The 50,871-nt window shown below is 74.3% G+C and carries 59 protein-coding genes and 1 pseudogene (1 of these 60 running past the window's edge); 36 read left to right on the top strand and 24 right to left on the bottom strand.

Annotation, left to right across the window (positions count from 1 at the left end; all coding sequences use genetic code 11):
- The first annotated feature begins 301 nt into the window (after window positions 1-301).
- From ACFZAU_RS29725 to ACFZAU_RS29715, 3 genes are all read left to right on the top strand, one after another.
- Entirely contained in the window at window positions 302-1,054 is a 753-nt protein-coding gene (locus ACFZAU_RS29725; RefSeq protein ID WP_500554670.1) for an SDR family NAD(P)-dependent oxidoreductase, read from the top strand.
- A 242-nt stretch (window positions 1,055-1,296) separates the two neighbouring features.
- On the top strand, window positions 1,297-2,046 hold the full coding sequence (locus ACFZAU_RS29720) for a glucose 1-dehydrogenase (protein ID WP_500460198.1): 750 nt from the start codon (window positions 1,297-1,299) through the stop codon (window positions 2,044-2,046).
- A 136-nt stretch (window positions 2,047-2,182) separates the two neighbouring features.
- Window positions 2,183-3,040: a TIGR03620 family F420-dependent LLM class oxidoreductase gene (locus ACFZAU_RS29715; RefSeq protein WP_500554669.1), complete on the top strand. Its 858-nt coding sequence runs from the start codon at window positions 2,183-2,185 to the stop codon at window positions 3,038-3,040.
- Window positions 3,041-3,425: 385 nt separating this feature from the next.
- Here ACFZAU_RS29715 and ACFZAU_RS29710 read toward each other — a convergent pair whose 3' ends face one another.
- Window positions 3,426-4,028, bottom strand: coding sequence for a TetR/AcrR family transcriptional regulator (locus ACFZAU_RS29710; RefSeq protein WP_500554668.1), 603 nt, complete (start codon window positions 4,026-4,028; stop codon window positions 3,426-3,428).
- A gap of 215 nt (window positions 4,029-4,243) precedes the next feature.
- On the opposite strand from ACFZAU_RS29710, the gene ACFZAU_RS29705 reads away from it, so the two are divergent.
- From ACFZAU_RS29705 to ACFZAU_RS29665, 9 genes are all read left to right on the top strand, one after another.
- Complete coding sequence (locus ACFZAU_RS29705; RefSeq protein WP_499611631.1) at window positions 4,244-4,753, top strand: DinB family protein; 510 nt, start codon at window positions 4,244-4,246, stop codon at window positions 4,751-4,753.
- Between the two features lie 130 nt (window positions 4,754-4,883).
- A complete protein-coding gene (locus ACFZAU_RS29700) occupies window positions 4,884-5,684 on the top strand; it encodes a DUF427 domain-containing protein (protein ID WP_500554667.1) in 801 nt (266 codons plus the stop codon).
- Window positions 5,685-5,754: 70 nt separating this feature from the next.
- Window positions 5,755-6,267: a molybdenum cofactor biosysynthesis protein gene (locus tag ACFZAU_RS29695; RefSeq protein ID WP_500554666.1), complete on the top strand. Its 513-nt coding sequence runs from the start codon at window positions 5,755-5,757 to the stop codon at window positions 6,265-6,267.
- A gap of 140 nt (window positions 6,268-6,407) precedes the next feature.
- Window positions 6,408-7,352 (top strand): endonuclease/exonuclease/phosphatase family protein, encoded by a 945-nt coding sequence (locus tag ACFZAU_RS29690; protein WP_500554665.1) that lies wholly within the window; start codon window positions 6,408-6,410, stop codon window positions 7,350-7,352.
- 413 nt (window positions 7,353-7,765) lie between these two features.
- Window positions 7,766-8,677 carry a GVDTG sorting domain-containing protein gene (locus ACFZAU_RS29685; RefSeq protein ID WP_500554664.1) on the top strand — a complete coding sequence of 304 codons (912 nt, stop codon included), beginning with the start codon at window positions 7,766-7,768 and terminating at the stop codon, window positions 8,675-8,677.
- 213 nt (window positions 8,678-8,890) lie between these two features.
- Window positions 8,891-10,492 (top strand): alpha/beta hydrolase, encoded by a 1,602-nt coding sequence (locus tag ACFZAU_RS29680; RefSeq protein ID WP_500554663.1) that lies wholly within the window; start codon window positions 8,891-8,893, stop codon window positions 10,490-10,492.
- A 135-nt stretch (window positions 10,493-10,627) separates the two neighbouring features.
- A complete protein-coding gene (locus ACFZAU_RS29675) occupies window positions 10,628-11,041 on the top strand; it encodes a hypothetical protein (RefSeq protein WP_500554662.1) in 414 nt (137 codons plus the stop codon).
- Window positions 10,996-11,508 (top strand): hypothetical protein, encoded by a 513-nt coding sequence (locus tag ACFZAU_RS29670; protein ID WP_500554661.1) that lies wholly within the window; start codon window positions 10,996-10,998, stop codon window positions 11,506-11,508. The genes ACFZAU_RS29675 and ACFZAU_RS29670 overlap by 46 nt, the downstream gene beginning before the upstream one ends.
- Window positions 11,509-11,610: 102 nt before the next feature.
- Window positions 11,611-12,174, top strand: a complete 564-nt coding sequence (locus tag ACFZAU_RS29665; RefSeq protein WP_500554660.1) for an Rv1733c family protein — start codon at window positions 11,611-11,613, stop codon at window positions 12,172-12,174.
- 27 nt (window positions 12,175-12,201) lie between these two features.
- Here the strand turns inward: ACFZAU_RS29665 and ACFZAU_RS29660 are convergent, their stop codons facing one another.
- A complete protein-coding gene (locus ACFZAU_RS29660) occupies window positions 12,202-12,417 on the bottom strand; it encodes a hypothetical protein (protein ID WP_500554659.1) in 216 nt (71 codons plus the stop codon).
- A gap of 217 nt (window positions 12,418-12,634) precedes the next feature.
- Window positions 12,635-12,757: a hypothetical protein gene (locus ACFZAU_RS29655; RefSeq protein ID WP_500554658.1), complete on the bottom strand. Its 123-nt coding sequence runs from the start codon at window positions 12,755-12,757 to the stop codon at window positions 12,635-12,637.
- Between the two features lie 405 nt (window positions 12,758-13,162).
- Between ACFZAU_RS29655 and ACFZAU_RS29650 the strand changes: the two genes are divergently transcribed.
- The 3 genes from ACFZAU_RS29650 to ACFZAU_RS29640 all read left to right on the top strand — a co-directional run bounded on the left by ACFZAU_RS29650 (window position 13,163) and on the right by ACFZAU_RS29640 (window position 14,733).
- Entirely contained in the window at window positions 13,163-13,570 is a 408-nt protein-coding gene (locus tag ACFZAU_RS29650; protein WP_500554657.1) for an ArsR/SmtB family transcription factor, read from the top strand.
- Complete coding sequence (locus ACFZAU_RS29645) at window positions 13,567-14,205, top strand: SRPBCC family protein (protein WP_500554656.1); 639 nt, start codon at window positions 13,567-13,569, stop codon at window positions 14,203-14,205. Before ACFZAU_RS29650 ends, ACFZAU_RS29645 begins: the two co-directional genes overlap by 4 nt.
- Before the next feature lie 81 nt (window positions 14,206-14,286).
- The gene (locus ACFZAU_RS29640) at window positions 14,287-14,733 is read left to right on the top strand and encodes a winged helix-turn-helix transcriptional regulator (RefSeq protein WP_500554655.1); all 447 of its coding nucleotides are present in this window, start codon (window positions 14,287-14,289) and stop codon (window positions 14,731-14,733) included.
- A gap of 124 nt (window positions 14,734-14,857) precedes the next feature.
- On the opposite strand, the gene ACFZAU_RS29635 is transcribed toward ACFZAU_RS29640, so the two are convergent.
- Window positions 14,858-15,304: a nitroreductase family deazaflavin-dependent oxidoreductase gene (locus ACFZAU_RS29635; protein WP_500554654.1), complete on the bottom strand. Its 447-nt coding sequence runs from the start codon at window positions 15,302-15,304 to the stop codon at window positions 14,858-14,860.
- Between the two features lie 188 nt (window positions 15,305-15,492).
- Here ACFZAU_RS29635 and ACFZAU_RS29630 point away from each other — a divergent pair, with 188 nt between their 5' ends.
- The 3 genes from ACFZAU_RS29630 to ACFZAU_RS29620 all read left to right on the top strand — a co-directional run bounded on the left by ACFZAU_RS29630 (window position 15,493) and on the right by ACFZAU_RS29620 (window position 18,732).
- Window positions 15,493-15,660 (top strand): hydrophobic protein, encoded by a 168-nt coding sequence (locus tag ACFZAU_RS29630; protein ID WP_361005477.1) that lies wholly within the window; start codon window positions 15,493-15,495, stop codon window positions 15,658-15,660.
- Between the two features lie 611 nt (window positions 15,661-16,271).
- Window positions 16,272-16,796, top strand: a complete 525-nt coding sequence (locus tag ACFZAU_RS29625; RefSeq protein ID WP_500554653.1) for a hypothetical protein — start codon at window positions 16,272-16,274, stop codon at window positions 16,794-16,796.
- A gap of 118 nt (window positions 16,797-16,914) precedes the next feature.
- The gene (locus ACFZAU_RS29620; protein WP_500554652.1) at window positions 16,915-18,732 is read left to right on the top strand and encodes a S8 family serine peptidase; all 1,818 of its coding nucleotides are present in this window, start codon (window positions 16,915-16,917) and stop codon (window positions 18,730-18,732) included.
- A gap of 85 nt (window positions 18,733-18,817) precedes the next feature.
- Here the strand turns inward: ACFZAU_RS29620 and ACFZAU_RS29615 are convergent, their stop codons facing one another.
- The 4 genes from ACFZAU_RS29615 to ACFZAU_RS29600 form a co-directional block, all read right to left on the bottom strand.
- Window positions 18,818-19,414 carry a ferredoxin gene (locus ACFZAU_RS29615; protein WP_500554651.1) on the bottom strand — a complete coding sequence of 199 codons (597 nt, stop codon included), beginning with the start codon at window positions 19,412-19,414 and terminating at the stop codon, window positions 18,818-18,820.
- 55 nt (window positions 19,415-19,469) lie between these two features.
- On the bottom strand, window positions 19,470-20,015 hold the full coding sequence (locus ACFZAU_RS29610) for a class I SAM-dependent methyltransferase (protein WP_500554650.1): 546 nt from the start codon (window positions 20,013-20,015) through the stop codon (window positions 19,470-19,472).
- Window positions 19,978-21,189 carry a PP2C family protein-serine/threonine phosphatase gene (locus ACFZAU_RS29605; protein ID WP_500554649.1) on the bottom strand — a complete coding sequence of 404 codons (1,212 nt, stop codon included), beginning with the start codon at window positions 21,187-21,189 and terminating at the stop codon, window positions 19,978-19,980. The genes ACFZAU_RS29610 and ACFZAU_RS29605 overlap by 38 nt, the downstream gene beginning before the upstream one ends.
- Before the next feature lie 173 nt (window positions 21,190-21,362).
- A complete protein-coding gene (locus tag ACFZAU_RS29600) occupies window positions 21,363-21,818 on the bottom strand; it encodes an ATP-binding protein (RefSeq protein WP_499611598.1) in 456 nt (151 codons plus the stop codon).
- Between the two features lie 459 nt (window positions 21,819-22,277).
- On the opposite strand from ACFZAU_RS29600, the gene ACFZAU_RS29595 reads away from it, so the two are divergent.
- Window positions 22,278-23,042, top strand: a complete 765-nt coding sequence (locus ACFZAU_RS29595; RefSeq protein WP_500554648.1) for a YqjF family protein — start codon at window positions 22,278-22,280, stop codon at window positions 23,040-23,042.
- Window positions 23,043-23,070: 28 nt separating this feature from the next.
- Here ACFZAU_RS29595 and ACFZAU_RS29590 read toward each other — a convergent pair whose 3' ends face one another.
- Genes ACFZAU_RS29590 through ACFZAU_RS29555 form a run of 8 tightly spaced genes read right to left on the bottom strand, consistent with a single transcriptional unit; the run spans window position 23,071 to window position 26,819 of the window.
- Complete coding sequence (locus ACFZAU_RS29590) at window positions 23,071-23,469, bottom strand: gas vesicle protein K (RefSeq protein WP_499611595.1); 399 nt, start codon at window positions 23,467-23,469, stop codon at window positions 23,071-23,073.
- On the bottom strand, window positions 23,466-23,681 hold the full coding sequence (locus ACFZAU_RS29585) for a gas vesicle protein (RefSeq protein WP_500554647.1): 216 nt from the start codon (window positions 23,679-23,681) through the stop codon (window positions 23,466-23,468). Before ACFZAU_RS29585 ends, ACFZAU_RS29590 begins: the two co-directional genes overlap by 4 nt.
- Complete coding sequence (locus ACFZAU_RS29580; protein WP_500554646.1) at window positions 23,678-24,514, bottom strand: GvpL/GvpF family gas vesicle protein; 837 nt, start codon at window positions 24,512-24,514, stop codon at window positions 23,678-23,680. Before ACFZAU_RS29580 ends, ACFZAU_RS29585 begins: the two co-directional genes overlap by 4 nt.
- Entirely contained in the window at window positions 24,507-24,977 is a 471-nt protein-coding gene (locus tag ACFZAU_RS29575) for a gas vesicle protein (protein ID WP_500554645.1), read from the bottom strand. The genes ACFZAU_RS29580 and ACFZAU_RS29575 overlap by 8 nt, the downstream gene beginning before the upstream one ends.
- Window positions 24,978-24,991: 14 nt before the next feature.
- The gene (locus ACFZAU_RS29570; RefSeq protein WP_500554644.1) at window positions 24,992-25,246 is read right to left on the bottom strand and encodes a gas vesicle protein GvpG; all 255 of its coding nucleotides are present in this window, start codon (window positions 25,244-25,246) and stop codon (window positions 24,992-24,994) included.
- A gap of 17 nt (window positions 25,247-25,263) precedes the next feature.
- On the bottom strand, window positions 25,264-25,977 hold the full coding sequence (locus ACFZAU_RS29565) for a GvpL/GvpF family gas vesicle protein (RefSeq protein ID WP_500554677.1): 714 nt from the start codon (window positions 25,975-25,977) through the stop codon (window positions 25,264-25,266).
- A 2-nt stretch (window positions 25,978-25,979) separates the two neighbouring features.
- Window positions 25,980-26,453 (bottom strand): gas vesicle structural protein GvpA, encoded by a 474-nt coding sequence (locus ACFZAU_RS29560; RefSeq protein WP_500554643.1) that lies wholly within the window; start codon window positions 26,451-26,453, stop codon window positions 25,980-25,982.
- Between the two features lie 27 nt (window positions 26,454-26,480).
- Entirely contained in the window at window positions 26,481-26,819 is a 339-nt protein-coding gene (locus tag ACFZAU_RS29555) for a gas vesicle protein GvpO (protein ID WP_500460161.1), read from the bottom strand.
- Between the two features lie 112 nt (window positions 26,820-26,931).
- On the opposite strand from ACFZAU_RS29555, the gene ACFZAU_RS29550 reads away from it, so the two are divergent.
- Window positions 26,932-27,699 carry a histone protein gene (locus ACFZAU_RS29550; protein ID WP_500554642.1) on the top strand — a complete coding sequence of 256 codons (768 nt, stop codon included), beginning with the start codon at window positions 26,932-26,934 and terminating at the stop codon, window positions 27,697-27,699.
- 4 nt (window positions 27,700-27,703) lie between these two features.
- A complete protein-coding gene (locus tag ACFZAU_RS29545; protein ID WP_500554641.1) occupies window positions 27,704-28,816 on the top strand; it encodes an SRPBCC family protein in 1,113 nt (370 codons plus the stop codon).
- A gap of 69 nt (window positions 28,817-28,885) precedes the next feature.
- Here ACFZAU_RS29545 and ACFZAU_RS29540 read toward each other — a convergent pair whose 3' ends face one another.
- A complete protein-coding gene (locus tag ACFZAU_RS29540) occupies window positions 28,886-29,542 on the bottom strand; it encodes a class I SAM-dependent methyltransferase (protein WP_500554640.1) in 657 nt (218 codons plus the stop codon).
- A 149-nt stretch (window positions 29,543-29,691) separates the two neighbouring features.
- Here ACFZAU_RS29540 and ACFZAU_RS29535 point away from each other — a divergent pair, with 149 nt between their 5' ends.
- Window positions 29,692-30,858 (top strand): MalY/PatB family protein, encoded by a 1,167-nt coding sequence (locus ACFZAU_RS29535; protein WP_500554639.1) that lies wholly within the window; start codon window positions 29,692-29,694, stop codon window positions 30,856-30,858.
- Between the two features lie 187 nt (window positions 30,859-31,045).
- On the top strand, window positions 31,046-32,140 hold the full coding sequence (locus tag ACFZAU_RS29530) for an NAD-dependent epimerase/dehydratase family protein (RefSeq protein WP_500554638.1): 1,095 nt from the start codon (window positions 31,046-31,048) through the stop codon (window positions 32,138-32,140).
- Between the two features lie 75 nt (window positions 32,141-32,215).
- Here ACFZAU_RS29530 and ACFZAU_RS29525 read toward each other — a convergent pair whose 3' ends face one another.
- The gene (locus ACFZAU_RS29525; RefSeq protein ID WP_500554637.1) at window positions 32,216-33,187 is read right to left on the bottom strand and encodes a YihY/virulence factor BrkB family protein; all 972 of its coding nucleotides are present in this window, start codon (window positions 33,185-33,187) and stop codon (window positions 32,216-32,218) included.
- A 96-nt stretch (window positions 33,188-33,283) separates the two neighbouring features.
- A pseudogene (locus tag ACFZAU_RS29520) lies at window positions 33,284-33,804 on the bottom strand (hypothetical protein).
- A gap of 98 nt (window positions 33,805-33,902) precedes the next feature.
- Here ACFZAU_RS29520 and ACFZAU_RS29515 point away from each other — a divergent pair.
- The 5 genes from ACFZAU_RS29515 to ACFZAU_RS29495 all read left to right on the top strand — a co-directional run bounded on the left by ACFZAU_RS29515 (window position 33,903) and on the right by ACFZAU_RS29495 (window position 38,293).
- Entirely contained in the window at window positions 33,903-35,387 is a 1,485-nt protein-coding gene (locus tag ACFZAU_RS29515) for an AlkA N-terminal domain-containing protein (RefSeq protein ID WP_500554636.1), read from the top strand.
- Window positions 35,388-35,512: 125 nt separating this feature from the next.
- The gene (locus tag ACFZAU_RS29510; RefSeq protein WP_500554635.1) at window positions 35,513-36,028 is read left to right on the top strand and encodes a methylated-DNA--[protein]-cysteine S-methyltransferase; all 516 of its coding nucleotides are present in this window, start codon (window positions 35,513-35,515) and stop codon (window positions 36,026-36,028) included.
- On the top strand, window positions 36,025-36,777 hold the full coding sequence (locus tag ACFZAU_RS29505; protein WP_500554634.1) for a 2OG-Fe(II) oxygenase: 753 nt from the start codon (window positions 36,025-36,027) through the stop codon (window positions 36,775-36,777). Before ACFZAU_RS29510 ends, ACFZAU_RS29505 begins: the two co-directional genes overlap by 4 nt.
- Window positions 36,774-37,607 carry an Ada metal-binding domain-containing protein gene (locus tag ACFZAU_RS29500; protein WP_500554633.1) on the top strand — a complete coding sequence of 278 codons (834 nt, stop codon included), beginning with the start codon at window positions 36,774-36,776 and terminating at the stop codon, window positions 37,605-37,607. Before ACFZAU_RS29505 ends, ACFZAU_RS29500 begins: the two co-directional genes overlap by 4 nt.
- Window positions 37,604-38,293: an alpha-ketoglutarate-dependent dioxygenase AlkB family protein gene (locus tag ACFZAU_RS29495; RefSeq protein WP_500554632.1), complete on the top strand. Its 690-nt coding sequence runs from the start codon at window positions 37,604-37,606 to the stop codon at window positions 38,291-38,293. Before ACFZAU_RS29500 ends, ACFZAU_RS29495 begins: the two co-directional genes overlap by 4 nt.
- Here ACFZAU_RS29495 and ACFZAU_RS29490 read toward each other — a convergent pair.
- A complete protein-coding gene (locus ACFZAU_RS29490) occupies window positions 38,244-39,461 on the bottom strand; it encodes an MFS transporter (RefSeq protein WP_500554631.1) in 1,218 nt (405 codons plus the stop codon). The genes ACFZAU_RS29495 and ACFZAU_RS29490 overlap by 50 nt on opposite strands.
- A 101-nt stretch (window positions 39,462-39,562) precedes the next feature.
- Between ACFZAU_RS29490 and ACFZAU_RS29485 the strand changes: the two genes are divergently transcribed.
- The 3 genes from ACFZAU_RS29485 to ddaH all read left to right on the top strand — a co-directional run bounded on the left by ACFZAU_RS29485 (window position 39,563) and on the right by ddaH (window position 42,058).
- Window positions 39,563-40,534 (top strand): transcriptional regulator, encoded by a 972-nt coding sequence (locus ACFZAU_RS29485; protein ID WP_500554630.1) that lies wholly within the window; start codon window positions 39,563-39,565, stop codon window positions 40,532-40,534.
- Between the two features lie 59 nt (window positions 40,535-40,593).
- Window positions 40,594-41,097, top strand: coding sequence for an Lrp/AsnC family transcriptional regulator (locus ACFZAU_RS29480; protein ID WP_500554629.1), 504 nt, complete (start codon window positions 40,594-40,596; stop codon window positions 41,095-41,097).
- 67 nt (window positions 41,098-41,164) lie between these two features.
- Entirely contained in the window at window positions 41,165-42,058 is an 894-nt protein-coding gene (ddaH, locus tag ACFZAU_RS29475) for a dimethylargininase (protein ID WP_500554676.1), read from the top strand.
- Window positions 42,059-42,118: 60 nt separating this feature from the next.
- Here ddaH and ACFZAU_RS29470 read toward each other — a convergent pair whose 3' ends face one another.
- Window positions 42,119-42,535: a PaaI family thioesterase gene (locus tag ACFZAU_RS29470; protein WP_500554628.1), complete on the bottom strand. Its 417-nt coding sequence runs from the start codon at window positions 42,533-42,535 to the stop codon at window positions 42,119-42,121.
- 37 nt (window positions 42,536-42,572) lie between these two features.
- Complete coding sequence (locus ACFZAU_RS29465) at window positions 42,573-44,162, bottom strand: MFS transporter (protein WP_499611303.1); 1,590 nt, start codon at window positions 44,160-44,162, stop codon at window positions 42,573-42,575.
- Between the two features lie 100 nt (window positions 44,163-44,262).
- Here ACFZAU_RS29465 and ACFZAU_RS29460 point away from each other — a divergent pair, with 100 nt between their 5' ends.
- Both ACFZAU_RS29460 and ACFZAU_RS29455 read left to right on the top strand, forming a co-directional pair.
- Window positions 44,263-44,748 carry a winged helix-turn-helix transcriptional regulator gene (locus ACFZAU_RS29460; RefSeq protein ID WP_500460136.1) on the top strand — a complete coding sequence of 162 codons (486 nt, stop codon included), beginning with the start codon at window positions 44,263-44,265 and terminating at the stop codon, window positions 44,746-44,748.
- Window positions 44,749-44,900: 152 nt separating this feature from the next.
- On the top strand, window positions 44,901-45,413 hold the full coding sequence (locus ACFZAU_RS29455) for a hypothetical protein (protein WP_500554627.1): 513 nt from the start codon (window positions 44,901-44,903) through the stop codon (window positions 45,411-45,413).
- A gap of 25 nt (window positions 45,414-45,438) precedes the next feature.
- Here ACFZAU_RS29455 and ACFZAU_RS29450 read toward each other — a convergent pair whose 3' ends face one another.
- Window positions 45,439-46,467, bottom strand: a complete 1,029-nt coding sequence (locus tag ACFZAU_RS29450; RefSeq protein WP_500554626.1) for a LacI family DNA-binding transcriptional regulator — start codon at window positions 46,465-46,467, stop codon at window positions 45,439-45,441.
- A gap of 444 nt (window positions 46,468-46,911) precedes the next feature.
- Here ACFZAU_RS29450 and ACFZAU_RS29445 point away from each other — a divergent pair, with 444 nt between their 5' ends.
- The 3 genes from ACFZAU_RS29445 to ACFZAU_RS29435 all read left to right on the top strand — a co-directional run bounded on the left by ACFZAU_RS29445 (window position 46,912) and on the right by ACFZAU_RS29435 (window position 50,693).
- Window positions 46,912-48,156, top strand: coding sequence for a glycoside hydrolase 5 family protein (locus ACFZAU_RS29445; RefSeq protein ID WP_500554625.1), 1,245 nt, complete (start codon window positions 46,912-46,914; stop codon window positions 48,154-48,156).
- A 183-nt stretch (window positions 48,157-48,339) separates the two neighbouring features.
- The gene (gene sthA / locus ACFZAU_RS29440; RefSeq protein WP_500554624.1) at window positions 48,340-49,743 is read left to right on the top strand and encodes a Si-specific NAD(P)(+) transhydrogenase; all 1,404 of its coding nucleotides are present in this window, start codon (window positions 48,340-48,342) and stop codon (window positions 49,741-49,743) included.
- A 158-nt stretch (window positions 49,744-49,901) separates the two neighbouring features.
- A complete protein-coding gene (locus ACFZAU_RS29435; protein ID WP_500554623.1) occupies window positions 49,902-50,693 on the top strand; it encodes a class I SAM-dependent DNA methyltransferase in 792 nt (263 codons plus the stop codon).
- A gap of 102 nt (window positions 50,694-50,795) precedes the next feature.
- Here ACFZAU_RS29435 and ACFZAU_RS29430 read toward each other — a convergent pair whose 3' ends face one another.
- Window positions 50,796-50,871, bottom strand: partial view of an acyl carrier protein gene (locus ACFZAU_RS29430; protein WP_499611320.1) — the end only. 185 nt of this gene lie beyond the right edge of the window; the window shows 76 of its 261 coding nt (coding positions 186-261); the start codon falls outside the window, past its right edge — the gene reads right to left on this strand; its stop codon occupies window positions 50,796-50,798.

The following is a 50,871-nucleotide window of genomic DNA, read 5'->3' as shown; positions in this document are numbered from 1 at the left end:
CACCTTCGCGCCCGCGGCTCGCCCTGCACCCTGCTGGCGATCACACCCGGGTGACAAGACGAAAGCCGGGGGGAGTACGCGCAGTTGCACAGATGGGAAGCCGAAGTACGCGCGGAGGGCACCGAAGTGCCCGACGTGGTCCCGGTTCCGGCGGAAGGGCCGCTTCGTACGGCCGTGCCGCCCTCGTCGCGTACGCCCCTCGCACTCCCGGTGGCTCCCGCGGCCGCGGACGGCCGGCACTCGCGGTGCGGCGGCGGCCGGGCCACCGGATACTGCTCACGAGCGACGCTGGAGGTCGGCGATGGGGCGTTTCGACGGGAAGACCGCGGTGGTCACCGGGGGGACCAGGGGCATCGGGCTGGCCGCCGCCGAACGCCTCGCCGCCGAGGGCGCGCACGTCTTCGTCACCGGCCGCAGGCAGCCGGAACTGCGTGACGCGGTCGCGGTGATCGGCCCGGACAGGGCCACCGCGGTGCACGGCGACGTCGCCGTCCCCGCCGACCTGGACCGGCTGTACGCCCGGGTCGGGGCCGCCGGACGGCGGATCGACGTCCTCTTCGCCAATGCCGGCGGGGGCCGGATGGCCCGCCTGGAGGACGTGACGGAGCGGGACTTCGACGACACCTTCGGGGCGAACGTCAAGGGCGTGCTCTTCACCGTCCAGAAGGCACTGCCGCTCCTCAACGACGGCGCCTCGGTCATCCTCACCGGCTCGACGGCGGGCAGCGGCGGGGCGGAGGGCTTCACGGTCTACAACGCCTCGAAGGCCGCGGTGCGCTCCTTCGCCCGGACGTGGGCGAACGAGCTCAAGGGGCGCGCCATCCGGGTGAACACCCTGAGCCCGGGGCCCGTCGAGACCCCGGGGGTCCACACCCTGGCCCCCGGCCCCGAGGAGAACCGCCGCCTGCTGGATGGTCTGGTCGCCACGGTGCCGCTCGGCCGCATGGGCCGGCCCGAGGAGGTCGCCGCCGTGGTCGCCTTCCTCGCGTCCGACGAGAGCAGCTTCGTCACCGGGGTGGAGCTCTTCGTCGACGGCGGCCAGCGACAGGTGTGACCCCGCTCCTCCCCCGCCCCGCCGCGCCCCACCGGGGAGACGGCCGCGGACGGCCCTGCTTGACACCCGCCGCAGGCCGACCTAGTTTCATATCGACCACTACATAACTCGCTCACCCCCACCCCCGACGCGACGCATGCGAACGCGACGCGAAAGGCGCCACAGGCGTCTCCTGCGGCGAAATGTAACAACAACAGTTACAACGAGGCGGGCGATCATCGATCGCGATACGGAGCAATTCCATGGGACAGCTTGACGGCAGGACCGCCATCGTCACGGGCGGCACCAGCGGCATCGGCCTGGCCACCGCGCGGCGGTTCGCCGCCGAGGGCGCATACGTGTTCGTCACCGGCCGCCGCAAGGACGCACTCGACGCCGCCGTGGCGGAGATCGGACCCCGCGCCACCGGTGTCCACAGCGACGTCGCCGACCCGGCGGCCCTCGACCGGCTCTACGACGCCGTCGCCCAGGCGGGGCGCCGTGTCGACGTGCTGTTCGCCAACGCGGGCGGCGGCAGCTTCTCCACCCTGGAGCAGGTCACCGAGCAGCACTTCGACGAGATCTTCGGGAGCAACGTCAAGGGCCTGCTGTTCACGGTCCAGAAGGCGCTGCCGCACCTCAACGACGGAGCCTCGGTCATCCTCACCGGCTCCACCGCGGGCTCCGTCGGCAGCGAGGCCTTCGGCGTCTACGGCGCGTCGAAGGCGGCGGTGCGCTCCTTCGCCAGGACCTGGGCCAACGAACTCAGCGGCCGCTCGATCCGGGTCAACTCCATCAGCCCCGGCCCGATCGACACACCTGGCATCGACGGCCTCGCGGCCGACGCCGAGGGGAGGGCACAGCTCAAGGGCTTCCTCGCCGGCCAGGTGCCGCTCGGCCGGATGGGCCGGCCCGAGGAGGTCGCCGCCGCGGCCGTCTTCCTCGCCTCGGACGAGAGCACGTTCGTCACCGGCGTCGAACTCTTCGTCGACGGCGGGGCCAACCAGGTCTGAGCACGACCGGGGCCTCCCTCCCCCGGGCGGCGCCGGGGACGGCCGTCTCCGGCCCCGCCCCGCCCGGCCCCGCGTCGGGCGACAACCGCACGCACCGCCACCACCGGCACCACCACCAGCACAGACGGGACACACGATGGACTTGGGACGGACAGGAATCTGGAGCATCGAGCTGCGCACGGCCGACCCCGGCGCGATCGAGGACGCCGCGGCCGAACTCGACGCGATGGGCTGGGGCACCCTGTGGATCCCGGGGCTCGGCGGCGGTGACGTCCTGGGCGACTCGGAGCGCCTGCTCGCCGCCACGCGGACGGCGCGCATCGCGGTCGGCGTGCTCAGCATCTGGCGCCACCGTGCCGCGGAGATGGCGGCGGGCCACGAGCGCCTGCGGCAGCGGTACGGCCGCCGGTTCCTGCTCGGCCTGGGCGTCAGCGACGCGGCCGCCGCGCAGGGCGCGGGACGCCCCTACCGGCCCCTGTCGGACATGGGCGCCTACCTGGACGAGCTCGACGGGGCCCCGGCCCCCGTACCGGCCGAAGAGCGCGTCATGGCGGCGCTGGGGCCGAAGATGATCGGGCTCGCGGGACGCCGCACAGCGGGTGTGCACCCGTTCATGGTCACCCCCGGGCATTCGGCGGCCACCAGGGAACTGCTCGGTCCCGGCCCCCTTCTGGCGCCCTATCAGGCGGTCGTTCCGGAGCGTGATCCGTCCAGGGCCCGTGCCGCCGCCCGCGGCTTCCTGGGGACGTTCCTGGCCATGGACCACTACGCCCGCAGCCTGCTGCGCCAGGGCTTCACCGAGGAGGACCTGGCCGCCGGCGGCAGCGACCGGCTCATCGACAGCGTCGTGGCCTGGGGCGACACCGAGGCCATCGGCGCGCGCGTCCGCGACCACCACCAGGCCGGGGCCGACCACGTCTGCCTGCACGTCGTCGGGACGGACTCCGCCGTCCCGCTGGCCCAGTGGCGGGAACTCGCGGCGCTCGCCGGCTGAACCGGCGGGCGGCCCGCGGTGCCGGCGCCCTTCCCGGGCACCCGGTTGCACGGGGCCGCGGGTCACCGCCGCCGGACGAGCGCGTCGGGGAGCACGTCGGCGACGGTCGTCGGGGCGAGCTCCGCTCGATGCCGCCGTGCGGGCCGTCGTGCACCTGCCGCAGGGTGGAGCCGGAAGAGCGTGCCGTCCCGACCGCCCGTGGGGTTCGCCCAGGCAGCGCCCGATGACCACGGGTTCGGTGTCGACGCTGCTTGCGATGCGCTCCGACGTGGCCGCCGGGCCGTCGTCGCGTCGGTCCGGCGCCGTCCGCGCGAGCACGTGGACAGCGACGGCCGGCCTGCTGTCGGCGCTCACGCCACGCCCGCGGACCGCCTCCTGGCCGATGTCAGCCGGCCACCGGCTCCGCGGGCCAGGCGCCCAGCGCGAGCTCGACGACCCGGTGCAGTTCCTCGCGGGTCGCACCGCCCGCGGCCTGAACGGCGAGGCCCTGGTACACGGTGATGAAGTAGCGCGCCAGATCGGCCGGATCGGCCTCGGAGGGCAGCTCTCCGTCGGCCTTCGCCTTGTCCAGCCGCAGACGGAGCGCCGTCTCGCCGGCGGCCCGGCGTGCGGTGAGTTCGTCGCGCACGGTCTGCGATCCGGGCGACGCGGCGAGCCCTCCCTGCACGGTGAGGCAGCCAGGGGGGCAGTCGGGCCGGGTCGTGGCGTCCGCGGCGCCGTGCAGCAGCCGCTCCACGACCCGGCGCGCGCCGGGCTCGGCGAAGGCCTCGCGGATGTACCGGGCGGGGCCGTCGGCGTAGTGGTCGAGGACCCGCTTGAACAGCTCCTCCTTGTTGCCGAAGGCGCCGTAGAGGCTCGGCGGGTTGATGCCCATGGCCCGGGTGAGGTCCGAAATGCCGGTGCCCTCGTAGCCCTGGCGCCAGAACACCTCGAGCGCCCGGTCCAGGACCTCGTCGACGTCGAAGGCGCGCGGCCGTCCTCCCGCCATCGTGACCTCCCGACCCGTCGATCTGTAACGCCCGCTATATTACCGCGCCGACGAGGGCGCGGGAGACGGACCCGCGCCGCCCGGCCGTCCGCAACCTGGCCGGTCAGGCCTCGCCGCCGCCCATGAGACGGCCTGGCCCGGCATAATTCCCGGGCCGCCGGGCGGCAGGGGTGAAAGGCTGACCCGGAATCCGCAACGGAGGAAGTGAGCATCCAGTGACCGACGACGACCGCGTGGGCCCGCCGCTGCTGGGCGGGGAGCGCGAGACGCTCCGGGCGTTCCTCGACTACCACCGCGCCACGCTGGCCATGAAGTGCCGGGGGCTCTCGGACGAGGAACTCCGGCAGCAGTCGATGCCTCCCTCGACCCTGTCGCTGCTCGGGCTCGTGCGGCACATGGCGGAGGTGGAACGCGCCTGGTTCCGCCGGGTGTTCGAGGACAACGACGCGCCCATGGTGTGGTCCGACAGGATCGACTTCCAGGCCGCCTACGACGCGAGCGCGTCCACCCGGGCCGAGGCCTTCACGGCCTGGGAGGCCGAGGTGGCGAACTCCCGGCGGATCGAGGAGGCGGCCGCGTCCCTGGCGGTGACCGGGCGCCAGCCCCGCTGGGGCGAGGACGTCTCCCTGCGGATGGTGATGGTCCACGTCCTCCTCGAGTACGGCCGCCACAACGGGCACGCGGACTTCCTCCGCGAGGGCGTCGACGGCACCGTGGGCGCCTGACCGCCCGCGGCGGAGCCGGGGCACCGGCGACGCCGGGGCCACGGCCCGGGGTGGCCGATCGCGCGGGCGCCGGAGAAGCTGGGCGTACCGGGCGTTCGGAAAGCCCGTGAACGGACCGAGGTGATCACCGATGTCGGACGAGAGCGTGAACCACCCGGGTCTGATCGTCCCGGTCGGCCACGTGGAACCCGTACCGCGGCGCATCCGGGCGCAGCTCGGGGGCCGTACCGTCCTCGACACCCGGCATGCCCTGTACGTGTGGGAGTGGCCCGGCTACCCGCAGTACAGCATCCCCCTGAAGGACCTCACCGGGGCGGAGCTCACCGACGACGGCCGGGCCGGCCGGCTCGGCCCCGGCCCGGCGCGCCGCCATTCGCTGCGCGTAGGCACCGAGGTCCGCGAGGGCGCCGCCTGGGTGTGGGACGAGGGCGCCCCGGACCGGCTCCTGGGCACCGCGCGCTTCCGCTGGGAGGCCCTCGACGCCTGGTACGAGGAGGACGAGCAGGTCTTCGTCCACCCGCGGAGCCCGTACACCAGGGTGGACGCCCTGCGCTCCTCCAGCGGCGTCCGCGTGGAGGTCGAGGGCACCGTCCTCGCCGACGCCCCGCACGCGGTCACCCTGTTCGAGACGGGCCTGCCCACCCGGTACTACGTCGAGCGCGTCCACGTCGACTGGAGCCGGCTACGCCCCTCGGACACCGTCACGCGCTGCCCCTACAAGGGCACGACCAGCGGCTACTGGTCGTTCGACGGCGAGGGCGCCACACACGAGGACATCGCCTGGGCGTACGACTTCCCCACCGCGGCGTGCGCCCCGGTCGCGGGCATGGTCGCGTTCTACAACGAGCACGTCGACCTCTACGTGGACGGCGTGCCGCTCCGCCGCCCCATGGCGACGTCCCGCGACGCGTGGGACCGGCGGCACCTGTGACGGCCTGAGACGAAGCGGCCTGAGACGAAGCCCACGCCCGGCACCGCGGGCAGCGACTTAGGCTGGCCGCATGTCTCAGCAGGTCGAAGTCGTGCAACTGCTGGTGTCGCCCGCGCACCGGTACATGGGGCGGCCCTCGGACGGGCCGTCGGCGGCGGCGGACGGGGAGCTGGTGCGCAGCGCCGAAGTGCGGAGCGGGCTCGGGCTCGTGGGCGACCGCTACTACGCGCGGCCGGCCCACCGCAACGCGGCCGTCACCATGATGGCGGCCGAGGGCCTCCCGCTGGACATCGCGCCGGGGACGGACCTGCGGCACACCCGCCGCAATGTGCTGCTCCGCGGTGTCGACATCGACGCGTACGTGGGCACGACCGTGGAACTGGACACCGGGGCGGGGCCGGTCCGGTTCGCGGTGCGGCGCCCCGCCCGGCCCTGCGCCTGGATGGACGCCGTCATCGGCCCGGGGGCGCAGCGCGCGCTTCGGGGCAGGGGCGGGGTGCGCTGCACGCCGCTGAGCGACGGGGTGCTCGCCCTGGGCCCGGCCGAGTTCCGGGTCGTGGAGGACCCGCGGGAGGCGCCGTAACGCAGGCGCGTGGAACCCGTCAGGCCGCGGGGCGGGAACCGGACGGCCCGGCCCGGCGTCATTGCTGCGTGCGATCACTGGGGCGAACGGATCATGGGCGGGCGCAACGCGGACCGGCGGATCACGGCCGGGCGGCTACGGTGCCGGACGGCCGCGGATGGCGCGGCCGCCGCCGCTGGGACGGGGTGCCGGCGGCGCTCGCGCTCCTGCTGGCGCTGCTGATCGTGTGCCATGGGGCGGTGCCGAACGGTCCCGGCCGGCCGGGGAGCCTGCTGGAGACGTTCCTGCCGTGGCTGGGCGCGGGCGTCCCCGTCCTGCTGTGCGTCGCCCTGCTGCGGCGTTCGGGCGTCGCCCTGTGCGCGCTGCCGGTGCCGGTCGCCGCCTGGTCGGTGGTCTTCGGGGGGCTGCTGGTCCCGCACGGCGGTTCCGCGTACGACCTCGTCGCGGTGCAGCACAACGTCAGTGACGAGAACGCCGATCCGAGGGGCACGGCACGTCAACTCCTGTCGGCCGGTGGCGACATGATCGCTGTGCAGGAGCTGACGCCGTCCCTCCTGCCGCAGTTCCGCGCCGTCCTGGACGGGCCCTACCCGCACCACGTCACCTTCGGCACGGTCGGGTTGTGGTCCAGGTATCCCCTGGTGGACGGGCGCAGGACCGACATCCGGCCCGCGGACCTGGGCGAGGACTGGGACCGCGGCCTGCGCGCGACCGCCCGGACGCCGCATGGGGACGTCGCCGTGTACGTGGTCCACCTGCCCTCGCTCCGCCTCGGCGCGAGCGGGTTCGGCTCCGCCAGGCGGGACGAGAGCGCCGCCCTCCTCGGCGCCGAGATCGCGGCGGAGCCGCTGGAGCGGGTGATCCTGCTGGGGGACCTCAACGGCACGGTGGACGACCGGGGACTCGCCCCCCTCACCTCGCGGCTGCGCGCCCCGGAGTCGGGGCTCGCGTTCAGCTGGCCGGGGCGGTTCCCACTGGCGCGGATCGACCAGGTCCTGGCACGTTCCGCGACGGTCTCGGACGTACGGACCCTGCCCGCGACCGGGAGCGACCACCTGCCCGTCGCCGCCCGCATCCGCTTCTGAGGCCGGCCGGGTGAATCCCGCGCCAACGAACCGTTTATGACGATCCATCAGCGATGGGCCGGATGTCAGGCTGGAGTCATCAGCGGGCACGGCGAAGCACACTGACGACCCGTCAGCAGCTTCGGCGCCGGGAGGAGCGATCCTCCGCCGCCCCGCTGACGCAAGATTAACTGATCGTCCGTCACCCGGTTGGACATCTCTTCACATTTTTCTTATCCGGGTCGCCACACCCCCTCTCACCTGCGGAAACTCCCCACATGACGCCACGGCCCCACCCCATTCGGCCGTACACCTCCGCCGGTCTCGGGGTGCGGAGCGGCCGCCGATGATCGCCATATAGGTCTCGAGGACGCGCTGGCAGTCGTGCCGGGGGCCACATCCCGCCTGCCCCGTCCACAAGGAGGTTCAGCTCCATGCGTGGTGCTCGTATCCTGGCGATGGCGACCATGACGGCCGCGGCGGTCGTCCTTCCGAACTCGCAGGCGTTCGCCGTGGTCGACGTCAACGTCGCCCAGAGCGGACGCTCCGTCACCGTCACCGCCAGCTCGGAGGTTTGCCAGGCGCCCGGCGCGATGGTGAACGCCAACGCCTTCCCGTCCGGCCTGCTGCGCAACGCGCTCGCCCTGAGCGCGACCACCCCGGGCGGCCCGCTCACCGGCACCTTCACGATCCCGGAGGACGCGCCGGCGAACACCTACACGATCACCGTCAGCTGCATGATCGGCCCGAAGGCCGACCAGGGCAGCGTCGGCACCCTCACCGTTCCCGGCACGACCAGCACCAGCGGCGACCGCGACGGCGGCACCAACACGAACACGAACAACAACACCAACAACAACAACAGCAACAGCAACCACAACAACGACAACGACAACTACGACAACGGCGACGACAACGACGACGAGTACGGCGACGACTACGAGGACGACTACGGCAACTACGGCCGCGGCCACGGGCACGACAAGTGCTCATGGGGCGGGCACGGCCGGGGCGGCCACGGAGGCCGCGGTGACGACAACGGCGACGACAACGGCCGCGGCGGGTACGGCGACCGCGGCGGCCACGGGGACCGGGACCGCAAGTGCCACAAGCGCCACTACGGCCACGGCGGCCGTGACAACGACCGCGACAACGACCGTGACAACAACAACGGCAACGGCAACGACAACGACAACGACTACGGCGCTCCCGACACCGGCTTCGGCGGCGGCTCGACCGGCATGAACACCGCCGAGAGCCTCGTCGGCGCCTCCCTCCTGGCCGCCGCGGCGGCGGGCGGGGTGTTCCTGCTGCGCCGCCGTCGCACCCAGGGCGGCGAGGCCTGACGCCCCGCACCCCTCCGCACGGCACTCCGCCCCGGGCCCGCACACGGGCCCGGGGCGGGCTGCCGTCCACCGCCTGTCGGCCGCACGGACGCGGCCCGGCGGCCGGCCGGCGGGCGCGGCGCCGTTCACTCCACCGGCCCAGGCGAACGCTCCCGCCGGACACGGTGCGTGGTGCACTGATCACGCCCCGGCAGGTGAAGGAGAGACGTGGCGATGACGGAAGCCCGGACCACCGGCCCCATATCCCGCGGACCCCGGCGCGGGCGCCACCACGCGGCGCTCGCCGTGCTCTGGACCTGCGCACTCCTGGTGACCGCCTGCGCGGCGGACCCGCCGGGGCGCCGCGCGGGCCACGGCCCGGCGGGGCCCACGGGCACCGGCACCACCGCGGCCGTTCCCCCCGGGCTGACCGGCTACTACCGGCAGGAGCTCGACTGGAGGCCCTGCCCGGAGCAGCCGTCGTTCCAGTGCACCACCCTGCGGGCCCCGTTGGACTACGCCCACCCGCAGGCGGGCGACATCCGTCTGGCGGCGACCCGCAGGAAGGCGACCGGGACCGGCCCGCGCATCGGCTCGCTGCTGTTCAACCCGGGCGGCCCCGGGGAACCCGCGATCACCTCGCTGTGGTCGTACGCCGGGTCCTTCTCACCGGCCGTACGGGCCGCCTACGACCTGGTCGCCGTCGACCCGCGCGGGGTCGGCTCCAGCACCCCGGTCCGATGCGCCACCGGCACGGCCGGCGCCCTTCCCGGCGTGCGGGGCGCGGCGCGCACGGCCGGTCCGGACGCCGCCGGAGCCGGCGCGGCGGAACCGGACTTCGCGGCGGCCGACGCGTCGGCCCGGGAGACCGCCGACGCGTGCGAACGCGGCGCCGGGCCGCTGCTCCCCCACGTCGGCACGCTCGACTCGGCCCGCGACATGGAACTCCTGCGGGTCCTCCTCGACGACGAGCGGTTGCACTACCTCGGCTTCTCCTACGGCTCCTACCTCGGTGCGAGCTACGCCGGCCTCTACCCGTCGCACGTCGGGCACATGGTGCTCGACGGCGCCGTCGACCCCACGCTCGACGGCGTCCACAGCCTGCTGGGCCAGGCCCGGGGCTACCAGATCGCCTGGGACTCCTTCGTCGCCGACTGCGCCGCCCGACCGGCCTGCCCCGTGGGCCACTCGGCCGCCGAGGCGGGCCGCGCGCTGGACGCGCTGGTGGAGGGCCTCGACCGCGCGCCGTTGCGGCAGGGCAAGGACGTCGTCGTCGACGGCGACACCCTCGTCAACGCGGTCACCACCGGACTCATGGCACCCGCGTGGGAGAAGCTGCGCACCGCGCTCCGCGAGGTGCGCACCGGTGGCACCACTGCCGTGCAGGAACTCAGCGGGGCCTTCGAGGACTCCGGCTTCAGCGGTGACGCGTACCTCGCGATCACCTGCCTCAGCGGCAGCCTGGGGCCGCGCGCCACTCCCGCGCAGGCGCGGGCCGCACTCCCCGGATTCGTGCGCGTCTCGCCCCGCTTCGGCAGGTACTTCGCCGAGCAGTTGTCGACCTGTACCCACTGGCCGGTCCCCGCGGACCAGCCGGCAGGTCCCGTCACCGCGCACGGGGCGGCGCCGATCCTGGTCCTCGGCACCACGCGCGACCCGGCGACCCCCTACTCCGAGGCCCGGGCCCTGGCCCGTCTGCTCTCCTCGGGCCGGCTGCTCACCTACGACGGCGACGGCCACACCGCCTACCTCAGGTCGGTCGGATGCGTCGACGACGCCGTCGACCGCTACCTGACCGGCGGGCGGTTGCCCCCGCCGGGCACGGTCTGCACCTGACGTCCCCGACGAGGTTGGGGGGCGCCTCGGGGTCGACCCTGATGTCCCGGGGACGGCACACGCGATGTGCTGGAGGCCCGCGCCACCGTCCCCGCATCCCAGGAGGAGCCCCATGCCCGTTCCGAGGGCGCTCGCATGAACGGCGGCCTGCTGTCCCTGGCGGCGGCCCTGCTGTCGGCGGTCTGCTACGCGACGGCGGCCGTCACCCAGGAGCGCACCGCCGCCGGGAAGAGGCCGACGGGCCGGCTGTGGACGCTGGCGCTGGTCCTCCAGGCCGCCGGGGCGGGGCTGCACGCGGTCGCCCTGCGGTACGGGTCGCTGACCGTGGTGCAGGCGCTCGGCGCGCTGACCCTCGTCCTGGCACTGCCGCTGCACGCGGCCGTCGGGCGGCGCCGGGTGCGGCCGCGGGAGTGGCGCGGGGCGGCGCTGACCGTCCTGGGGCTGGTGGCGCTGCTGCTCTCCACGGCCCACCCGGTACGGAACGGGCGCTGGGCGGCGCTGAGTTGGTCCTGCTGGCCGCGATCACCGCGGCCGCGGCCCTGGCACTGACCCGGCTGCCCTGGGGGGCCGACCGCTCGGTGCCGCGCGCACGGCGCTTCGCGGCGGCGGCGGGCGCGGCGTTCGGGATCGCCTCGTGCCTGACCCAGGGCCTCGCGGTGCGCCTGGCCGCCCAGGGGCTCGGGGCCGCCGTCGCCGACCCGATGCTGCTGGTCGCGGGCGACTGCACCGGCGTCCTGGCGATCGCGGGGATGGTGTGGTCGCAGGAGGCGTACCGCGGCGGGCTGGGCGTCGCGCTGGCGACGGTCACGCTGGCGAACCCCCTGGTGGCGGGGTGCGTCGGTGTCCTGCTGCTCGGTGAGGGCTTCCGGGGGGGCTCGGTGGGCCTGGCGGTGGCGCTGGCGGGGGCGCTGGCCGCGGGGCGGGGGGTGGTGGTGCTGTCCCGGCCGACGCCGGCGGCGGGCCGCGCGCAACGGGTGCCGGGCCCGCGGACGGCGTCGCCCGCGGTCGCCGACTAGCCGGGGACGAGGGCCAATTCCCGGCGCGCGACCGCCCGGTGGGTGCAGCATGTCCGCAGTCCGGTCGTGGCCGGGCCGCGCGCCTCGTCCGAGGGGGGTCCCATGTCGCACTGCGTCTGTCCCGCCGTGCTGCCGTCCCGGTGCCGCCCCTGCGCGCACACCCTTCCGCGGCTGGCCGCCTCCGTGCTGATGGCGCTGGCCGTGCTCGTCTCGGCCGGTCTGGGCTTCGCCGTGCACCGGGCGGAGCGCGCGCAGGCGCTGGCCGAGCGGGGCCACCGGCACCTGGTGGCGGGCATCGCCCTGGAGGCGACGGGGCCGGTCTTCCACGAGCACGGCATGCGCTCCGTACCGCCGGCCCGCGCCGGCTGGGAGTACCCGCGCGGCCGCGCGCACTCCGGTCGGGTCCCGGTGGGGCGGCCCGTCGAGGCGGGCGACCGGATACGGATCTGGGTGGACGACCGCGGCTCGCCGGCGCCGGAGCCCCGCAGCACGGCCGCGGCCCGGGGGGCGGGCCTGGTACTGGGCGTCACGAGTCTGCTGCTGTGGTCCGCGGTGGCGTGGGGCGTCCACCACTGCGTGGCCGCCCTCGCGCTGCGCGCGCGGCTGCGGACGTGGGAACGGGAGTGGGAGCGTGTGGAACCGCTGTGGTCGGGCCGGACGCCGTGACCCCGGCCGTCGGGGCGGGCGACCGGCTCAGAGGAAGAGCCGCAGGACCCGCAGACCCCGTACGGGGTCCTCGCCGGGACCCGCCTTCAGGTCCTGCGGGGGTTTCCAGTCGGCGTGCAGGGCGGCCCAGAAAACGGTCCAGGCCTGGGTCTCCGTCGGCCCGCGCCCGACCGCGTCGGTCCCGGGACAGCTGACCACATAACCGTCGCCGTCCTGCTGGATCGTCACCGCCGGCTCGACCATATGGCCCACCTCGCGTCCCGGTGCACCCGAATCACGTCAAGGGTCACCCGGTCGGCGCCGACGCGCAACAGCGCTCCGCGTGGGCCGTCCGGGGGACGCGGCGAAGCCGCTGGCGGACGGGGGCGGCCGCCGCCGGGAGGACCGGCGGCGACCGCCCGGGGTCTTGCGGGGTCCCGGCGGCGGCTCGCCGGCCGGTCGCCGGGAGCCGCCCACGCCGTCACCAGGCCAGGACCGCGCGGCGGAAGCCCTCGGCGAGCTGGCGCAGCCCCCTGGCCGCGTAGGCGAAGACCGGGCGGAAGGCCGGGGCGGTAAGGCCGGGCCGGTGGGAGGTGTCGCTCATCTCGGGCGGCCCTTTCTGGAACGTGCGCGGTGTGCGTCGGGACGGTCGTCAATACGGGAGGGGCTTTCCGGACGGTGTCCGCAGGTCGATCGGAGGGCGCGACGGCGCCGGCTTCTTCGGTCGCTGGACGCGGATGCGGCGCATGGTCATCACTCCTTCGGGAACGCGGCCCGTGCAGGCCGGACCTCTTCAGTCCTACGCCGTGGACCCTGGGGCCCGCGTGAGAGAACATCCCCGAAGCCACCCCTATGCCCGGTTCATCCCTCCTCCCTTGGGGTGAGACGTGGCCCCGGAGCACGAAGTCGCTGCTCAGGGGGCCTACATGGAAACGCGCGGGCATCTCTGCAGGGAGGGGGCCGGCGGCGCTTTACCACGTCCTTGCTTATATAAGCCGCTGCTGACATAGTGACGGACGTGCACGCATTCGACGTACTCGGGGATCCGGTGCGGCGCCGCATCCTGGAGCTCCTCGCCTCGGGGGAGCAGCCGTCCGGCGCGATCACCGAGGTCATCAGAGGGGAATTCGGCATCTCGCAGCCCGCGGTGTCCCAGCACCTGAGGGTCCTGCGGGAGAACGGCTTCGCCGTGGTGCGGGCGGAGGGCACCCGCAGGCTCTACGCCGTCCAGGCCGCGCCGCTGCGCGAGGTCGACGCGTGGCTGGAGCGCTTCCGCGGCTTCTGGGAGCAGCGGCTGGACGCGCTCGGCACCGAGCTCGCCCGGGGGCGCCGGGAACGGCGCCTGGCACAGGAACAGCGGCAGCCGGGGACGGGACAGGCCCGGGACCCCGGAGGGGAACGGGAAGACACCGCATGAACATCGTGGACGAGATCAACGCCATCCACCGCGCGACCGGCAGCCGGGAGGTCTCCGGCGAGGAGGCGCGCACCGTGCTCCTGAGCCGCACCTACGACGCGCCCGTGGAGGACGTGTGGGACGCCTGCACCACCGCGGAGCGGATCGGGCGCTGGTTCCTGCCGGTCACCGGGGAGCTGCGGCTCGGCGGCCGTTACCAGTTGCAGGGCAACGCCGGAGGTGAGGTCCTGCGCTGCGAGCCCCCGAAGCTGCTCCGCGTCAGCTGGGCCATGGGCGGGGCGCCCGGCTTCAGCGAGGTGGAGGTACGGCTGACCGCGCGCGACGAGGAGCGGACGCTCCTGGAACTGGAGCACGTCGCCGTCGCGCCGCCCGGCATGTGGGACCAGTTCGGGCCCGGCGCGGTCGGCGTCGGCTGGGACCTGGGACTGCTGGGCCTCGGCCTGTACCTGGCCGGTGCCGCCGTCGGGCCCGAGAAGGCCGAGGAGTGGCAGTTCTCCGACGAGGCACGGGAGTTCATGACCCGCAGCAGCCGGGCCTGGGGCACGGCGTACGCCGCATCGGGCGCCGGCGAGGACACGGTGGCCGCGGCGGTCACCGCCACGACCGGCTTCTACGTCCCGGCACGGCCCGAGTAGGCCCCGCCGGCCGGTGGGCCGGTGGGCCGGTTGCCCCGCCCCGGCCCGCCGGTTTAATGTCGAAACCGGGAGAGGCGGGCGATGCAGAAGAAGGACTTCAGTGACGGACCGTGCCCTGTCGCACGGACCCTGGGCGTCGTGGGCGACTGGTGGTCGCTGCTGATCGTCAGGGACGCGCTCAATGGGGTGCGCAGGTTCAACGACTTCCACCGCGGCCTCGGCTGCGCCAAGAACATCCTGAGCAGCCGCCTCGGCAAGCTGGTGGAGCACGGGGTGCTGCGCACGGTGCCCGCCGCGGACGGGAGCCCCTACCGGGAGTACGAACTCACCGAGGAGGGCAAGGGCCTGCGCCTCGTGCTGCTCGCCCTGCGCCAGTGGGGCGAGACCAACCTCTTCGAGCCCGGCGAGGAGCGCACCACCGTCGTGGACCGGGCGACCGGCCGGCCGGTGGCCCCGCTGGAGATGCGCGACGCCGACGGCCGGCCGCTCGGCCCCGACGACGTCGAGTTGCGGGCCCCGGCGCCCTGACCGGTCGGCGGGGTGCCGGACCGCGACGGGGGAGACGCGGTCCGGCACCCGCACCACACGCCTGACCGCGATGGCGCCGTTCATGCGCGCCGGGCACGGCCGGTCAGCGAGGCCCGCCCGGCGCTCAGTGCGGGCGGCCGGCCGGTTCCAGGACGAAGACCGGGATCTCGCGGTCGGTCTTCTTCTGGTAGTCCGCGTAGTCGGGGAACGCCTCGACGGCGCGGTCCCACCACAGGGACTTCTCCGCGCCGCTCACCTCACGCGCCGTCATGTCCCCTCGCACCGGGCCGTCCTGGAGCTCCACCCTGGGGTCGGCGAGCACGTTGTGGTACCAGACGGGGTTCTTGGGGGCGCCGCCCAGGGAGGCGACCACGGCGTACCGTCCGTCGTGCTCCACCCGCATGAGGGGGGTCTTGCGGATCTTCCCGCTCTTCGCGCCACGGGTCGTCAGGATGACCACGGGCAGCTCCCGCATCGTCGTCCCCTCGGTACCCCCGGAGCTCTCGTACCGCTCGACCTGCTCGCGCACCCAGGTCTGCGGACTCGGTTCGTACTCGCCCACCAGTGGCACGGGGTCCTCCTCCGTCTCGGTCGTGCTGTCCCGCCCCATCCTCCCCTGCCCGCCGCCGCGTTGCGACCGAGGCGGGCGGAGCCCCCGGTCCTCCGCACCTCCCGCGCCTCCCGTGCCGCCACGTGCCGGAAAAGGGCGCGCATGGTGGCGGCGGGTCGGGGCACACGCGGGGTCAGGAGGTTGACGACATGGTTCCCTTGCTGGTTGTCCTGCTGCTGGCCCTGATCCTCTTCGGGGCGGGTTTCGCGCTCAAGGCCCTGTGGTGGATCGCGCTGATCGTGCTGGTCGTGTGGCTGCTCGGCTTCGTGTTCCGGGCCGCCGAGGGCGGCGGACGGCGCCGCTGGTACCGATGGTGACCTGACGGCGTCACCACAGCACGAGGGGCGGGGTCCCCGGCCGCGTAAGGCGGCCGGGGACCCCGCCCCTCGTGCGTGGCCCACCCGGCCGGACCGCGCGGCAAGTGCCGTGGACGGGGCGCCGGTTCAGGCGGGGCTCGCCGCTCACCTCGGCCACGGCCACCACGCGGAGTCCCGTCGCCGCGCGCGCCTCGCCGTCGTCGAGCATCCGTTCCCGGACCGCCGGTTCGAGCGCCGCAGGTTCGAGGACCGCAGGTTCGAGGACCGTCGGTTCGCAAGCGCCGCCGGTTCGAAAGCGCCGCCGCGCCCCGTTCGACGAGCCGGCCGACAGGAACAGGTGACTCGTGGACGGCGCCGATCCGCCCCACAGCCGCACAGCGGGAACGGACCGGGCCCCGGCGCTCCCCCGCCGTGGGCCGTCCGGGTGACGCGCCCCCGAGGGGGTCGGCGCAGCTCGGACGCCCCGCATCCCCTGGTGGCGGTATGCCCCGGCAAGCGGTTTTTGTCCGGTGGTGGTTTGCTGCGCTTGGCGGCGGACCTGTTCTGAGAGCCCCCTCCATGGAGCCGCCGTCCCATCCCCCCTTTTCCGTCACAGCTCAAGGAGAAGCTTGATGTCGGTCTACACCCCCCAGCAGTACGGTCAGCAGCCGCAGCAGCAGTACGGTCAGCAGCCCCAGCAGCAGTACGGCCAGCAGCAGTGGCAGCCGTGGGCAGGCCAGCAGGGCTACGGGCAGCAGGGCATCGCCCAGCAGTTCATGGGCCCCCAGGGCTACGGCCAGCAGCACTTCGGCCAGCCCGGCATGGGGCAGGGCCAGCAGCAACTGCCGCTGCTGGTGACCGAGTTGTCGCTGCGCTGTGCGGCCACGGCGGTCAACGCCATGGTCGAGCAGGTGCGCGTCGACCCGCAGATCATGATGGGCATCCAGTCGCAGGGCCAGATCCCGCCGCACGCGTGGAGCAGCGTGCTCACCGAGTGTGCCCGCCGCATCGCGCCGGTCGTGCACAGCGCCCTCTGCCAGATCGCCCAGGGCCAGCAGTACGGCCAGCAGCAGTACGGCCAGTTCCAGAACGGCCAGGCGCCGTACGGGCAGTCGCCCTACAGCCAGCACGTCGGTCAGATGCCGCTCGGCATGTGACCGGTCTCCCGGTCGGCCGCGGCGGCCCTCGTGGGCTGCCCCGGCCGGCCGGGGCGTCCGGCCGCGGCAGCGGCGCGGTGTGGTCCAGCGCAAGGTGATCGGTGAAGGCGGAAGCGTGATGAGTGAGCAGCAGGGCAACGGCGGTACGGCGAAGGGGCAGGGCGGCGCCAAGGGCGGCCGCAGGCCCGGTGCCGGAGCGGAATCCGGCGCGGCGAACGGAGCGGGCACCGGACCGGGCGGAACGCAGCGGGACGGCGCTCAGCCGTACCCGGGCATGGCCGGGACGCACCCCGGGCAGCCGGGACGGCCGGGCCACGGCGGCCGGGGCCGGTACCTGGTGGCCCCCCGGCCGGCACCCTGGCTGACCGCGGGCGTGCCGTCCGTCGATGCCTCGGCGCTGTTCGCGCTGCTCGAGGAGGACCCGGAGGTGGAGGTGGTCGCCCAGGTGCACCCCTCGCCCCGCTCCCGCGGGCTGGAGGCGATCGCCGAGCCCCACCCGGTGTGCCCCCCGGTGGCCGTGGTGACGATGCTGCACGAGCGCGCCCGGGCGCTGGCCGCCAACCCCCAGCTGGTGGTCGAGGCCGACCAGCCGCTCGTCCACCCGCCGGCTTCCTCGGCGCGGCCCGCCGTGCCGGTGCCGGACCCCGCGACGGAGGTCATCCTCCAGGAACCGTCCCGCGTCACCGTGCGGGTGACCAGCCGCGGTCAGGGTGTGGCGGACGCGCAGGTGTGGGCGACCGGCACCGGTTCGACGGCGTACGCCGTCACCGGCGCCGACGGCCGGGCGGAGCTCGCGCTCCCGGCCGACACCCCCGCGACCTTGCGCTCCCTGTACGTGCGTCCGGCGCGCGACCACTGGCCGGTGCGCACCGGCCGTCCGTTCCCGGACGACGTCACCCTGACCGGGGCCGAGGTGGAGGTGGTGGTCCGCTCCCTGGCGGAGACCTTCGAGGGCTTCCCGGACCGGCCGCTCACCGGCTGGGGCCGGCAGGCGATGCGCCTGAACGAGATCCCCCCGACCTACCGCGGCCACGGGGTGTCCGTCGCCCTGCTGGACTCCGGGGTCGACACCGCGCACCCGGACCTGAAGGACACCGTCCGTTCCGGGGCCGACTTCACCCCCGCGGCCGACGACGCGGGCTGGCGGACGGACGCGACGGGTCACGGCACGCGCTGCGCCGGCGTCGTCGCCGCCGCGGACAACCGGACCGGGGTCACCGGCATCGCCGCGGACGCCACGGTGCACGCGCTCAAGCTCTTCCCCGGTGGCCGTGTCGCCGATCTGCTGCGCGCGGTGGACCACTGCATCGCCCACGACATCGACGTCGCGCAGATCAACGTCACCTATGAGCAGCCCTCGCAACTGGCGGCGTGGAAGCTGATGGACGCGCACGCGGCCGGCATCGCCGTGATCGCCCCGGCGGGCGACACCGGGGGCGCGCTCAGCCCGCTCGCCGCGCTGCCGACCGTACTGGCCGCCGGCGCCCTGGCGCACACCGGCACCTATCCGCCGGACAGCCCGGCGGCGGCCACCCAGCCACCGTGGCCCGGCCCCTACCCGGCGCCCTTCACCCCCACCGGGCCCGGCGTGGACCTCACCGCGCCCGGCGCGGCGGTCGTCACCACGGCACCCGGCGTCGGCTACGCGGTCGCCGAGGGCACCGCCATCGCGGCGGCCCACCTCACCGGTCTGGCCGCACTGCTGCTCGCACACCACGAGCACCTGCGCGCCACGCCGTACCCGGGCGGCGCGAACCGCGCCGACCAGCTGACGACCTTGATCCGCGCCGCCTGTCGCCCGCTGCCCGTCACCGAGCCGCTCCGCGTCGGTGCCGGGCTGCCCGACGCCCCGACCGCACTCGGTCTCGGCACCCCGGCGGGGATGCCCGCCCCGGGCCCCGACCCCATGGCGACCGGTTCCCCCTCCCCCAACTGACCCCCGCCCCGCGGACGGTGGTCCGGCTCCGCCTCCCGGACCACCGCCCTCCCGCGCACCCGGGTGACCGTCACCGGCGTCACCGTCACAGCTGCGGCAGGGTCTCCCCGCAACGGCGGGGGCGTCGGTGGTCGAGCCAGAGGACGTAGCCGCGCAGATAGGCTTCGAGACCGTCGTCGAGGTACGCGACGAAGTCGCGGTGCCCGCGGGCGGCGTCCTGGTAGTGCCCCCGGTAGGTCTCCGCGGCGTTGTGACCCCAGCCCGGATGCGCGGCGGCGCCCCAGTCCGCCGCGATGGCCACCGCCCACTCGCGGACGCGGCCCCGGTCGCGCCACCACGCGCGGACGAGCTGGGGCGTCCAGTGGTCGTCGCCGTCCCAGCCGTATCCGCTGTACAGCTCCAAGCGGGCGGCCGCGACGAGGGCCTCCGTCTCGGCCTCGTTCACCGGCTGGCGGAACACGAACTCCGCACCGAAGCCGCCACCCAGGTCGTCGTCGTACGCGATGTGGCGCGGGGCGTCGAGCCTGCCGGTCGCCATCGAGTCGGTGGCCGCACCGTAGAACGGGCCGGGGACGTTGCGCCAGTTGCGGTCGGCCCAGTCGCCGCAGAAGACCTCCCGGCCCGGTTCCGCAAGGGCCAACAGGCGCCGGGCGGTGGGGAGCGGATCCCAGTAGGCCTGCACGGCGCCTCCCCCATCGGTCGACGGCACCAAGTCGGCACCAAGTATCGCGGGCGGGTCAGGCCGGGGTGTGGGCGAGGGTCAGGGCGATGCGGCGGTCGCCGACGCGGGTGATGCGGACGAGCGGGTCCGGGAGGCCCGCGGCGGCGACGAGGGCGGCGGAGGCACGGAAGCCGGGGGCTAGGGGGAGGGTGTAGCCGACGCGGCCGCCGGGCCGCAGCGCGCGGCGCCGGTCGGCGAGGGCCCGCGCGACGAGGAAGTGCAGGGACGACGCGCAGAGGATCAGGTCGAGCCCACCGTCGGCGCAGGGCAGCGGTACGGCGTCCGCCACGCGCCAGTCGATCGCCCCGGAGGGTGCCGCACGCCGGGCGCGGGCACGTCCAGCGGCGACCATGCCGGCGGAGACGTCGACCGCGAGGACCGCGGGGTCCGCGGGCGAGCGGGTGCGGGCGAGCGCGAGGGCCACCGCGCCGGTGCCGCAGGCCACGTCGGGCACCCGCCGGTCCGCGGGCGAGGGGGCCGCGAGGTGGATCAGGGTCGCGGCGACGGCGTCTTGGTGGTCGTCGTCATAGTCCGCGGCCGGCCGGTCGAACGCCCGGCGCATCGGCGTCGGCGGCCGTGTCGGCCGCGGTGTGGGCCCGTGCATGCGGTGGCGGTCCTCCCAGGGTGTCGCGCACGATCGCGACCACGGCCATGTCGTCCTGCAGCGGGGCGGCCACGTGGGCCAGCAGGTCGTCGGTCATCTTCCGTACGAGCTGGTCGGGGCGCCGGTCGCCCCACTCCGCGACCCGACTCATGAGCGGGTAGAACTCCCCCGCGTCGTTGCGGGCCTCGGTCACGCCGTCGGTGTAGAGCAGCAGGCGGTCGCCGGGGGCGAAGGGGAAGGTGGTGGGGGCGTAGCTGCTCCCGGTCAGTCCCCCGAGGCCGAGCGGCGGCGCCGGTTCCGGGACGTCGAGGGTGGAGACGGTGCCGTCGTGGAGGAGCAGCGGCGGCAGGTGACCGCAGCTGACCACCCGCACGTAGGGCTCGTCGTCCGGGATCTCGACGACGGCCGCGGTGACGAAGCGCTCCCCGATGTCGTTCTCCTCGGGTCCGTCCCATTCCTGCGTGAGTTCCCAGCGGACGCCGGCCTCCAGCGACGCCATCAGCTCGTCCAGCGGTGCCTGCCGGTGCGCGGCGGCGCGGAACGCCCCGAGGACGGTCTCGGTGTCGCCGATGGAGCCCAGGCCCTTGCCGCGCACGTCGCCGATGAGGAGGCGGGTGGCCCGCGCCGTGCGGGCGACGGCGTAGAGGTCGCCCCCGATGCGGTCGCCGTCGCCGGCGCTGCGGTAGGCCGAGGCGATGGTCACCGGGCCGGCGTGTCTGGGCAGCGGCCGCAGCAGCACGCCCTGGGTCGCCTGCGACACCTCGCGCAACTCCGCGAGTTCGTGTCTGCGGCGCTCGCGCAGGGCGCTGATGAGGACGAGCAGCACGGAGAGCAGTACGAGCGAGCCGAGCTGGACGAGGACGTTCTCCGTGGACAGGGTGTGCCGTTCCGCCCCGGCCGCGATGAGCGCCAGGACGGCCGCGAGACCGGTCATGGCACCGCGTACGGCTCCTGCGAAGGCGGAGGCCAGGGCCACGGGGATGACGAGCACGTGGGCGAGGTGGATGTCCTCCGGCAGGAAGGCGTCGGCGACGGGCACGGCCGCGACGATCGCGAGCATCCCGGCGAGGAAGACCCTGCAACCCGATCCGACGGGATCCTGCATCGCCGAGAGACGGGACCCGAATTGCATACGGGTGCCTCCCTTCCCGCACCCGGGCCGGGTGCGACCACGACAGCCCTGCCTCTGGGCGATCTCAACATAAGGGTATTTCGTTTTCTTCCGGACAAAATTCGCGTAAGCAAATTCATTCACGGATATCCGGCGGCAGGGATGACCGGCCCGGGGGGGGGCGTACGACCAGGTCAGGCGGCCGGCAGCTCGGCCCAGCGGGCGCTGCCGCGGCTGCGCGCGCCGAAGCCGGAACCGATGCCGGAACCGATGCCGAGGCCGTCGACGATGGCGGCCCCGCGGCCGTGCTCGCCCGGGCCGCAGCTGGCGGCCCAGGCGCCGTGCCGCGGCGCGGGTCCGCCGTCCGAGACCTCGACGCGGATGATCGCCGTGCCGTCCACCTCGCCGCGGCGCAGCCGCAGGCGCAGGGCGACCGGTGGCAGCGCGTGCTCGACGGCGTTGGTGACCAGTTCCGACACGACCAGGACGGCGTCGTGGACCGCGTCCTCCGGCACGGACCAGCCGGTCAGCACGGTGCGTGCGCTGCGTCGCGCGACGGCGACGGCCACGGCCCGGTGCTCCAGCTCGCACACGTACACGTACAGCTCGGTACGAGCGGCAGGTGACGAGGTGGCGTACCAGTGCGTCATCTCCATCGCTCCCCACGCCGAAGGGCTGCTCCGCAGCGTCACCGGTATGGGGAAGGGCCCCCTGTCCGTCCCCAACGGATGCGGGGCCCCGGGACCCGCCTCCATGGTGTACCCCGCCGTGACCTCCTGAACCCCACGTGTCACAGGAGTGGCCCGGCGCCCCTCCGGGGCCCGTACCGGCGGGGGCGGGGGGGCCGGGCGGCCCGCGGCGCACGGACTGCGCGGTGCCCGTCGAGGAGCGGTCGGCCGGGAGCGGTGTCGCAGTACGGGGGCGAGCGGCTGGCCGCACGGGGAGGCGGCCCGGACGCCTTCGGCTCATGCCTCACAGGCATTTGACGGTGCGTCACGTACCGGCCGGCGACGGGAAGGAACGCGTCCTCGTTGTCACACGCGTCGAGACCCTTGCGGCGCGGCCCCCGCGGTCACCCGCGCCCCGGACCCGTCTGCGATGCTGGGCGGGTGCCGCCCCCGCAGACCACCCCGGAACCGATCACGGCGGATCCGCCCGACGTCGGCACCGCCCCGCTGCTCACCCAGTCGTGGCTGGACCTGGCCTTCCTCCACTGGGCGGCCGACCCGGCGGCCATCGCGCCGCTGCTGCCGGCGGGCACCGTTCCCGACACCCTCGACGGCGTCACCTACGTGGGGCTCGTCGCCTTCCGCATGCACCGCGTCGGCTGGTTCCGCCTCCCCGGTGTCCCCTACCTGGGGACCTTCCCTGAGACGAACGTACGGCTGTACTCCGTCGACGCCCACGGGCGGCGCGGTGTCGTCTTCCGCTCGCTCGACGCCTCCCGGCTGATACCCGTGGCGGTCGCGCGCGCCGCGTTCCGCCTGCCGTACCTGTGGTCGCGCATGGCCGTCCGCCGAGACGGCGACACCCTCACGTACACCAGCACCCGCCGCTGGCCGGGCCCGCGCGGGGCGCACTCCCGCATCGGCGTCCGGGTCGGCGAGCCCGTCGCGGAGCCCACCGAACTGGAGCACTTCCTCACGGCGCGCTGGGGGCTGCACAACACCTTCTTCGAGCGGCCGGTCTACCTGCCGAACTCGCACCCCCGCTGGCCCCTCCACCGCGCCGAGCTCCTCGAATGCGACGAGACCCTGGTCACGGCCGCCGGACTCCCCGCCCCGGTGGGGCCGCCGGTGAGCGTCCTGTACTCGCCGGGCGTCCCCGTCCGCTTCGGCCGCCCCTCCCGGCCGGGCGGCATCCCCACGCCCTGACCCCCACGCCCTGACCCCGCGGGCCCGCTCAGTCGGGCGGGAGGAGCGTGCCCAGCGGGCCGAGGTCGAGGTTGAGGTCGGACATGGACAGGCCGTACTGCGCGCAGAGGCCCGTCATGCGGTCGTGGAGGATCATCAGGGTGGCGCCGAGGCGTTCCTCCTCGTCCTCGGTGAGGTCGCCCGCGTCGACGCGGTGCAGCGCCTGCCGCTCCATGAGCTGACGCAGCAGCTCGACAAGGGTCAGGACCAGCTTCATCAGGTCGCGTTCGACGGTGTCCGGGTCGGTGCTGATCCGGCGCGCGGGACGGGCCGAGGGGGTGTCGCGGGGGACGGCGGGCAGCAGGCGGAAGGCGCGGGCGGCGGCGTCCGCGACCTCGCCGAGGCGGTCCGGGGGAAGGTCGTCCCCGGGGCGTGCCGGGGGTGTCACGGGCCCGGCCCCGGGGCCCACGGCGAGGGGTTGCGTTCGCTGATGGAGACGATGAGCGCGCGCAGGGAGATGCGGACGAGGTCGATGTCGGCGATGGACAGCACCACGTCGCCGGTGAGGACCACTCCGCCGCTGAGGAGGCGGTCGAGCAGGTCGACGAGGGCCACCTGACGTTGCGCCAGCGGTTCGGGGGCCCGGCCGGCCGCGGTCATGGCGCCGCGTCCGCCGGGTCGGCGTCGTCCGCCTGATCCACCTGATCCGCCGCGGGCCCCGGGGTGCCGGGGAGGGCGGCGAAGGAGTACGGGGCCCAGGGGCCGGTGACGTCGACCCGCACCCCGGGCAGTCCTTCGCCGGCGGCGAGGGCGCGGCTGCGGAAGGCCTCGGCCCGTGCGTGCGCGACGAGGAAGGCGTCGTTGAGCACGTTCTCCCCCGCGCCGGCGGCGAGCCGGCCCTGCTGCACACGGTGCCGGGCGTGCCCCGCGGCCAGTTCGCGGCCGATCGCCACGACGCGTGCGGCGGCTTCCTCCGCCGCACGGTAGGCCTCGTCGCGGGAGTGCCGCTGGGCGTGGCGGGCCCTCAGGTAGGCGCGGCCCGGGCTGAGGTCGTCGGCGGCGCCGGCGGGCCCGGCGGCCGCCGCCGGGGCGTCCACGTAGACCTTGACGCCCCATTCGAGGTGGCCGGTCAGCCGCTCCAGGACGTCCGTGAACGCCGCGTCGTCGTCCCGCAGCACCTGGCGGACGCGTTCGTCGTCGAGGTAGACCGTGGCGAGCCGCAGCGGCAGCACGGTGGTGTGCGCCGAGAGCGCCTCGATGACGGTGTGGTGGGCGCGGGCGACGGCCTCCAGCCAGTCCAGGTCCTCCAGGTGCCGCCGCAGGGCGTCCTCGTGGAAGTCCGCGGCGGGCACCGGGCTGACGGCGACGGCCAGTGGACCGGACGTCACCAGCCGTACGGGGGCGGCCGCGACGCCCGTCAGCGCCTCCATCGCGCCCGCCGGCACGCCCCCGTCACGGAGCACGGCGTATGCGTAGCTGACCCGGTCATCCATCGTCGTCCGCCCTGGTGCCGCCGCGGCGGCCGTGCGTCGCCGAGGAGGAGCGCGTGCGGTGGCGGGAGGCCACGCTGCCGCTCGGGGTGTCCGTCAGCTCCCGTGCCTCCGACAGCTCGCGCCCTTCCCTCAGCGCCTCGACCTCCTCGCGCAGCCGCCGGTTCTCCGCGGCGAGCGAACTCTCGCCGTGGGCACGCGAGGAGAGCGACGGGTCGTGCTCCCACCAGTCGATGCCCATCTCCTTGGCCTTGTCGACGGAGGCCACCAGCAGACGCAGCTTGATGGTGAGCAGTTCGATGTCGAGCAGGTTGATCTGGATGTCGCCGGCGATGACGATGCCCTTGTCCAGGACGCGTTCCAGGATGTCCGCCAGGTTGGCCGAGGACCCCTGCCCGTAGGCGGACGGCTGGGGAGCGGCCCTCGTGGGGTACGAACCGAGCCGGCCGGCCGGGGAATCCGTCACAGCGTCACCTCGTCTCAGGGCGCGGCCTCACCGCGCCGGAAGGCCGCGATCTCCTCGAGGCGGTCGAGCAGTACCTCCTCGCGCTCCCCGAAGGTCTCCTCGTCGATCCGGCCGGCGAGGAGTTCCTTCTCCAGGGCGGCGAGTTCGCGTTCCACGGGCTCGGGGTCGTAGTACTCCTGCTCGGCGGCCTCCAGTACACGCTCGACGACCCAGCCGACCCCGCGCACCGGCGCCAGGGGGAGGGTGACGATCTGTGTGAACAGTCCCATGAGGCCTCCTCGCCCCGTCACACGAAGCTGTAGGGCGGCAGCGGTCCGAGCAGCCGGAAGTCGCACTCCTCGCCCACCTGGTTGGCCAGGCTCAGCTGGGTGGCGAGGAACATCTCCTCCTTGCTGTCGTCCACGAGGAAGGAGACGCTGAGGAAGTCCTGTCCGCCGGCCGCGGTGGCCACGTCGTCGCGGACGAAGGGGCGCAGCGCCTCGACGATGCCCGCGCCGAGCGCCTGCTGGCGGGCCTGCACCTCGTTGGAGATCAGCTCGCCCAGCATCAGCGGCATGTCGGGGGAGCCGGCGCCACCCCGGATCTCCTCGTTCAGGCGCCGTGCCTCGTCGTTCTCGTCGAGGATCCGGCGCAGCAGGGAGTCCTCGTCCCACGAGACCTTCAGGTGGTACTCGGCGCAGCCCTCCAGGTTCTTCAGCTGTTCCCGGAACTCCTCCGCGCGGTCCTCCAGCACGCCGCGCACGGCGTCCTCGTCGGGTGCCGTGAAGCCGAACCGCAGCGGCAGCACCGCGCCGTCGGCCATCAGCCGTTCCTGGACCTCCTGGTGGGCGAGCACGTCCCTGCGCCGGGGGCGCAGGTCGGGAGGGGCCTCGCTCACGACGGCGCAGAGGTCGCCGTTCGTCACCGTCCGCAACGGCTCGGCCGACCCGCCGACGGGCTTGAGGCCCTCCAGCCGCACCGGGTGGTCCTTCGAGGTGATGGAGTAGACGTAGACGGCCATGGTCATTCCCTCTCCCGCCGGGAGGCCCGCCTGGTGCTCCTGCGCTGTGGTCGGGGCTCCTCCTCGTACTCCGCTTCCTCCTCCTCTTCCGGCTCCTCCTCGTACTCGTCCTCCTCGTCCTGGTCGTCGCCCTTCAGGGCTCCGGTGACGGCTTCCACGGCACCGGAGAGCGCGCCCTTGGACTTGCCCTTCGCGCCGCCCTCGGTGATCTCGCCCACGATGTCCGTGAGCTGGGCGGGCTGTTTGCGGCCGGACTCCAGGTCGAGGCGGTTGCACGCCTCGGCGAAACGCAGGTACGTGTCGACGCTGGCCACGACGATGCGGGCGTCGATTTTCAGGATCTCGATGCCCACCAGCGACACGCGGACGAAGACGTCGATGACGAGCCCTCGGTCCAGGATGAGCTCCAGGACGTCGTAGAGGCTTCCCGTACCGCCCCTGGAGATGTTGCCGCCACCCTGCGGCACCACGGTCATGGCGCCTCCCTTCATCGCCTCGTCGTCTCAGAAGCGCCGGTCGATCTGCCCCCGCGTGTAACGGCGGGTGCGTTCGTACGCCACCAGGTCGCCCTCCTCGTCGAGCTTCACGTGATAGGTGGCCATCACGCTGGTGGTCTCGGGCACCCGCTCCAACTCCAGCACCTCGACGTCCGCTTCCCAGCCTTCGTCGACGGGTCTGACCGCCGACACGGACTCCGGCCTGCGGCCGAGGAGTTCGAAGAGCTGATCGGCCGCGGAACGCATCGCCCATGCGGCGGAGCGCTTGCGCGGCCGCTCCGCACGTTCGTCGTCCCGGCCGCGCCTGGTGCCCTTGCCCCGGGCGTTCCTGTCGCTTGCGGCCATCCCCTTCTCCGGTTCCGGAGGAGCGCCACCCCCACTAAGAAACGTACTATTTCAGCATATACACCCCACAACATGTGTGCGGCGCCGAGTCGCTTTCCGAAGGGAACGACTGATGAAGGACACGACCAAGATCGCTCTTGCCGCCGCAGTCGCCGGTGGCTACGTGCTCGGTCGCGCCAAGAAGGGGCGTCTCGCGTTCGCCATGGCGACCTTCCTCGCTGGTCGCCGCGCCGGACTCGATCCGCAACAACTGGTCACCGAGGGTATTCGCAAGCTCCAGGACGTACCCCAGATCGCCGACCTCAACGAGCAGCTGCGCGGCGAGCTGATGAACGCCGGCCGCAAGGCCGTCAGCGCGGCCGCGGACCGCAAGCTGGCAGATCTGGCGGGCGTGTTGCACGACCGCACGGCCCGCATCGGCGCCAAGAAGGAGCACGACGAGAAGGAGGGGACGGAAGAGGAATACGAACCGGAAGAAGGGGAAGAAGAGGAGACCCCGAAGAAGCCGACGTCCCGGCGCCGCCGCCGCTCCCGGGCGGAGGAGGAACCCGAGGAAGCGGAAGCCGGGGACGAGGAGGAGGAAGCCGAGGCCGAGGAAGAGGACGAGGGCGACGAGGAGCCGCCGAGCCGCCGCCGGGCCGCGCAGCCCAGGCCGCGGCGTGAGCCCGAGCGCAAGCCGGCGGCGAAGAAGGCGCCCGCCAAGAAGGCGCAGCCGACGGCGAAGAAGACCGCCGCCGCCGAGAAGAGCACGGCCAAGAAGACCGCGGCACCGGCGAAGCGCACGGCGAAGAAGACCTCCGCGCCCGCCGGCAAGACAGCGGCGCGCAAGGCACCGGCGAAGAAGGCGGCGGCCAAGAAGACGTCCACACGGCGGAGGTAGCCCGATGGCCAGGACGACACAGGACACCGGTAACGGCCAGGCCTCCGGCCTGGACCTGCTGCGCGGCGAACTCGCCGACTTCGTCGGCGCCCAGGTGGGGAACCTGGCCGACAAGGCGGGCGACAAAGTCTCCGACCTCACCGAGCAGTTGGTGGGTGTGGCCGAGAGCGGCGGGGTGCTCCCCAAGGCGGGCCTGAAGATGCTGCAAGGCGAATCACCGCTCAAGGCCATCGGAGGCGGCGTGCTCGACAAGGCGAAGCAGGCGCTCGGCGGCGGCAAGAAGGGGAAGGGCCGCAAGTCCGGGACGCAGAAGGTGACGAACATCGTCGAGGTCCAGGACGTCGGCGTGCCGATCCGGTTCGCCTACGACCACTGGACGCAGTTCGAGAAGTTCAGCGCCTTCACCAAGGGCGTGCGCAGCGTCTCCAAGGGCGACGACACGTCGAGCGACTGGAAGGTCAAGGTCGGCCCCTCGACCCGCGGCTGGAAGGCCACCGTCGTCGAGCAGGTCCCGGACGAGCGCATCGTCTGGCACTCCGACGGCGCCAAGGGCACCACACGCGGCAGCGTCAGCTTCCACGAACTCACGCCCACGCTGACCCGCATCGTCCTCGTCGTCGAGTACTACCCCTCCGGGCTGTTCGAGAAGACCGGCAACATCTGGCGCGCCCAGGGCCGGCGGTTGCGGCTCGACTTCAAGCACTTCCAGCGTTACGTCTCGCTCACCAACGAGGAGCCCGAGGGCTGGCGCGGCGAGATCCGCGACGGCGAGGTCGTGCGCACGCACGAGGAGGCCCTCGAAGCGGAGGAGGCCGAAGAGGCCGAAGAGGGCGAAGAGGGCGCGGAGGACGAGGAGTACGCCGAGGACGAGGAAGAGCCGGAGGACGAGGAAGAGCCGGAGGACGAGGAAGAGCCAGAGGACGAGGAAGAGCCGGAGGACGAGGAAGAGCCAGAGGACGAGGAAGAGCCGGAGGACGAGGAAGAGGACGAAGAGGACGGCCAAGCCGAGGACGAGGAGGAGGAAGAGGAGTACCCGGAGGACGAAGAGGAACCGGAGTACGAGGACGAGGAGTACGAGGACGAGGACGAGGAGGAGTACGAGGGCGCGCGTCGATGACGCCCCGTCACTCCCCCGGATCAACGCGCGCCGGCGGACCGTGGTCTCCACGGCCCGCCGCGTCGCGTGTCAGAGGGGCAGGCGGCGGATCTCCAGGGTGTTGTCCACGCGGGTCGTCGGCCGCCCGTCGGGGTCGTTCTGGATGCGCTCGTGCTCGTCGGTCAGCACCACCTCCCACTCGCCCTCCGGGAGGCCGAGGCTCTCCAGCACCTCCTGCGGCGTCGGGAAGTGCACCTCCGGGTGCGGATCGGTCTCCCAGGCGGGGAATCCGGCGTGCCCGACGACGAGCAGCACTCCGCCGGGCGCCACGGCCGCCGCGGCGGCGCGCAGGATGCGCTCGCGGGGCATGTCGTGCGGCGAGTGCAGGAACTGCGCGGAGACGAGGTCGTAGGTGCCCCCGGGGAACGTCTCGCCCAGGTCGTGGCGCTGCCAGTCGATGAGGCCGTCGGGGATGCCCTCCGCCTCCGCGTGGCGGGCGGCCCGCTCCAGCGCGACGCGCGAGATGTCGACGGCGGTGACCCGCCAGCCCTGCCGGGCCAGCCAGACCGCGTCGGCGCCCTCGCCGCAGCCCAGGTCGAGCGCCGAGCCGGGCTTGAGGCTCCCGGTCTCACGGACCAGGACGTTGTTCGGGTTGCCGCTCCAGACGCGGTCGCTCCCGGCGTACCGGGCGTCCCAGAACTCCGCCTCGGTCCCGGCGCCGGTCGCGTCGGTGGTGCCGTCCGTCATGGATGTCGTCTCCTCTGTGCCGCAGGTGTGGACCTGCCCCCGACCATGCGGTCCGGCGCGCCCGCCGGGCAAGCCCTGTTGCCGGTTCGGCAACACGTCCGCACGCCGCCCTCTGCCCCGGCGGCGGGTCCGCGCCTATGTTGGGTGTCATGGACATCACGTCGCGTGAGGAGCACCCGCTGCGCAGCCTCACGCTCGACCAGTTGCGGCGCCGCACGAGCATGAAGTGGCGTACCCACCCGGAGGACGTGCTGCCGCTGTGGGTCGCCGAGATGGACGTGCCGCTGGCCGGGCCCGTGGCCCGGGCGCTCACGGAGGCCGTCGCGGCGGGCGACACCGGGTATCCGGTGGGCACCGCGTACGCGGAGGCGCTGGCGGACTTCGCGCGTGAGCGGTGGGGCTGGGACGGCCTGGCCGTGGAGCGCGCGTCGATCGTGCCCGACGTGATGCTGGGCGTCGTCGAGATGCTGCGGCTGGTCACGGGTCCCGGGGACCCGGTGATCGTCAACTGCCCGGTGTACCCGCCGTTCTACCAGTTCGTGGCGCACATGGACCGCCAGGTGGTGGAGGCCCCGCTCGGCCCCGGCCTGCGGCTGGACCTCGCGGCGCTGGAGGCGGCCTTCGCCCGGTCCACCGGCGGCGGCCGCCGGGCCGCCTACCTGCTGTGCAGCCCGCACAACCCCACCGGCACGGTGCACACCGCCGGCGAGCTGGCAGCGGTGGCGGCGCTGGCCGGCTCGTACGGGGTGCGGGTGGTGGTGGACGAGATCCACGCGCCCCTGGTGACGGCGGAAGCGGTGTTCGTGCCGTACCTGAGCGTGCCCGGCGGCGAGGACGGGCTGTCGCTGATGTCCGCGTCGAAGGCGTGGAACCTGGCCGGGCTGAAGGCGGCGCTCGCCCTGGCCGGGCCCGCCGCGGCGGACGACCTGGCCCGCATGCCGGAGGAGGTCGGACACGGGCCGAGCCACCTGGGCGTCATCGCGCACACGGTGGCGCTGCGCGAGGGCGGGCCCTGGCTGGACGCCCTGTTGGACGACCTCGCCGGCAACCGGCGGCTGCTCGCCGGGCTGCTGGCCGAGCACCTGCCGGCGGTCGGCTACGCCCCGGCGCCCGGCACCTATCTGGCCTGGCTGGACTGCCGGGAGCTGGGCCTGGGCGACGACCCGGCCGCCGCCTTCCTCGACCGCGGCCGGGTCGCGCTCAGCGCGGGGCCCGCCTTCGGCACGGGCGGCGACGGGCACGCGCGGCTGAACCTCGCCACGACCCCCGAGGTGCTCACGGAGGCGGTGCGCCGGATGGCCAAGGCGGTCGGCTGACGGCCGGGCGACACCCGGGGCCGAGGTCTGAAACCTCCCTCGCCGGGTAGTCGCCCCGACGGACCGAGGCAAACACCGGACGATGCCGCCGGGACCCGGGGCCACCCGGACCCGGCACCGCGACCGGGCGCCCGGCAGTCGGCGGGTCCCCGGACGCTCCCGGCGGCGACCCAGGGAGGCGAGGACGGTGACGCACGACCCCGCACCCGGCAACGGCGGCGCCCTGCGCGTCGTGGTGGTCGGGGCGACCGGAAACGTCGGGACGAGCCTGGTGCGGGCCCTCGGCGACGACCCGGCGGTGTCCCACGTCGTCGGCATCGCCCGCAGGATCCCCCGGGACTGGCGGCCCGCCCGCACGACGTGGGTGCAGGCGGACATCGCCGACGACAGGACGCGCCTGGCCGAGCACCTGCGCGGCGCGGACGCCGTCGTGCACCTCGCCTGGCTGCTGCAGCCCACCCACGACCCGTCGATCACGTGGCGCACCAACGTCCTGGGCGGCATCCGCGTCTTCGAGGCGGCCGCGGAGGCCGGTGTGCCGGCCCTGGTGCACGCCTCGTCGGTGGCGGCGTACTCCCCGGGGCCCAAGCGGCACCCGGTCGACGAGTCCTGGCCCACGCACGGCTGGCCGGGGGCCGCGTACTGCCGGGAGAAGGCGTACGTCGAGCGCTGCCTCGACACCTTCGAGCGGGAGCACCCGCGGGTGCGCGTGGTGCGCATGCGGCCGGGCTTCATCTTCAAGCGGGAGTCGGCCGCCCAGCAACGCCGTTTGTTCGCGGGGCCGTTCCTGCCGAACAGGCTCGTACGGCCGCACCTGGTGCCGGTCGTCCCTGACCTGCCGGGTCTGCGTTTCCAGGCGCTGCACTCCGACGACGCGGCCGAGGCCTACCGGCTCGCGCTGCACCGTCCCGTACGCGGCGCCTTCAACCTGGCGGCCGATCCGCCCCTGGACGCGGGTGAACTCGCGGCGCTGCTCGGGGCACAGGTCGTCCGCGTGCCGCGCGGGGCGGTGCGGGCGGCGCTGGCCGGGGCGTGGTGGCTGCACCTGGTGCCGGCGTCACCGGGTCTGTTCGACGCCGTGGTCAGGCTGCCCCTGCTGGACACCGGCCGGGCCCGTCGCGAGCTGGGCTGGGAGCCCCGTCGCACCGCCACCGAGGCGATCGGGGAGTTCCTGGCGGGGCTGCGTGAGGGCGCGGGTGACACCTCGACCGCCCCGCTGGCGCCGGGCGGGGCGGGCGGCCGGCTCCACGAGGTGGCGACCCGTGTCGGCTCACGGCCGTGAGGGCGGGGACGGGCACGCCACCACGGCCTCCCGTCACCGCGCCGCGGCCTCCCGTCACCGCGCCACGGTCTCCCGTCACGGCCCGTCGTCGGCGTGGAGGCGTTCGGTGTCCTGCGGTTCTGCCTTGGGCACCCGGTCGTCCGGGCCGTCGTCGTCGGGGCCGCCGTCCGGCATGGTCCGGGCCCTTTCGAGTTCCGCGTTGAACTCCAGGCCGAGCAGGACGGCGATGTTCGAGATCCACAGCCAGACGAGGAAGACGATGATCGCCGCCAGGCTCCCGTACAGCCGGTTGTAGTGGGCGAAGTTGGACACGTACAGGCTGAAGAGCGCCGATGCCGCCGCCCAGATGGCCACGGCCAGGGCGCTGCCGGCGCTCACCCAGCGGAAGCCGCCGTGCCTCACGTTGGGGGCCGCCCAGTACAGCAGCGCGAGCACCAGTCCGAACAGCACCAGCATCACCGGCCACTTGACGACGCTCCAGACCGCGAGCGCGGCGTCACCGACGCCCAGCACCTGGCCCGCCCTGCGGGCGAGGGCCCCGGTGAACACCACGCCGATCGCGATGAGCGCCGTGACGGCCAGCAGCACCACGGGGATGACGAACCTGCCGGCCAGGGTCTTCCACAGCGGCCTGCCCTCGTCGATGTCGTAGAGGGCGTTGGCGGCCCGTATGAAGGTCGCCACGTAGCCGGAGGACGACCACACGGCGACCACGACGCCGACGGCCAGGGCGAGCCCTCCCCGGCCGACGCCGTGCTGCAGCCGGCCGAGCACGCCGGTCAGCGTGTCGCGGACCGGTCCCGGCGCGAGGTCGCCGGCGTTCGCGATCAGGGGTTCGACGCTGGGGCTGCCGAGCAGGCCGACGACCGACGCCAGGACGAGGAGGACGGGGAAGACCGACAGCACGGCGTAGTAGGTCAGCGCCGCGGCCCAGTCGGTCAAATGGTCCGCCCAGAACTCCTTCACCGTGCGCCGGAGCACCACGCGCCAGGACTCCTGGGGGAGCTCGGTGGGCTTGCGGGCAGCGCCCTGCGTGTGGCGAGCCATGCGCGTTCACCGCCTCGGGGCACACCTGCCCCACAGGAAACACGGACAAACCAGTCCATACGGCAACAGGCCGCGGCGCACGTCCGGCGCCGCCGCTCAGTGCTGGAGCGCGACCTTCGCCGCCACGATGACCAGTCCCAGCACCAGGTTCACGAACCCCGCCGACACCACCTCCCAGCGGGACGCACCCACGCGGACGACGGCGGCACCGGCCCATCCGACCTGCTGGGCGACGGCGACGGACAGGGCCAGCCAGGCCGTGCCCCCAGTCCGAGCCCCAGCAGCGGGCTCACCGCGACGGCCGCCGCCGGCAGCAGCGCCGCCTGCACGATCGGCCACTCGCGGACGCACACACGGCGGATCTCGCGCCGGGTGACCCCGCCCCCGCGCAGCCGGTCGCCGACGAAGCCCGCGTAGACGTGCGCGACCCAGAACACCAGTCCGGTGCAGATCAGCAGGAGCACCAGCTCCAGCCGCGGGTACGGGCCCGCCGAGCCGGCACCGGCCACCACCGAGGCGGCCAGCAGCGATCCGTAGACGGCGCCCGTGTAGTTGGCGCGGCCGGTCGCGGGCGCCTCCGGGGCCGTGGCCTCCTGGGGGGAGGAGCCGGCTGTCACCTCTCAAGGATGGGCGGGGCGGCCGGGGCGCGCACGGCACGCCGTCGCGGATCCGGGGAAACGCGACGTCCGAAACCCGCCAGCGGCCCGCCCCCGCGATGCCGCACAGTGGAGGGGTGACGAGCGAGACGACCGGCGAGGACAGCAGGTACGAGGCGGTGTGCAGCCGCGACGCCCGCTTTGACGGCGAGTTCTTCTTCGCGGTGACGACGACGGGGATCTACTGCCGCCCCAGCTGCCCGGCGGTGACGCCCAAACGGCGCAACGTCCGGTTCTTCCGCACCGCCGCGGCCGCCCAGGGGTCGGGCTTCCGGGCCTGCCGCAGGTGCCGCCCGGACGCGGTGCCGGGCTCCGCGGCGTGGAACGCGCGGGCCGACGTGGTGGGACGCGCGATGCGGCTGATCGGGGACGGCGTCGTCGACCGGGAGGGCGTCGCGGGGCTGGCCGCGCGACTCGGCTACAGCGCGCGGCAGGTGCAGCGGCAGCTCAACGCCGAAGTGGGGGCCGGCCCGATCGCCCTGGCGCGGGCGCAACGTGCGCACACCGCGCGGATCCTGCTGCAGACCACCGACATGCAGGCCGCGGAGATCGCCTTCGCGGCCGGTTTCGCGAGCGTAAGGCAGTTCAACGACACGGTCCGCGAGGTGTACGCGCTCACGCCGACCGCGCTGCGGCAGGCGCGCCCCGCCCGCCACGCCCACGCCCCCGCCGACGCCGCGGCCGGGGTTCCGCTGCGGCTGGCGTACCGGGGGCCGTACGACACCGGGCGGGTCTTCGACTATCTGGCGGCGCGGGCGATCGCCGGCGTCGAGGAGATCACCGGCCCTCCGGGCGGGAGGGTCTACCGGCGCACCCTCCGGCTGCCGCACGGACCGGCGGTCGCCGAGGTCGAGGAGGCGGCCGGCCGGGGCGGCGACTGGCTCGAATGCCGGCTGCACCTGGCCGCGCTGCGCGACCTGACCACCGGAACGGAACGCGTGCGGCGCCTGTTCGACCTCGACGCCGATCCGTACGCGGTCGCCGAACGGCTCTCCGCACACCCGTCGATGGGGGCCCTGGCCCGGAACCGCCCGGGTCTGCGCGCCCCCGGGGCCGCCGACCCGCACGAACTCGCGGTGCGCGCGGTGCTGGGACAGCAGGTCACCGTGGCGGCGGGGCGGCGGCTCGGCGCGGCGCTGGTCACCGCCCACGGCGAACCGCTGACGGCGCCGAGCGGCGGCCTGACCCATCTGTTCCCCGACGCGGACGCGCTCGCCGGGGCGTCCCTGGAGGCGGTCGGCATGCCGCGGGCCCGGCGGGAGACGCTGCGGGGTCTGGCCCGCGCGCTCGTCGACGGCGACGTCGTCCTCGACCCGGGCACGGACCGCGACGGCGCCGAGAAGGACCTGCTCGCGCTGCACGGCATCGGGCCGTGGACGGCCGGCTACATCCGGATGCGCGCCCTGGGCGATCCCGACGTACTGCTGGAGGGCGACGTCGCGGTGCGCGCGGGGGCCGCGCGTGCCGGCGTCCCGCTGGAGGACGCCGAGGGCTGGCGGCCGTGGCGCAGCTACGCGATGCACCTGCTGTGGAGCGCCGGTTGACCGGCACGGGCGCGATCCGCAGGGGTGGGACGGCGGGAATGCGACGTCCGAATCCCGCCGGACATCGGTGACGAACCGCCGCAGAATCGTGGATGTCACTGAAGGTGTGAGAAAGGGAAGGACCGATGACGGTCTACACGACGCTCGACAGCCCGCTGGGCGAACTGCTGCTGGTCGGCGAGGAGTCACCGACCGCGAAGGGCGGCACCGCGCTCTCCTCGCTGTCGGTGCCGGACCAGAAGGGCGGCCTCGTCGCCGCGGACCTCGCGGACGGAGCGCGCGCCGACCACGCCGCGTTCACCGAGATCACCCGCCAACTGCGGGCGTACTTCGCCGGTGAACTGACGGACTTCGAGATCGAGTTCACCGCCGCGGGCTCCGCCTTCCAGCAGCAGGTGTGGAAGACCCTGGAGACCATCGGCTACGGCACGACGCTCACCTACGCGGGCGTCGCCGAGGCGATGGGCATCCCGCGGACCTCGTCGCGCGCGGTCGGCACCGCGATCGGCCGCAACCCACTGCTGGTCGTCCGTCCCTGCCACCGCGTAATCGGCGCCAAGGGCGCGATCACCGGCTACGCGGGCGGGGTGGAACGCAAACGACTGCTACTGGACCTCGAGGCCGGGCGCGGGACGGCATGAGGACGACGGCCGTGACCAACGCCGCGACGCATCCGGCGCCCCCCTTCCACGAGCGGGTCGAGACCGAGGACTGGGCCGCGCTGACCGCCGGACTCGACGCCCACGGCAGCGCCCTGACCGCCCGCCCCGTCCTCTCCCCCGCCGAGTGCCGGGCGGTCGCCGCGCTCTACGACGAGCCCGGGCGGTTCCGCTCGACCGTCGACATGGCACGGCACCGCTTCGGCTCGGGACAGTACCGCTACTTCGCGTACCCCGTCCCCGAGCCCGTGCGGGCCCTGCGGGCGGCGTTCTACCCGCGTCTGCTGCCGGTCGCCCGCGACTGGGCCGCCCGGCTGCGGCAGCCCGCGCCCTGGCCGGACACCCTCGACGAGTGGCTGGCGGCGTGCCACGCAGCGGGGCAGACCCGCCCGACACCGATCCTGCTGCGCTACGGGGCGGGCGACTGGAACGCCCTCCACCGCGACCTGTACGGGGACCTCGTCTTCCCGCTCCAGGTCGTGATCGGGCTCGACGTCCCCGGCGAGCACTACACCGGCGGCGAGTTCCTGATGACGGAGCAGCGGCCGCGGGCACAGACCCGGGGCTCGTCCACCACCCTGCCCCAGGGCCACGCGCTGGTCTTCACCACCCGCGACCGGCCCGTGCGCTCGGCCCGCGGCTGGTCCGCCGGCCCGATGCGGCACGGGGTGAGCACCGTGCGCGAGGGCCGCCGACACACCCTGGGCCTGGTCTTCCACGACGCGGCGTGACGCGGTACGTGCTGACCGGCCCGGACAAACTGCCCTACCGCAGCGCGGTCCCGGGGACGCTGGGCGGGCACCGGCGCGGCCGGCTGTACGGCCGCCTGGACTGCCCGGCCGCCCTGCGGGCCCTCGCGCGCGGCGGTTACGTGCGGGAGCGGGTGTTCTTCGCGGACGAGGCGGCGGCGCTCGCCGCGGGCTACCGGCCCTGCGCCCGCTGCCTGCCGGAGCGGTACCGACAATGGAAGGCGACACCGACGGAGCGGAACGCCATGACCCACCCCGGCGCACCCGCCGAGGCAGCGGCCTCGCCGCTGCTTCCGCCCGACGACCTGGCCGTGCTCGACGGCGTGCCGGGGCCGCGGCCGCACACCGGGGCCGAACTCACCGCCCTGCTCGGCCTGCTCGGTGACGCCCGCCCCCGCGTGCGGGTCGTCGCCGTCGGCCACAGCCGGGACGCCGCCTCGTGTGCCGCCGCCGGCGCGTTCGCCGCGGAGTGGCGCGCGTCGGGCGGCACCGTCGTGGCCGTCGTGGACTGGCCCGAACGGGCGGCGTCCTGGCTGCGGGCCGCTCGGCGGCTCACCGCGCCCGCCCCGGACGCCTGGGTGGTGGCCGCGGCACCGGCCGGGTGGGCGCAACTGGCCCGCCGGCTGCGGCACAGCACGCCGTGGGACCCGGCGCGTACGTACGGCTTCGCCTCCCTCGCCGACGCGCGCGTGGTGGCCGCGGCGGGGGCGGGTACGCTCCAGGGCCTGCGCGGCGCGGCCGCCGACGGCGGGACGTGGCGCGTGGACCGGGGCTGGGTGACGGCCACGCCGTGGACGGGCGGCGCCCGGTGAGCGCGCTCATCCCCCGTCCGCGCATGCGGGTGGCGCCGGGCGCGGTGCACGTGCCGGGTTGGCTCACCCTGGACGAGCAGCGGGAACTGGTCGTCGCGTGCCGTGCCTGGGCGATGGGCCCGGTGCCGATCCGGCACACCCGGCTGCCCCGCGGCGGGGTGATGTCCGTCCGCACGGTCTGCGTCGGATGGCACTGGCAGCCGTACCGGTACACCCGGACCGCGGACGACGTGAACGGCGCCCGGGTGGCCCCGTTCCCCGACTGGATGGTGGCGCTGGGCCGCCGGGCCCTGGTCGCGGCGTACGAGGACCCGGCGGCGGGCGACGGCTACACCCCGGACACCGCGCTGATCAACTTCTACGACGGCGACGCCAGGCTCGGCATGCACCAGGACAAGGACGAACGCAGCGACGCCCCCGTCGTGTCGCTCACCATCGGCGACTCCTGCGTCTTCCGCTTCGGCAACACCGAGAACCGCAACCGCCCGTACACGGACCTGGAACTGGCCTCGGGCGACCTGTTCGTCTTCGGCGGCCCGTCCCGCTTCGCCTACCACGCGGTGCCGAAGGTGCACCCGGGCACGGGCGACCCGGACACCGGTCTCGCCTCCGGCCGGCTGAACATCACGATGCGGGTCACGGGACTGGACGACGGGACGCCCCGGGGGCCGGCGCGGCGTCCTTGACGGCGTCCGCGGTGCCCGGGCGCAGGCCGGGGGCGAGCACGAGGGTGACGGCGACGGAGACGGCGGCCATGACCGTCATCGCGGTCGCCGGGGAGGTGTGCTGGGCGACGGCCCCGGCCAGGGCGGCGCCCAGTCCCTGGCAGGCGAGCATGCCCGAGGAGTGCAGCCCGAGGGCGTGGCCGCTGAGTTCGTCCGGGGTGAGGGCCATCAGCCGTTCCTGCAGCAGCAGGCCGGCCGCGTAGCCGACGGAGGCCAGGGCGACGACGGCCGCCGCGAGCGGCAGCGCCGGGTGCAGGGCGAAGACGAGGTAGGGGGCGGCGAGCAGCAGCCGCAGCGCCGCCCCCGCGCGCTCCCGCCACCACGGCGGGACGAACCGGCCGGCCAGGGTGTCGCCGGCGAGCATGCCGCACGCGGCCGCCGCCAGGAGCAGTCCGGCGTGGTCGGGCGCGTACGGCACGAACAGCGATTCGCAGCCGACGATCAGGCCGTTGGGCACCCAGAGCGCGAGGTACACGTAGCGGCGCGGCCGGGCGGACCAGAGCAGGGCGTTGGTCCGCCAGGTCTCGGCCGCGGAGGGGCGGCCGCCCGCCCGCGGGGGCCTGGCGCGCAGTCCGGTCAGGGCGGCCGCCGCGGCCGCGAGGTAGAGGGCCGCGCCGGCGAGCAGGATCCCGCGCGGGGACAGGGCGGCCAGCAGCAGGCCGCCGGCGGCGAAGCCGCAGACCTGCATGGTGCCGGTCGCCATGTTCAGCACGGAACGGCCCAGCAGGAAGCCGCCTTTGGGGAGGATCTCGTGGAGCAGTCCGTAGCGCACGCCGCCGCCCAGGGACGCCACCAGGCCCTCGGCGGGCAGGATGACGAAGACGGCCCAGATCGGCAGCCCGGGGACGGCCAGTACGGCGGTGCCGAGGGCGAAGAGCAGGGCGACCGCGGTGAGCGCGGCGCGCGGCGGCAGCCGGTCGGCCGCCGACAGCAGGGTCGTCGCACCCACCACCTGGGCGAGGGACGGGCCGAACATGGCGACGGCGGACAGCAGCGGCGATCCCGTGGCGTCGTAGACCAGGGTGCTCAGGGCCAGTCCGCTCACCGTCTGCGCGGCGACCTGTCCGGTGGAGACCAGGAAGAGCGGGGTGAACTCCCGTGTGCGGAAGAGCTCTTGGTAGGTGCGCATGGCCCGAGTCTCGGGGCCGCCGGATGGGGCGGTTAATGTTTCGCACAGGCGCGAAACCCGAGGCGCCACACCCGAGGCGCGAAAGCTGAGGAGGGCGGGGCATGGGCTGGTGGCTGGTCGACGCGGAGACGCTGGTGGGCAGCCGGTTCGTCGTCTCCCCGCTGGCCGAGGCGATCGCGGCCCTGAAGCTGCTCGACCGGGGCACGGCCGCACACCCCGGGGAACGCGGCTGGCTCGACGCGCACCTGCCCGCGTACCGGGAGCGGCTGGCCGCCGACCCGGTGACCGGGCTGCTGGTGCGCGCCGCCCTGGGGCGGACCTGGAACGCGGACTTCCTCACGCCCACGCCCACCGGGGAGGGGGGTGCGGGTTTCGAGGAGGAGCTGGAGCGGATCCGGCGGACCCCGCCGGACGCGGCCCGGGAGCATCTGACCGTGTCGCTCGGCGGACCGCTCCCCGATCTGCTGCGCCGCGCGGACCTGCCGGAGCGCGCGGCGGACGTCGTCGGCTGGGTGTGGACGCACACGGTGCTGCCGGAGTGGCCGCGGCGCCGGCGGGTCATCGAGGCCGACATCGTGGCGCGCACCGCCCAGTTGGGCCGCGGCGGCTGGGCGGAGGCGCTGGACGACCTGCGGCGGGGGATGCGCTGGCTCGGCGAGGGCCGCCTGCAGATCAACACGCGGGACTACCCGCCGCGCGACCTGTCCGGCGCCCGGCTGATGTTCGTGCCCGTCACCCCGCGGACCGGCTGGGTGTCCTGGGACGACGCGGTGCGGTACGCGGTGGTGTACCCGTGCTCGGGGGCACTGGCGGAGGCGGGCCGGCAGCCGGTCCCCGAGGCGCTGGGCGCGCTGCTCGGCCCGGCGCGTGCGGCGGTCCTCGTGCTGCTGGCAACACCGCTGAGCACCACGCAACTGGTCGCCCTGACGGGCCAGGGGCTGGGCTCGGTGGGGCGTCATCTGAAGGTGCTGCTGGACGCCCGTCTGGTGCGGCGGCGGCGAGCGGGCCGTTCCGTGCTCTACTACCGGACGGAGACCGGCGACGCCCTGGTCGCGGCCCAGCGGGACGGCTGAGTGGCTCGGCGGGACGGCTGAACGGCCGGGCGGGACGGCTGAGGGAAGGAGCACCGGGCATGGTCCACAGACCCGTGCCGTTCGACGAGCTCGACCGCAAGATCGTCGCGGCCCTGATCGCGAACGCCAGGACGAGCTTCCCCGAGATCGGCGCGGACATCGGCCTGTCGGCCACCGCCGTCAAGCGGCGCGTCGACCGGCTGCGCGAGTCCGGCGTCATCACCGGATTCACCGCCACGGTCCGGCCCGCCGCGCTGGGCTGGCGCACGGAGGCGTACGTGGAGGTGTACTGCGAGGGCGCGGCGCCGCCCCGGCGGCTGGCCGAGGTCGTCAGGAACCACCCGGAGATCACGGCGGCGATGACGGTGACGGGCGGCGCGGACGCCCTGCTGCACGTCCGGGCCACCGACGTCGGGCACTTCGAGGAGGTCCTGGAGCGGATCAGGACCGAGCCCTTCATCCGGAAGACGATCAGCTACATGGTGCTGTCGCACCTGCTGCCGGAGAGCCCGGAGGCGGGGGCGGGGCGGTCCGCCGCGGAGGGCGCAGCGGAGCTGCGCTGAAGGGCCGCTCGACGCAGCATCGCTGCGCCTGCGCGCAGCGCCCGGATCTTGTCGTGCGCGGCCCGCGATTCCTACCGTTGAGCCGTTCCCCCCGGCCGTCCCGCAGGAAGCGGAGGAGTTCGCCGTGCCCGAGAACCGTGTGGCCCGCCCCCGGCGTTATCTGGTCTGCCCGCCGGAGCACTTCGACGTGCGGTACGCGATCAACCCGTGGATGCGGGAGGGCGTGCGGGTCGACACCGCGCTGGCCCGGGGGCAGTGGGCCGCGCTGGTGCGGTCTTACCGGGAGCACGGTCACACGGTGGAGTCCGTCGAGCCCGTCCCGGGGCTGCCCGACATGGTGTTCGCCGCCAACTCCGCGCTCGTGGTCGAGGGGCGGGTGTTCGGCTCGTCCTTCCACGCGCCCGAACGCCGCCCGGAGGCCGACGAGTACGCGGCCTGGTTCAAGGCGGCCGGTTACCCGGTGCACCGCCCGGTGCCGGTCTGCGAGGGGGAGGGCGACCTGGTGCCGGTCGGCGGGGTCGTGCTCGCCGGTACGGGCTTCCGCACCGTCCGGGCGGCACACGTCGAGGTGCAGGAGTTCTTCGGCGTGCCGACGATCGGCCTGCAGTTGGTGGACCCCCGCTTCTACCACCTGGACACCGCGCTGTTCGTCCTCGACGACGGTGCCGGCGGCGGCCCGGCGAACATCGCGTACCACCCGGGGGCGTTCTCCCCCGGGAGCCGTGAGGTGCTGCGCCGGATGTTCCCGGACGCGGTCGTCGCCACCGCGGACGACGCGCTGGCGTTCGGCCTCAACTCGGTGTCGGACGGGCGGCACGTGTTCGTGGCGCCCGCCGCGACGGGGCTGGTCGAGCAGCTCGCCGGGCGGGGCTACGTGCCCGTCCCCGTCGACCTCACGGAGTTCCACAAGGCCGGCGGGGGCATCAAGTGCTGTACGCAGGAGCTCCGCCCGGCGGTGTGAGCCGCGGGACCGCCGCCCGCGGCTCCGTGCACGGTCCCCGCCCGCGGCCCCCGGCCGGGGTCACGCGGGCAGGGACCGGTTGAACAGGCGTACCTGGCCGCGGGCGATCGGGCGGCCCGCGGCGTCGGTGATCACCACCAGCCACAATTGCAGGCTCCGGCCCTGCTGCAGGGGGGTGCCGCGGACGTCGAGGCGGCCCCTGACGTACGGGAGCAGGAAGTCCGCCTGGTTGCCGACGCAGACGGCGAACCGTTCCTCGGACCGCACCGCGTAGGAGGCGCCGACGCTGGCCACGCTCTCGATGACGGTGGAGTAGAGGCCGCCGTGGGTGATCCCCCACGGGGTGTGGTGCTCCTCCGTGGCCTCCAGGTGGGCGGTGACCTCCTGGGCGCTGATCGTGTCGAACCGCAGCCCGACGGCGCGCAGGAAGGCTCCGGCGGCTTCCGGATCGAGGTCGGGGTCCTTCCTCTCCGTCATCGTGCTTCCTTCCTGTCGTCCGGTGCCGTGGGCAGGGTCAGTGGGCCTGGGGAGCCGGTCGGCTGCCGACGAGGACGAGGGCCGCGACGGCGGCGGCCGCCAGGCCCACTCCGGGGATGAGCACGGCCAGGTGCAGCGCCCCGGTGAAGGCGTCGCCGACGGCGGCGGTGACGGTGTCGCGGAGCGCGGCCGGCAGCGCGGAACCCTGCGCGCCGGTGCCGACGGCCTCGGTCACCTGGCCGGCGACGCCGGAGGGGACACCGCGGTCGGCGAGTTCGCCGGGCAGACGGGACGCGAGGCCGCTGGTCAGCACGGTGCCCGTGACGGTCGCGCCGAGCGTTCCGCCGACCTGCCGGAAGAGGTTGACGGTACCGCTGGCCATGCCGCCGTCGGTGTGCGGAACGCTGATGACGGCCACGGCCGTGCTCGGCGGCAGGACCAAACCCGCGCCGGCACCGAACAGCGCCATCAGCAGCACGATCACCTCCGTCGACGAGGTGGGCGTCTGGGCCGTCATCAGCAGGGTACCCGCAGCCGCGAGCAGGGCGCCGATGCCCAGGGTCGTCTTGAAGCCGATGCGGCGTGCGATCCCCGCGGCCACGTAGCTGACCAGCACGTAGGAGCCCATCAGCGGCAGGAGCAGCAGGCCCGCGTCGAGGATCGACTCGTGCCGGATCCGCTCGAAGTACAGCACCTGGGCGAAGGCGGTGGCCACGAAGGCGTACTGGGCGATCATCGCGACGACGTTGGCCGTGGCGAAGGAGCGGCCGCGGAAGAGCCGCAGCTTGAGCATGGGCGTACGGGTCCGCGCCTCGTGGACGACGAAGGCGACGAGCGAGGCGGCGGCGACCGCGAAGGCGGTGATCGCGCGGCCGGTGCCGAAGCCGGTGTGGCCGCCCTCGACGAGGCCGTAGTTCAGCGCGCCGATGGCGAGGACCGCGAGCACGAGGCCGGGCGGGTCGAGATGGCGTCCGGGCTGCCTGCTCTCGGTGACGAAGCGGGGGGTCAGCACCAGGACCAGCACCGCCAGCACGACGTTGACCAGGAACACCGCGTGCCAGGACCAGCGCTCGAGGATCAGGCCCGCGGCCACCGGGCCGAAGGCGAGGCCTATGCCCGAGACGGCGACCCAGATGCCGACGGCCCGGGTCCGGGCGTGCGGCTCGGCGAACATGTGGGTCACCAGGGACAGGCTGTTCGGCAGGATGGCGGCGCCGCCGAGGCCCATCAGGGCCTGGCCCACGATGACGCCGGTGGCGCCCGAGGCCAGCGAGGTGACGAGGCTGCCGCCGCCGAGCAGCAGCACGCCGAGGGCGAAGACGCGCCGCCGGCCGAGGCGGTCGCCGACGGTCCCGGCGGACAGCACGAAGCTGGCGACCATCATCGAGTAGATCCCGGCGATCCAGACCAGCTGGGCGCCGGACACCCGCAGGTCCTGCTGGAGGGGGGCGAGGACGGCGGTGGTCTGGGTGATGTTCACGAACATCGCCATCTGGCCGAGGCTCGCGACGACGAAGCCGATCCAGCGCCTCCTCCCCTCTTCCGGATCCGGCGTCCTCGGGGTGCTCGTGGCGTCGGTCGCTCCCACGCTCACGGCCTGGTGCGTGGCGGCGCTCGGGCTCGTCATCAGCTGTTCCCTTTCCCGCTGAGTTCGACTTTCGAACCTAGCTCTGGGGGTGACGCTACCACGCCTGAGTTCTATCGCAGGACTCAGGTAGGATCCGACCATGGAATACCTCGACCAGGACCCCTCGAACTGCTCCGTCGGCCGGGCCGTGGGGCTCGTCGGCCAGTCCTGGGTGTTGCTGATCCTTCGCGACGTCACCCGCGGGATCAGGCGCTTCAGCGACCTGCAGGACCACCTCGGTGTCTCCCGTTCGGTGCTCGCGGACCGGCTCGGCGGGCTGGTCGGCCAGGGGCTCCTCGAACTGCGCACGTATCAGGAGCCCGGCGCGCGGCGCCGGTCGGAGTACGTGCTCACGGACAAGGGCCGCGACCTCTACCCGCTGCTCACGTCGCTGCGGCAGTGGGGCGACAAGTACCTCGCCGACCCCGAGGGCCCCGCGCTGCTGGCCACCCACCACGACTGCGGCGCACCCGTACGGGCCCGCCTGGTCTGCGACGAGGGCCATGTGATCCAGGCCCCGGAAGAGGTCGACCGCACCCCGGGCCCGAGCGCCCGGCCCCGCCCCACCGCGAACGCGACGGCCTGAGCGCACCCGCGCCGCACGGCGCACACCGGCCCGTGGCGGCCCGGCCGCCACGCGGACCGGAGCGAGCCGCGAGGACCACGGCTCTCGAGCGGCCGCTCCGGGTGTGGGGGGACCAGGCCCGCTGTCAGACCGTCGCCCTACCGTGAGACGGGATGATCGCCGACGATCGGAGACAGGCGATGGGCGCCACCGGCTGGGACTACGTCACTTCGTACCGAGGGAGCATCGAGGCCACGCTCGAAGCCCTGCACGAGCAGGTCTTCCAGGAGCTCTACGCCGACGACGAGCAGTACAGCGATCGAGCGGCGCTCTACGCCGACGAGTCCGTCGAGGAGTCGGGCACCCACTCGATACTGGACGTCCGCCGCATCGTCGGCACACCCACGGGTCCAGGCAGGGGCGACTGGGACTACTGCACGCTGCGTCCGCTGCGTTCCGAAAGGCTGGTACACCACTTCGGGACGGCGGAGCCGACCCCACAGCAGTTCGAGGACGCCATGGCGCGCGCCAAGGCCCCCTCCTCCCCCAGGCCGCGCAGGTCGCGCGGAGCCGAGGGCCTGACCCTGCTCGACGAGCAGGAGCTGCGCTGGACCGGGCACTACGTGCTCCTCCACTCGCACGGAGAACCCACGCACGTCGGCTTCTTCGGGATATCCGGAGACTGACCTCTCGACGTGCCCGGCCGGGGGCTCAGCCGCACGGAGGCGCCGTGCTGCCGCGGACGACGAGTCGCGGGGTCGGCTGGGCCACGTCGCGGGCCGGGCGCCCGCCGAGCAGGCGGACCAGTTCCTCCGCCGCGCGCCGGCCGAAGGCCGTCGCGTCGCGGTCCAGGGCGGTCAGGCGCGGGTGGGTGGCCCGGCAGAGCACCGAGTCCTCCCAGGCGACGACCGACAGGTCGCGCGGTACGGACAGGCCCAGGCCGAGGGCCACGCCGGCGCCGGCGACCGCCATCACGTCGTTGTCGTAGATGATCGCCGTGGGCGGTTCGGGCCCGCCGAGCGCGAGACGGGTGGCGTCGGCGCCCTGGCCCTCGGAGTAGTCGGTGGTGACCGAGCGGACACCGGGCAGCCCCAGCCGCGCGGCCCCCGCCCGCAGGGAGGCGATGCGGCGCGTGGTGTGCGCCAGCCCGGCCAGGCCCGCGACGTGCACCACACGGCGGTGGCCCAGCCCCGCGAGGTGCTCGACGATCGCACCCATGGCGGCCGCGTCGTCCACCCGGACGCTGGAGATCACCGGGTACGGAACGGGCACCTGCGGCTCGAGGTCCACGTCCCGGGCGCCGACCACCACCGCGGGCAGGCCCAGGGAGTCCAGCAGTACGGTCCGGGGGTCGCCGATCCGCGGGTCCACCACGATGACCCCGTCGACCCGCTGCTCGGCCCACCAGCTGCGGTAGACCGCGCACTCCTCCTCGGCGCCCGCCACCACCCGGAAGAGCAGGCCGAGGTGGCGTTCGGACAGCACCTCCTGGATGCCCGAGACGAGTTGGAGGAGGAACGACTCGACGCCCAGTGAGCTGGCCGGACGGGCGAGCACCAGACCCACCGTCGCGGCGCCCTCGCCCGACAGGGCCCGCGCGGCGGTGCTGGCCCGCCAGCCGAGCTGGTCGGCGACCCGGCGCACGCGCCGGCGGGTGGTCTCGGACACGCCCGGGCGGTCGTTGAGGGCGAAGGAGACGGCGCTCTCGGAGACGCCGGCCCGCCGGGCGATGTCCTTCATCGTGGGGCGCCGGGCGGGCGCACGCCGCCCGGTCCGGGCAGCGGGCGGCGGCTCCACCGGTGGCTCGTGCGCCGCGATCGTGGGCCCCCTCGGATCGTCCGCCTGACGTGGTGCGCGCCGGGCCCCGGGCGGGCGCGGTACGCAGACCAGTATCCCCCGGCCGGGAGGGCGGAGCGCTAAAGCGCTTGAGCGGAAGGCTCCTAAAGCGCATTAGTGCTGTTGGCCGAATTCCGTTCGCACGCGGCTGACCTGGGCCTTCTCCACCTCAAGGGGCGCATGTCGGGAGCGAGTTGACTTTCCCGGGGCGCGATGTCACCTTGTCGTGGGCGCCGGCGGCGACTCCCCCAGCCGCGCCGATCACGGGACGGACACCCCCGACCGCCCCGCGACCACCGGTTCCGCCGCCGCGCGCCCGCCCCAGCTCGTACGAACACGGGAACCGCCATGACACCGCGCTTCGGCGTCAACTACACGCCCAGCCAGGGCTGGTTCCACCACTGGCTCGACTTCGACCTCGACGCCGTCCGCGCCGACCTGGACGGCATCGCCCGCCTCGGCCTGGACCACGTACGGGTCTTCCCCCTGTGGCCGCTCTTCCAGCCCAACCGCACCCTGATCCGGCCGCGCGCCGTGGAGCAGCTGGTCGCGCTGGTCGACGCCGCGGCCGAACACGGCCTGGACGTCAACGTGGACGGCCTGCAGGGCCACCTGTCGAGCTTCGACTTCCTGCCCTCCTGGACGGCCACCTGGCACCGCAGGAACATCTTCACCGACCCGGACGTCGTCGCCGCCGAGGCGGAGTACCTGCGGACCCTCGCCGCCGCGCTCGCCGACCGGCCCAACTTCCTGGGCATGACCGTCGGCAACGAGATCAACCAGTTCTCCGGCCCGCCGCACCCGGACCCCGACCCCATCGGTCCCGCCGAGGCGGAGGCCTGGCTGCGCCTGATGCTCGACGCGTGCGAGCGCGGCGCCCCCGGCAGGCTCCACCTGCACGCCGAGTACGACGCCGCCTGGTACCAGGACGACCACGCCTTCACGCCCGCGCAGGCCGCCCGGCTCGGCTTCGCGACGGCGGTCCACTCCTGGGTCTTCAACGGCACCGCGCAGCGCCACGGCCACGCGGGCGTCGCCACCGAGCACCACGCGGCGTACATGATCGAGCTGTCCAAGGCCTGGGCGACCGACCCCCACCGGCCGGTCTGGCTGCAGGAGGTCGGCGCCCCCGCGCCGGTGGTGCCCCCCGAGCACGCGGCGGCGTTCGCCACCGCCACGATCGCGGGCGCCCTGGACTGCGCCGACGTGTGGGGGGTGACCTGGTGGTGCTCGCACGACGTCGCCCGCTCGCTCGCCGACTTCCCCGAACTCGAGTACACCCTCGGCCTGCTCACCAACGACCGCGAGGTCAAGCCGGCCGGGACCGCCGTGGCCCGCGCCGTGGCGGAGCTGCGCGAGCGCGGCTACGCGCCGCCGCCCCGGACCACCGCACTCGTCGTGGACGTGGGCGACAGCGTCACGGCCCCCCGGCGGGCCGGCTGCGCCCCCGGCGGCGAGGTGTTCGAGGCGTGGGCGGAACTGACCGCCCAGGGCGCACGGCCCGCCCTGGTCCTCGCCGACCGGGCCGCGGACGCGGCGCACCTGGCCGCCCGCGGCATCACCGAGGTCGTCACGCCCGCCCAGGTCCGCTGAACGTCCGGACCGCCAGGCGCCCATACCGCCAGGCGCCCGGACGGCCGGACCCCCGTGTGCCCCGTCCCCCGGCGGGCCCCCGGGCACGGGTCCCGTACCCGTGCCGGGGGGCTCGGGGACGCTCCCCGGGCTCATCGCCGACAGCCCATTCCCGGGGACGCGGTGGCCTGACAGACTCGTCCGGTGACCGAATTCGACCTGCTCGTCATCGGATCCGGCCCGGGTGGCCAGAAGGCCGCCATCGCCGCGGCCAAGCTGGGCCGCCGGGTCGCCGTCGTCGACCGCCCCGACATGGTCGGCGGGGTCTCCATCCACACCGGCACCATCCCGTCCAAGACGCTCCGCGAGGCCGTGCTCTACCTGACCGGGCTCACCCAGCGGGACCTGTACGGCCAGAGCTACCGCCTCAAGGAGGACATCACCATCGCGGACCTCACCGCGCGCACCCAGCACGTGGTGAGCCGCGAGGTGGACGTGATCCGCAGCCAGCTCTCCCGCAACCGCGTCACCATGCTCACCGGGACCGGCCGCTTCACCGACGACCACACGGTCGCCGTGGAGGACCCGTCCGGCCGTGAGGTGCTGGTGACCGCCGAGAACATCGTCATCGCCACCGGGACCCGCCCGGCCCGCCCGTCGACCGTGGAGTTCGACGACCGCACGGTGATGGACTCCGACAGCGTGCTCAGCCTGGACCGGGTGCCGCGCTCCATGGTCATCGTCGGCGCCGGCGTCATCGGCATCGAGTACGCCTCGATGTTCGCCGCGCTGGGCAGCAAGGTGACGGTGGTCGAACAGCGCGAAGGGATGCTGGACTTCTGCGACGTCGAGGTCGTCGAGGCGCTCAAGTACCACCTGCGGGACCTCGCCGTCACCTTCCGCTTCGGCGAGACCGTGGCGGCCGTGGAACGGCATCCGACGGGCACCCTCACCGTCCTGCAGAGCGGGAAGAAGATCCCCGCGGACGCCGTCATGTACTCGGCCGGACGGCAGGGCCTCACCGACGCCCTCGACCTCGGCAAGGCGGGCCTCGCCGCCGACAAGCGGGGCCGGATATCCGTCGACGAGCACTACCGCACCTCCGTGCCGCACATCTACGCCGTGGGCGACGTCATCGGCTTCCCGGCGCTTGCGGCCACCTCCATGGAGCAGGGCAGACTCGCGGCCTACCACGCCTGCGGCGAACCGGTGAACGCGATGAACGGCCTGCAGCCGATCGGCATCTACACGATCCCGGAGATCAGCTTCGTCGGCCGTACGGAGGACCAGCTCACCGACGACAACGTGCCCTTCGAGGTGGGTGTCTCGCGCTACCGCGAGCTGGCCCGCGGCCAGATCATCGGCGACTCGCACGGCATGCTGAAGCTGCTGGTGTCGACCGAGGACCGCACCCTGCTGGGGGTCCACTGCTTCGGCTCCGGCGCCACGGAGCTGCTGCACATCGGCCAGGCGGTGATGGGCTGCGGCGGCACGGTCGACTACCTGGTCGACGCGGTGTTCAACTACCCGACCCTCGCCGAGTCGTACAAGGTGGCCGCCCTCGACGCCACCAACAAGCTCCGCCAGATCAACCGCCTCACCGGCTGACCCGGGTCCGTCGTGTGCGGGGCGCCCCCGGCCGGGGGCGCCCCGCACACGTATCCGCACCACCCGTTCGGCGGGGGAACGACGAGGGCGCCGCGTGGCAGCCTCCCGGGAGGGGACGGAAGCAGACCGCCCCGCGACCCTCCGAGGGAGCACGCGCCATGGCCACCAGGAAGAACCTCCGGGCCGACCGGACGAGCCTCACCCACAAGGTCGGCTACGCCCTGCGGCACCCCACGCGGGTCGCCGCCCACGTGCGCCGGGCCGCGCGGGACCGCCGGCTGGCCCACCGGTACCGCGACCACGTGGCGTACTACCGGGCCGTCATGGCGAGCGACACCGCGCGCGACCCGGAGGCGGCCGTCGGCAGCGGCAGCCACGAGCGCTGGCTGGCGCTTGGCGCGATGCAGTTCGACTACCTGCGCGAGCACGGCCTGTCGCCGCGGCACCGGCTGCTGGACATCGGGTGCGGCAACCTGCGCGCGGGCCGGCTCCTCATCGGCTACCTCGACGCCGGCCACTACTACGGCATCGACATCTCCCCCGACATCCTGATCGCCGCCAAGCGCACCGTGGCGGAGCGTGGCCTGCAGTCCAAGCTGCCGTACCTCACCCTCACCCACGACCTGACGTTCGACTTCCTCCCGGACCGCCACTTCGACGTGGTCCACGCGCACAGCGTCTTCTCCCACTCGCCGCTGGAGGTCATCGACGAGTGCCTGGCCAACGTGGCGCGCATCCTGGCCCCCGGCGGATGGTTCGACTTCACGTTCGACCGGACCGAGGGGAAGGAACACCACGTACTGCGCGAGGACTTCTACTACCGCACCGAGACGCTGGTGGAACTGGCCGCCCGGCACCGGCTGACGGCCCGCTTCATGGACGACTGGGAACTGCGCGGCCACGGGCAGTCGAAGATCCGCGTCCACACGGGATCCGCCCCGTCCGCGTGACGGCCCGGCGCCCCGGCCGTGCCGGACGGGGCACGCGGCCGCCGTCCGTCACGCGGTCTCCGCCCGTCACGGGGCCTCCGCCCGTCACGGGGCCGCCGTCCGTCACGGGGCCTCCGCGGCCTCCTGCTCGGCGCGCTTGCCGGCCACGTGCTCGACCAGGTCCCCCACCGTGCCCATC

This window comes from Streptomyces sp. NPDC008238, from assembly GCF_042956445.1.
Taxonomy (GTDB): Bacteria; Actinomycetota; Actinomycetes; order Streptomycetales; family Streptomycetaceae; genus Actinacidiphila.
Note: the sequence above shows the minus strand (reverse complement) of the source record. Positions and strands in the feature narration are given on the sequence as shown.

Excerpts from the sequence above, each read along its gene's own strand:
- ACFZAU_RS29725 (WP_500554670.1), top strand. The coding sequence starts at position 302 with ATGGGGCGTTTCGACGGGAAGACCGCGGTGGTCACCGGGGGGACCAGG.
- ACFZAU_RS29720 (WP_500460198.1), top strand. The coding sequence starts at position 1,297 with ATGGGACAGCTTGACGGCAGGACCGCCATCGTCACGGGCGGCACCAGC.
- ACFZAU_RS29715 (WP_500554669.1), top strand. The coding sequence starts at position 2,183 with ATGGACTTGGGACGGACAGGAATCTGGAGCATCGAGCTGCGCACGGCC.
- ACFZAU_RS29710 (WP_500554668.1), bottom strand. The coding sequence starts at position 4,028 with ATGGCGGGAGGACGGCCGCGCGCCTTCGACGTCGACGAGGTCCTGGAC.
- ACFZAU_RS29700 (WP_500554667.1), top strand. The coding sequence starts at position 4,884 with ATGTCGGACGAGAGCGTGAACCACCCGGGTCTGATCGTCCCGGTCGGC.
- ACFZAU_RS29695 (WP_500554666.1), top strand. The coding sequence starts at position 5,755 with ATGTCTCAGCAGGTCGAAGTCGTGCAACTGCTGGTGTCGCCCGCGCAC.
- ACFZAU_RS29685 (WP_500554664.1), top strand. The coding sequence starts at position 7,766 with ATGCGTGGTGCTCGTATCCTGGCGATGGCGACCATGACGGCCGCGGCG.
- ACFZAU_RS29680 (WP_500554663.1), top strand. The coding sequence starts at position 8,891 with ATGACGGAAGCCCGGACCACCGGCCCCATATCCCGCGGACCCCGGCGC.
- ACFZAU_RS29675 (WP_500554662.1), top strand. The coding sequence starts at position 10,628 with ATGAACGGCGGCCTGCTGTCCCTGGCGGCGGCCCTGCTGTCGGCGGTC.
- ACFZAU_RS29665 (WP_500554660.1), top strand. The coding sequence starts at position 11,611 with ATGTCGCACTGCGTCTGTCCCGCCGTGCTGCCGTCCCGGTGCCGCCCC.
- ACFZAU_RS29660 (WP_500554659.1), bottom strand. The coding sequence starts at position 12,417 with ATGGTCGAGCCGGCGGTGACGATCCAGCAGGACGGCGACGGTTATGTG.
- ACFZAU_RS29655 (WP_500554658.1), bottom strand. The coding sequence starts at position 12,757 with ATGAGCGACACCTCCCACCGGCCCGGCCTTACCGCCCCGGCCTTCCGC.
- ACFZAU_RS29645 (WP_500554656.1), top strand. The coding sequence starts at position 13,567 with ATGAACATCGTGGACGAGATCAACGCCATCCACCGCGCGACCGGCAGC.
- ACFZAU_RS29640 (WP_500554655.1), top strand. The coding sequence starts at position 14,287 with ATGCAGAAGAAGGACTTCAGTGACGGACCGTGCCCTGTCGCACGGACC.
- ACFZAU_RS29630 (WP_361005477.1), top strand. The coding sequence starts at position 15,493 with ATGGTTCCCTTGCTGGTTGTCCTGCTGCTGGCCCTGATCCTCTTCGGG.
- ACFZAU_RS29625 (WP_500554653.1), top strand. The coding sequence starts at position 16,272 with ATGTCGGTCTACACCCCCCAGCAGTACGGTCAGCAGCCGCAGCAGCAG.
- ACFZAU_RS29620 (WP_500554652.1), top strand. The coding sequence starts at position 16,915 with ATGAGTGAGCAGCAGGGCAACGGCGGTACGGCGAAGGGGCAGGGCGGC.
- ACFZAU_RS29610 (WP_500554650.1), bottom strand. The coding sequence starts at position 20,015 with ATGCGCCGGGCGTTCGACCGGCCGGCCGCGGACTATGACGACGACCAC.
- ACFZAU_RS29605 (WP_500554649.1), bottom strand. The coding sequence starts at position 21,189 with ATGCAATTCGGGTCCCGTCTCTCGGCGATGCAGGATCCCGTCGGATCG.
- ACFZAU_RS29600 (WP_499611598.1), bottom strand. The coding sequence starts at position 21,818 with ATGACGCACTGGTACGCCACCTCGTCACCTGCCGCTCGTACCGAGCTG.
- ACFZAU_RS29585 (WP_500554647.1), bottom strand. The coding sequence starts at position 23,681 with ATGACCGCGGCCGGCCGGGCCCCCGAACCGCTGGCGCAACGTCAGGTG.
- ACFZAU_RS29580 (WP_500554646.1), bottom strand. The coding sequence starts at position 24,514 with ATGGATGACCGGGTCAGCTACGCATACGCCGTGCTCCGTGACGGGGGC.
- ACFZAU_RS29570 (WP_500554644.1), bottom strand. The coding sequence starts at position 25,246 with ATGGGACTGTTCACACAGATCGTCACCCTCCCCCTGGCGCCGGTGCGC.
- ACFZAU_RS29565 (WP_500554677.1), bottom strand. The coding sequence starts at position 25,977 with ATGGCCGTCTACGTCTACTCCATCACCTCGAAGGACCACCCGGTGCGG.
- ACFZAU_RS29560 (WP_500554643.1), bottom strand. The coding sequence starts at position 26,453 with ATGACCGTGGTGCCGCAGGGTGGCGGCAACATCTCCAGGGGCGGTACG.
- ACFZAU_RS29555 (WP_500460161.1), bottom strand. The coding sequence starts at position 26,819 with ATGGCCGCAAGCGACAGGAACGCCCGGGGCAAGGGCACCAGGCGCGGC.
- ACFZAU_RS29550 (WP_500554642.1), top strand. The coding sequence starts at position 26,932 with ATGAAGGACACGACCAAGATCGCTCTTGCCGCCGCAGTCGCCGGTGGC.
- ACFZAU_RS29545 (WP_500554641.1), top strand. The coding sequence starts at position 27,704 with ATGGCCAGGACGACACAGGACACCGGTAACGGCCAGGCCTCCGGCCTG.
- ACFZAU_RS29540 (WP_500554640.1), bottom strand. The coding sequence starts at position 29,542 with ATGACGGACGGCACCACCGACGCGACCGGCGCCGGGACCGAGGCGGAG.
- ACFZAU_RS29535 (WP_500554639.1), top strand. The coding sequence starts at position 29,692 with ATGGACATCACGTCGCGTGAGGAGCACCCGCTGCGCAGCCTCACGCTC.
- ACFZAU_RS29525 (WP_500554637.1), bottom strand. The coding sequence starts at position 33,187 with ATGGCTCGCCACACGCAGGGCGCTGCCCGCAAGCCCACCGAGCTCCCC.
- ACFZAU_RS29515 (WP_500554636.1), top strand. The coding sequence starts at position 33,903 with ATGCCGCACAGTGGAGGGGTGACGAGCGAGACGACCGGCGAGGACAGC.
- ACFZAU_RS29510 (WP_500554635.1), top strand. The coding sequence starts at position 35,513 with ATGACGGTCTACACGACGCTCGACAGCCCGCTGGGCGAACTGCTGCTG.
- ACFZAU_RS29505 (WP_500554634.1), top strand. The coding sequence starts at position 36,025 with ATGAGGACGACGGCCGTGACCAACGCCGCGACGCATCCGGCGCCCCCC.
- ACFZAU_RS29490 (WP_500554631.1), bottom strand. The coding sequence starts at position 39,461 with ATGCGCACCTACCAAGAGCTCTTCCGCACACGGGAGTTCACCCCGCTC.
- ACFZAU_RS29485 (WP_500554630.1), top strand. The coding sequence starts at position 39,563 with ATGGGCTGGTGGCTGGTCGACGCGGAGACGCTGGTGGGCAGCCGGTTC.
- ACFZAU_RS29480 (WP_500554629.1), top strand. The coding sequence starts at position 40,594 with ATGGTCCACAGACCCGTGCCGTTCGACGAGCTCGACCGCAAGATCGTC.
- ACFZAU_RS29470 (WP_500554628.1), bottom strand. The coding sequence starts at position 42,535 with ATGACGGAGAGGAAGGACCCCGACCTCGATCCGGAAGCCGCCGGAGCC.
- ACFZAU_RS29465 (WP_499611303.1), bottom strand. The coding sequence starts at position 44,162 with ATGACGAGCCCGAGCGCCGCCACGCACCAGGCCGTGAGCGTGGGAGCG.
- ACFZAU_RS29460 (WP_500460136.1), top strand. The coding sequence starts at position 44,263 with ATGGAATACCTCGACCAGGACCCCTCGAACTGCTCCGTCGGCCGGGCC.
- ACFZAU_RS29455 (WP_500554627.1), top strand. The coding sequence starts at position 44,901 with ATGATCGCCGACGATCGGAGACAGGCGATGGGCGCCACCGGCTGGGAC.
- ACFZAU_RS29450 (WP_500554626.1), bottom strand. The coding sequence starts at position 46,467 with ATGAAGGACATCGCCCGGCGGGCCGGCGTCTCCGAGAGCGCCGTCTCC.
- ACFZAU_RS29445 (WP_500554625.1), top strand. The coding sequence starts at position 46,912 with ATGACACCGCGCTTCGGCGTCAACTACACGCCCAGCCAGGGCTGGTTC.
- ACFZAU_RS29435 (WP_500554623.1), top strand. The coding sequence starts at position 49,902 with ATGGCCACCAGGAAGAACCTCCGGGCCGACCGGACGAGCCTCACCCAC.